This window comes from Falsiruegeria mediterranea M17, assembly GCF_900302455.1.
Lineage (GTDB): Bacteria > Pseudomonadota > Alphaproteobacteria > Rhodobacterales > Rhodobacteraceae > Falsiruegeria > Falsiruegeria mediterranea.
Genome location: NZ_ONZG01000007.1, coordinates 1 through 56,379, shown reverse-complemented (window position 1 = coordinate 56,379; position 56,379 = coordinate 1). Strand labels below are relative to the sequence as shown.

The window sequence follows — 56,379 nt, the reverse complement described above, 5'->3', positions numbered from 1 at the left end:
GGCCGACAGCGACACGCAACCCGGCGACAAGCCATCGGTTGGAGAGGCTACGGGTGGCTTGGATACGCCGCAAACTGCTGGCGAGACCGATGTCGCGGTGAACACCGACGACCCTGTGGCACCATCCTCCTCCACCACCGAATTGCCCGCGCCGGATGATCAGGCTCAGGCCCCGAGCGTTGTGGAACAACCCAGCCAGCCCACGGCCCCAAGTGTCGAGGACAGCACTACAGGGTTTGGAACCTCACAAACGGCCGAGGATACTGCTCCGGCCACACCAGCACCGGAACAGTCCGAGCCTGAAACGGCGACTGCTGCACCGGAAACGCAGGCCCCCACGACCGAAGACGCGCCAAACCCGGATACGCAAACAGCCGAACAGCCCGAGCCCGAGGCCCCGACGCCCGAGGCAGAGGCTGAGCCGCCGCAACAGGCCGAGGCCCCCAGCGAGGGTAGCTTGGCGGGAACCGCGCCAAGCCCCAACATCGGAACGCCTGTTGTGCCGCTGACCGAACGTGACAACGTCGCCACTGCCCAGGCCGATCCGGATGCGATCCCCCCGATCGAAGCTTACGCCGCCCCGTTCGAGAACACTGAAGACAAGCCGCTGATGGCGATTGTGCTGATTGATGACGCAGATTCACTGGGACTCGAGGCGCTGCAGGAATTTCCCTATCCGCTGTCCTTTGCCATCGACCCGTCCGGGCCGGGCGCGGCTGAGAAGATGAAAACCTATCGCGATGCCGGGTTCGAGGTGTTGGCCATGACCGACCTGCCGGCCGCCGCCACCGCACAGGACGCCGAGGTTTCGATGTCAGTCTGGCTCGAAACTTTGCCGGAAACCGTTGCCATCATCGAGGGCACCGGATCAGGCATTCAAGGCAACCGTGCGCTGTCGGATCAAGTCGCCGCCATCGCCGGAGGCACAGGCCGGGGTCTGGTAACGCAGGACAATGGCCTGAACACGGCGCAAAAACTGGCGGCTCGCGCTGGTGTGCCATCAGCTGTGGTATTCCGCGATTTTGATGGGGCGGGGCAGACGCCGACAGTGATGCGCCGGTTCCTGGATCAGGCGGCGTTTCGTGCGGGACAAGAAGGCGCCGTGATCATGCTGGGTCGCGTGCGTCCCGACACGATGTCCGCGCTGCTGCTTTGGGGTTTGCAAGACCGCGCCAGCCGCGTGGCCCTTGCGCCGATTTCGGCCGTTCTGACGTTGGATCAGGGGCAGTGAGTTCAACGCTCGACATTGGCGGGTCTGTCACTGAATTAGGCGGTGATGCATTGGATGTGTGGATTGGCTGGGGGCTGCAGCGCACGGCGGGTTAGGCACTTTGAAACACGTTGAAAGTGCTTCTCCTTGCCCCGGGGGGAATACAGTCCGAACACGGGCCAAATGCGCGCAGCACTTGTCTTTTCCTGCTTGTGCAGCCATATAGCACGTGCGACTGTTACCGCACCTCGACCAACTGTCTCCAGTTTCGGCTTCAGTCTCGATTGCTCTGACTGACGCCAAGGCCACCGCACCACGCAGGTGGCACTATTCAAAGGAGACCACGGAATGGCCAATGGCACCGTGAAATGGTTCAACACCACCAAAGGTTTCGGCTTTATTGCCCCAGAAGATGGCGGCAAGGATGTATTCGTACACATCTCGGCCGTCGAACGTGCAGGTCTGACCGGCCTGGCTGACGATCAAAAAGTGACGTTCGACATCGAAGACGGTCGTGACGGCCGCAGCAGCGCGACAAACATCGCACTTGCCTAAGTGAGAGATCATGGGACGGCCTTTGGGGCCGTTCCCACCTATGCACTCGAACACTGGCAGCGAAGGTTGTGTCAAATGATACAAAAGAAAGTCCCCTACCTTCCGGGCAAAAAGCTGTCCAAAGACGAGCAAACCGATCACGCGGCACGAGAGATCCTGCACGATGAAAAGGTGGCTCGCGAAGAAAAGACCAAACGGCTCAAGGCGGCACGCCTCAAACGAGAAGCGGACCAATAGGTCGGCCTTTTGATTGAAGCAAAACAACAGTCTTGGAGCCGGTCGAACAGCGGAAATGCAGATAAGTTTACCGCCAATTTACGACCGCCTCGTCCAATTCCCTTGGACCATCCGAAGAAAAAATGGCCCGCCTATTAAATGGCGGGCCATGAACCTTTTGGAGTTGGGTGTTTGAACCCTCCATCAAAACCGGTTCATCACCATCCGAATTACAACTGAATGCGGAAACGTGCGAAACCATCTGGCCCTTCACCTGCGGGCTCAATGATGACGCCTTTGACGTCGTCTGCGTATTCCGCCGCCTTGGGGCCAGTGTCGAACAGAACCGACGTATCGGCCAGCGGTGCAAACGACCAGTTGGCATCCGCCTTCGGGCTGATGGTGCCTTTCTCGACGATGTAACGCACAATGACGTCGCGGTTGGTGTCGGGGCCTTCAAAAATGATCGTATCGCCCAAAGCGCCCGGGAACTTGCCGCCGCCGCTGGCACGGTAATTGTTGGTCGCAATCACGAACTTTGCTGCCAGATCAAGGGGCTGTCCGTTGAACTGTAAGTTGACGATGCGGTTGGCATCGGGGTTGGCCATTTCACCTTTGGGGGTGAACATCGACGGTTGGCTCAGGTCGATTTCATAGGTCACCCCGTCGATCACGTCAAAGTTGTAGCTGGGGAATTTGGGGTTCAGCAGCACTTGATCTGCCTTGCCGGGCTCCACCTGGTTGAACATGCCTGCCGAGCGTTCCAACCAATCTTTGACCTGCTGCCCCGTCACCAGCACTGCGCGTGCCGTGTTGGGATAAAGGTAGAGGTCCGAGACGTTCTTGATCGCCACATCGCCCTTAGGCACGTCAGTGAAATACTCTGGCCCACCACGTCCACCAGCCTTGAAGGGCGCGGCGGCCGACAGGATTGGCAGGCCTTCGTATTCGGTGCCGTTGAGCATCTGTTCGATGTACCAAAGCTGTGCGATCGACACGATCTGCACCGACGGATCATCGGCCACCAGCGCAAAATAGGAATGCAGCGGCGCATCAGTCTTGCCGACAGCGCGGCGCACATAGGCCAGCGTGGCATCATGATCGGCCTGCACGGAATCCAGCACATCTTGCTGGCTGTCGACCAACGCGGTGATCGAGCGATCCTCGTTGCGTTTTGAAATTGGACGCGCCTCAGCCGAATGGCTCACGATCTTCCATTCGTTGCCCGAGCGTTCCAGCATCAAGTCGATCAGCCCCAGGTGCGAGCCCCAGAAGCCGCCCATGGCCGCCGGTTTGCCGTGGATGGTGCCTTTGACGGTATCAACAGCCGCCATGCCGTCATAGGCGGATGAGGGGAAGACGCGGTGATGGTGGCCGGTCAGAACCGCGTCGATCCCGTCGATGGCGGCCAGCGGCACACTGGCGTTCTCCATACCGTCGCTGTGATCAGCTTCGCCAATCCCGGAATGGCTGAGTGCGATGATCAGGTCGCAGCCCTGTTCATTCATCTCGGGCACAAAGGCCTGCGCAGTATCGACAATATCACGCGCCTGAACGTTCCCTTCCAGATGGCGGCGGTCCCAGTTCATGATCTGCGGCGGTACAAACCCAATAAGACCGATCTTGATCGGATGCGCAGTGCCGGCACCATCGGTCACCTCGCGGTCCAGGATCACATAAGGCTTGATCAGCGTCTTGTCCTTGGTCGCGTCGCTGCCCTGTTCCAGCGCGACATTTGCGCTGACAACCGGGAAATCTGCGCCCGCCAGTGATTTCATCAGGAAATCGAGGCCGTAGTTGAATTCGTGATTGCCTAGGGTCGAGGCGTCAAAGCCTACGGTGTTCATCGCGGTGATCACCGGGTGCATGTCACCTTCTTTCATCCCTCGCTCATAAGCAATGTAATCGCCCATCGGGTTGCCCTGCAGAAAGTCGCCATTGTCGATCAGAACCGAGTTCGTCGCCTCATCCCGGATCTCCTTGATGATCGACGCGGTGCGGGCCAATCCGACCGTGTCGCGCGGTTTGTCAGCGTAATAGTCATAGGGAAAGACATGCACATGCAGGTCGGTCGTCTCCATGATCCGCAGATGCGCCTGGTTCGAGGCAGCGCGGGCCGAGAAGGGGTGAAGGGCAATGAAGCCAGCAGTGGTGCCCAGGAATTGACGACGCGACAGCGTGAAACGTGACATGGCGAACCTCTTTCAGCGAATGGTCTTTTGAAACGAAAAACCCGACTCGGGATGAGCCGGGTGTCATGCTGAGAGTATAGCGATCTATTGTAACGGTTGTCCTGTGATTGGCGGATTCGCGCCAATAGAAGGGGGGAAATCCCGGGCGGGTCCGGCACTTTGCGGTAAATGGTGCATGTGAGAGCCCAACTTGCTCATTCGTCAATGCGCGGCGAATGTCGCCTTCGTCGAGGATAGCGTTTGTGATAGGAACTCATCAAGCGATGGGAGACCTTCAAAGCATGCTGCATCACCGGGAAATTGGAACCGGCACCCCCATTGTCCTGCTGCACGGGGTTACGGTTGATCATCGCCACATGATGGATGTCATGGAACCCTGCTTTCGCGGTGCCGGAGCATGGCGGCGCATTTATGTCGACATGCCTGGACATGGGCTCAGCCCGGCGCGCAATGACATCCAGTCGCAGGATGATCTGCTCAGCGCCATGCAAGAGTTCATTGAAGCAAAACTTCCGGCCGAGCGGTTCGCCGTCGCGGGCTTATCTCGTGGCAGCTATATTGCGCGCGGGCTTGTGCACACTATGCCGGAACGCATCTCTGGGGTCGCTCTAATCGTACCGGGAGGAAACCCGTCCTCTGATCCAAAAAGAATTCCCGATCCGCAAGTCATCGTTGAAGACAAAACCATTCAACCGGAATTATCCGAGGCGGAAATTTGGGCGCATGAGAACATGTCGGTGATCCAGCGATGGGATATCGTAGAGAAAAGGCGACAAATCATCGCTCCTGCCCGTGCCCTATTCGATGAGGACCAGGAAGCGCGTATCGTTAATGCGTTTGAGTTCAGTTTTGCGGCAGAGGAAGAGGCGACAACGGTCAATGTGCCAAGCTTGGTCGTTGTCGGCCGACAAGACAGCATCAGCGGCTATCTCGATGGCGTCGATATCATGCACCGATTTCCGCGGGCAACTTTTGCTGTCTTGGATTCTGCAGGCCATGCTTTAGCCTGGGAGAGACCCGAGGTGTTTCACGCGTTAGTTCGTGACTGGCTTGATCGTTTGTGACGCGAAAGCAGACTTCCGTATTGTGTCCGCTCGCTCCGCCAAGCCGACATCTGGTGCAGATAGCTCCCGAAGGTATCTTCGAAAGGTGTTTTTTACATGGCGGCGTGCCTGCAGTGCATTCGGTCCGACGCTCCATCACTTATCGCTAGGGGTTGGCGGGCAGGCTGCGCTCTTTTTTAGGTCCGTGACGGCGTTAGCGGTTCCCGTTTCCGGTAAACCGCGCCGCATCTGCGGCTGCGCGTCGGATGGCGTTGGATTTGTGGACCGTTTCCATGTACTCGGCCTCGGGGTCGCTGTCATAGACAACGCCGCCGCCCGCCTGGATGTAGAGCTTTTGGTCCTGCACCACTGCCGTGCGCAGGGCGATGCACATGTCCATGTCTCCACCGGCACTGAAATAACCCACGCCGCCGCCGTAGACGCCGCGCTTTTCCGGCTCCAGCTCGTCGATGATCTCCATCGCGCGGACCTTGGGCGCGCCAGAGACGGTGCCTGCGGGCATCCCGGCAAAAAAGGCATCAAGCGCGTCCTTGCCCTCGGCCAGTTCACCCACTACATTCGACACGATGTGCATCACGTGGCTGTAGCGTTCGATGATGAACTGCTCAGTCGGGCGCACGGTGCCGATCTTGGCGACCCGGCCGGTGTCGTTGCGGCCCAAATCGAGCAGCATCAGGTGTTCGGCCAGTTCTTTCTTGTCCGCGAGCAGATCTGCCTCTAACGCGCGATCTTCCTCTGGCGTCGCGCCACGCGGACGGGTGCCCGCGATCGGGCGGATCGTGACCTCGTCGCCAAAGACGCGGACCAGAATCTCGGGGCTGGCACCCACGACCTGAAAACCGCCGAAGTTGAAATAGAACATGAAGGGCGACGGGTTTGTCCGCCGCAGCGAGCGGTACAGCGCAAAGGGCGGCAGTGGAAATTCCTGCGTCCAGCGCTGCGCCGGGACCACCTGAAAGATGTCGCCCGCGCGGATGTAGTCCTTGGCCTTTTCGACCGCTTCCATATAGCCGGATTTGGTGAAGTTGCTGACCGGTTCGGCCACTTCGCGCGCATCACCCAGATCGCGGGTTTCGGCTGGCATGGCGCGTTCCAGATCGCGCACCGCATCCATCACGCGCTCAGCCGCCTGGGCATAAGCCGCCTTGGCCGACTGTCCGTCGCTGACCCAAGCGGGTGAAACAACGGTTACTTCACCCTTGACCCCGTCTAGGACCGCCACGACCGAAGGGCGCATCATCACCGCATCGGGCAGGCCAAGCGGGTCTGGGTTCACGTTCGGCAGATGTTCCACCAGCCGTACCATGTCATACCCCAGATAGCCGAACAGACCGGCAGCGGCCTGCGGCAGATCATCGGGCAGATCAATGCGGCTTTCGGCCAGCAGCGCCCGCAGGTTCGCCATCGGGTCGCCGTCTTGCGGCGAGAAATCATCCGCATCAAAGCGGGCCGAGCGATTGAGCGCCGATTGCTCCCCGTGACAGCGCCAGATCAGGTCTGGTTTCATCCCGATGATGGAGTAGCGCCCGCGCACTTCACCACCAGTCACCGATTCCAGCATGAAGGCGTCTTTTTGGGCGCCGGTCAGCTTGAGCATCAGGGACACCGGCGTGTCGAGGTCGGCGGCCAGTCGGGTATAGACGACCTGATTTTCCCCGGCCTCATAGGCGCGGGCAAAACTGTCATAATCGGGGGTCAGCGCCATGCTCTAGCTCTTATTGAAAGTTGGCCTGCACCGCATTCAGAGCGCGCTGATCCAGCGTAGGCTGGGCACGGGTCTGAGCGTCGCGGACGTAGACATCAAATAGGTTGCGGGACAGCGCCTGGTTCATCTGAGCGGCCACGGCCGCTTGGGTCTGCTGCAACTCGGCCGTCTCTTCGGGCGGCAGGATGTCATCCAGACGCACAACAAAGGCGCGACCTTGGCCCCCGATGACGCGCAGTTCACCGGGCTCCATCTCGAACACCTGGTTCATGAAGTCGACTGGAACGCCGTCCAGAAAGGCGGTGCGGGTCAGGCCGTTTTCAACCCTTGTGGGCAGTCCGGTCGCGGCAAAGTCGCCTTCAGTCACCAGCGTTGCCAGTACACTGTCGGCCTGAGATTGCAGCGCGGTATTTGTCTCGGCTGCGGTCCACGCTGCGGCCACACGCGCGCGGGCGCTGTCCAGCGGTTCGGGACGGGGCGGCAGAACCTCGTTCAGGCGCAGGGCAAAGATCGAGCCGTCCTCAAGAAACCCGATCTCGGGGAAATCGCCATCGCGCACGGCCTGAGCGGCTTCGCGGAAACCGGCATAGGCGGCCACGCCATCCGAGCTTTCACTGGTCCAGTCAATCTCACCCACGGTCATCTCGGTCTCGCCGGTCAGTTCCTCAAGCGTAGCGCCACCGGCCAACAGGTCATTGATGTCTTCGGCCTGTGCTTCGATCAGGCGGCGGGCGCGCTCGGCGGCCAGCTCATCGCGCAGTTCGGCCTCGACCTCTTCGAACGGGGTGATGCGCGCGGCCAGTGTGCCATTCACACGGTAAAGCGCGGGCCCAAGTGACGAGGGAAGGGGGCCGACGACTTCGCCAATTTCGGCGGCAAAGATCGCCTCGCCAGCTGCGCCCAATTCTTCGATGGCCATGTCGCCCAGGTCCACATCGGCCAGCGACAGTTCGCGATCCTCAACCAAACGCTCAAAGGTGGTGCCACCGACTTCAAGCTGTGCCTTGGCATCCAGGGCGGCGGCCTCGTCGGTAAACGCCAGTTGTTCGACCAGACGGCGTTCGGGCTGGTTGTATTGTGCTTCACGCTCTTCGAACAGGCGGCGGACGGATGCATCATCCAGTTCGACCTGATCAAGCAACATCTCGGGCGAGAGCAGGGCATAGGTCAGACGCTTGGTTTCGGGCAGAGTGAAGCGGTCGGTGTTCTCGTCATAATAGGTCTGCAACTGCGTGTCTGTCGGGGCCGGAACCGGGGTGGCCAGGGCATCGGCCGAAACGGTGGCCACGGTAAAGCTGCGGCGGGCATAGACATAGTCGATGATCAGATCGGTCATGGTGCTGGGCATTTCGACGCCTTCCATGATCGCGCCTTGCACCAGGGTGCGGGCGGATTCGCGGCGCAGATCTTCTTCGAAATCAGCCTCGCTCAGGCCTGCCTGTTCAAGCGCAAAGCGATACCCTTCGCGATCAAAGGTGCCGTCAACACCCTGAAATGCAGGCACTTCGAGGATTTCCTGCTGCAGGTTCGTGTCGCCAATCGACACGCCCAGTTCGGCCACTTCGTTGTCGAGCGACGCAAGGTTCACAAGGTTGGCAAGCGCAATCCGGTCGATGCCCAGTTCGCGCGCCTGCGCCATCGGCAGGGTTTGACCGGTTTGCGCCTCGACAGCGCGGATTTCGCGCTGCAGCTCGCGGGCATAATCATCGACGCTGACGGTTTGGGTGCCAACTGTGGCGACGGTGCGCACGGTGCCGGTCAGGTTGGTCGCGCCAAAACCCGCAAGACCCAGCATCAGCAGGCCCATCAGGATCCAGACAAAGGTTTTCGATAGACTTTTGACGCCTGCGGCCATGGTTTGCCCCCTGTTTCGGCTTTTTCCGCCGTGTTGATCGACGCCTTGTCTACGATGGCCCGTGCCGGTGGGCAAGGGCCGAACGGGTTCAGAGTGTCAGGCCGCCCAGGCGCTCGAAGAGTTGTCCAATCCCGTTGCGATCGAGATTGGCAAACGCCACCCGAACCTGACGTGTTCCGGCCGCGTCTCCGGCAGGCATGAACATGGTGCCGGGCAGCAGCAGAATGCCTGCTTCGGGCACCAGTTTGCGGGCCAATTCGTCTGATGGCAGATCAAAGGGATGTTCCAGATAGGCAAAATATGCGCCAAGACCCAAAAGCTTCCATCCCTTTGCCTCGAGCATGGGCATCCCGTCAGCAATGGCGGCGCGGCGGTCCAGGATCTCACGGCGTTCCCCCGCCAGCCACTCGCCCAAGTTTTCCATCCCCCACAGGGCGGCATGCTGGCCGATCTGGCCGGGGCAGATGGCGACGGTGTCCAGAAACTTTTCGATCTCGGACAGCAGTGCGGGGCTGGTCGCCAGCGCGCCGACCCGGTGGCCGGTCAGCCGGTAGGCCTTCGAAAACGAATAAAGATGGACCAGCGTGTCATCCCAACCGGGTTGGGAAAACAGCGGATGTGGCGCACCTTCGCGGCTGTCAAAGTCGCGGTAGGTCTCGTCCAACAGCAGGCGGATACCGTGCTTGCGGGCCAGGTCAAAGAAGGCTTTGACCAAGTCCGCGGGGTATTCAACACCACCAGGGTTGTTTGGTGTGACCAGCGAAATTGCTCGGGTTCGCGGGGTGATCAACGCCTCAGCTTTGACCGGGTCAGGCAACAAATCGGGGCCTGTGGTCAACGGCACGGCGGTCACACCCGCCATATCGAGCCACATTTTATGATTGAAATACCAGGGGGTTGGCAGGATAACCTCATCCCCTTCCGTGGTCAGGGCCGAGATGGTGCAGGCAAAGGCCTGATTGCACCCCGAAGTGATCGCGACCTGATTGGCGCGCACCGACGCGGCGTAATGATCAGAGATTTCGCGCGCCAGCCCCGTTCGCAGGTCATCGTTGCCCAACACAGGTCCGTAAAGATGTGCGCTGTCTTCGGTCAGGGCAAAGTCGGCCATCGCTTGCCGCAGGGGCTGTGGCGGCGGATCGACCGGGGCCGCCTGGCTGACGTTGATCAGCGGGTGGTCTGCCGGGAACGTGACACCTTCGAGCCACCGGCGCGCCTCCATCACCGGAGGGGCAAAGGTGGTGGCGGTACGGCTCTGGGTCATATTGGTGATCCTGTTGTCCAATTTCGCACCGCTAATACGGGAAACTGCAGCGCGCTTTGATTTATTCTTGGGTATGCGGCTTGGGTTCACCAAAGCGGCGGTTTGGATCAATCAGTGCCACGATAGGGTTCGACGTACTGCAGCGCCATGTCCCACGGGAAAAAGATCCAGGTGTCCTGGCTCACCTCGGTAATGAAGGTATCGACCATCGGGCGGCCTTTGGGTTTGGCATAGACCGTGGCGAAATGGGCCTTGGGAAACAGCTCGCGTACCAGTTCAAGGGTTTTGCCGCTGTCGACCAGATCGTCGATGATCAGAATACCCTCACCGTCACCCATCAGATCGGCGTCGGGAGATTTCAGCACCTCCGCCATGCCTTGATCCTGATGGTGATAGGATTTGACGCTGATGGTGTCGACAGTGCGGATATCCAGCTCGCGCGCGATGATCATGGCTGGGGCCAGACCGCCGCGTGTGATGGCAACAATCGCGCGCCAACCACCCTCGTCCGGGCCTTGACCGTCCAGGCGCCAGGCCAGGGCGCGGCTGTCGCGGTGGATTTGGTCCCAGCTGATGTGGAACCCTTTTTCGTGTGGCAGACGGTCGGTCATGGTTCTTGCTCCCCGCTGGATAGTGGCGTCAGGTGGCCGCAACCTTTGCTGCGAGCAGGGCCAGAAGCCCACCAAAGGTGCGATCGATCAGGTGTTTGAGGGTCATATAGAAGCGGCGCGTTTTCTCAAGGGCGAAAAGCCGGGCCACAAGTGCATTCCAGAGCGTTTCGCCCAGGAAAATGCAAAAGAGAAGGGCGGCAAGTGTCCAGGTGGGCGTTTCGGCTGGAACCATGCCGACAAAGACAGCACCGAAGAACACCGCCGGTTTTGGATTGGCAAACTGCGTCAGCACACCCAGCCGAAAGGCCGACCAGACCGAACGGGGCGTCGCTGTGGGATCAGGCTCGGCAATTGGTTCATCCGCATGACGCCACATCGAGATGGCCAGCCAGATCAGAAAGGCAGCCCCTCCGATCTTGAGGGCCGTCAGCAGCATTGGCGCGTATTCGAACAACAGAGACAGCCCAAAGAGCGCTGCAGCGGCCCAGGCCACGGCACCTACGCCAATGCCTGCGGCCAGGGCGAACCCTGTTCTGAACCCTTCGGCCAGACCGACGCGGGCAGCCATCAGGACGGCAGGGCCGGGGCTGACCGCCGCCAGCAAGCAAACGGCCCAAGTTGCCAGAAACGCAGCGAGAGTCATGTCGCGCTTACTTTGAGATGTCGGGGGCGTCGACCGCCTTCATGCCGACCACATGATACCCCGCATCGACGTGCAGATTTTCACCGGTGACACCGGCACTCAGATCCGACAGCAGGTAAAGCGCCGAATTGCCGACGTCATCGATGGTCACGTTGCGACGCAGGGGCGAGTTGTATTCGTTCCACTTCATGATATAGCGGAAATCGCCGATGCCGCTTGCGGCCAAGGTCTTGATCGGACCGGCGGAAATGGCGTTGACGCGGATGCCGTCCTTGCCCAGATCCTCGGCCAGGTACTTCACCGAAGCCTCCAGTGCCGCCTTGGCCACGCCCATGACGTTGTAATGCGGCATCACCTGTTCGGCGCCGTAATATGTCAGCGTCAGCATCGAGCCGCCCGCGTCCATCATCTTTTCGGCCCGTGCTGCAACGGCGGTGAAGGAATAGACCGAGATATCCATGGTGAGCTGGAAATTAGCCCGGCTGGTGTCGACATAGCGTCCGCGCAACTCGTTCTTGTCGGAAAAGCCGATAGCATGGACGATGAAATCCAGTTTGCCCCATTTTTCCTCAAGCGCGTTGAACAGGCCGTCAATCGAGGCCTCGTCGCCGACGTCACAGGGCAGAACGATCTCGCTGCCCAATTGAGCCGCCAATGGGTCGACACGTTTCTTGAGCGCGTCACCCTGGTATGAGAATGCCAGGTCTGCCCCCGCGTCGGCGAGCGCTTTTGCGATGCCCCACGCGATTGATTTGTCATTCGCCAGTCCCATGATGAGGCCGCGTTTTCCGGCCATCAGCTGATTTGACATGTTCGGTTCTCCGCCTAACGTCGCGTTGTGTGCCGTTTGGTTTAGGCGATTGATTTGTCAGCTTCAAGGGTGCGAGCAGGGCTTGCCGGGCGATAGGGTTAAGCCTAGTGTCATTCTTGGATGGACTATGGGGATGGAATGACTGATCGCGAAGGCATCTTTGCGGGTGATGACCCGTTTGTAATCGCACGCCGTTGGCTGTCTGAGGCTGAAGGCACGGAACCCAATGATCCCAATGCAATCGCGCTTGCCACCGTGGACGCCAACGGGCTGCCCAATGTGCGCATGGTGTTGCTCAAGGAAATTGAAGATGACGCTTTTGTGTTTTACACTAACTACGAAAGTGCAAAAGGCGTCGAGTTGGATGCCGCTGGCAAAGCGGGCTTTGTGATGCACTGGAAATCGCTCCGGCGCCAGGTTCGGGTGCGGGGCGAGATTACACGCGAAGATGGCCCGCAAGCGGATGCCTATTATGCGTCCCGCTCGCTGAAAAGCCGTTTGGGCGCTTGGGCGTCGCAGCAGTCACGACCGCTCAGCAGCCGGGCTTCGCTTGTGGCTGAAGTGGCCAAGGTGACTGCCAGACATGGGACCAATCCGTCGCGGCCGCCATTTTGGGGGGGATACCGCCTGAAGCCGAGCCACATTGAGCTCTGGGCCGACGGTGCGTTTAGACTACATGACAGGTTCGCCTGGACGAGGGAAAATTCGGGGGGAAGATGGTCAGTGCAGCGTCTAAATCCATGATGTTCACGTGTCGTGAAATGCAACATGTTGATATGAAACATGTTTTTTCGCTTGAATTCCGGATGCAAAATCCGGCACATCAAGGGCCTGAAATATTGTTAACTAACACTCCGCAATGGAAGAGCAGTGGCTGAAGATCTAAGCAGTATGTACCACGTGAATGGCCACGTGAAATGGTTCGACCCCGCAAAAGGGTACGGATTTGTCGTGTCAAACGATGGTGGCCCCGACATTCTGTTACATGTGAACGTGCTGCGAAATTTCGGGCAAAGCTCGGTCGCCGACGGTGCCCAGATCGAGATTGTGACCCACCGCACAGAACGTGGTGTCCAAGCCGTAGAGGTGATTTCGATTGCACCGCCCGAGCGTGGGGAAGCGGCCGTCCTTGCGGATTTTGCTGAACTCGACGCCGAGGCAATGGAAAGTGCCGAACTGGAGCCTGCGCGCGTAAAGTGGTTCGACAAGGGCAAGGGGTTCGGCTTTGCCAATGTCTTTGGCCGGTCCGAGGATGTGTTCCTTCATATCGAAGTATTGCGCCAATCCGGTTTGGCAGACTTGCAGCCGGGCGAAGCGTTGGCCATGCGTGTTATTGACGGCAAACGGGGCCGGATGGCCGCCGAAGTGCTGGCATGGGAAGCGGCAGTCACCCAAGACGAGGACTAAGTGTTGTTTTACCGAGTTATGGTGCTGGTGATGTTTCTGTTTGTCGGCGCCGTTTCTTCGGTGACAGCCGCCTGTCAGGCGAACGTCGTCACCCTCAAGAACGATCAAGCCGAAATCCGGTTCAACATCGAGCTTGCGCAGACACCGGAAGAGCGGTCGCGCGGGTTGATGTTCCGCGACCATCTGGCGTCGCGAGCTGGGATGCTCTTTGTTTTTGAGCAGCCGCAGCGCGTGGCTTTCTGGATGAAGAATACGCTGATTCCTCTCGACATGATCTTTGTCGACAAAACCGGCACCGTGACCAGGGTCCATCAGGGCGCGATTCCGGGGGATGAGACGCCTATTCCCGGCGGCGATCAGGTCTATTCCGTCTTGGAAATCAACGCCGGATTGGCCGCGCGCTACGGAATTTCCAACGGAACTGTTCTGCGTCACGAAGTTTTTTCAAATGGACCCGCTGCATGGCCTTGTTAGGGGTTTTCAAATCAGATCAACCCCGCTAGGAAGGCGCACGGTCCGGGGCGTGGCGCAGTCTGGTAGCGCACCTGTTTTGGGTACAGGGGGTCGTGAGTTCGAATCTCGCCGCCCCGACCACTTTTCTCACATACGCAAGTTCTGAGCTGCATCCCTCGTCTGAAACGACGGGGGTATCTGCAGTTTCCTTCATTAAAATGAATGTGTTGCCCTAAATTCGAACACTTGATCTGTGTCAATTCGCGTGGCCCGCATCTGTGCGTTTCTCAAGCAAACGAAACAGAACGATCTCTGTCAGGTCGAAATATCCTTGGAACGCATCGTAGGTTGGGCGCTCATCAGTTCGGTATCGTCGGTTGTCAAAAGCTTTGACATCTACCGGACTCGTTGTAACCTCGATCCATCATATTTGAAGAGGTTAAGGTGTTATGTCAGATACTCCGGACTTCCAAGATGATCCAGCGCGCTCGAACAAATCGGATGAGCGCACGGCGTTCCTGATACTTGCTGTTGTTCTTGCCCCCGCACTTGCCGTCGCCATCGTGGGCGGGTGGGGCTTTTTCGTTTGGATCCTGCAAATGTTTTATGGGCCGCCCACCGGCTAGAAAGAAGAAATGTCCATTCAGGCTCGTTCCCCCAGCTTTCGCAAGGCACTAACGGGTCGGTCGGCAGACTTTCGACCGCCATGGTCCAGCGAGACCTCGATCAAATCGGACTGCACCAGCTGCAGCCGCTGCATTGATGCCTGCCCCGAGGCGATCCTGAAGCCGGGGCCTGGCAACACGCCCGTGGTGGATTTCAACGTTGGGGCCTGCACCTTCTGCAGGGCTTGCGCGCAGGCCTGTCCCGAACCGGTTTTTTCCGACATATCCGATCCTCCATGGGCGTTGGTTGCGCAGATTTCGGACGGGTGCATGCTGTCGATGGGGATCGGTTGCCAGCTGTGCACCGACATTTGCGATCGATCGGCCTTGCGTCTGGACCTGCGGGTGCGGCCCGTGGGACGTATCGCAATCAACCAAGACGCTTGCACCGGCTGCGGTGCCTGCCTGCCGCTTTGCCCAACGGATGCCATCACACTTGGCGAACACATCGAGGAGGCCGGTCATGAAGGATGAGATCCATATCTCAAGCCTGTTGCTCCGGGCCGACCCGGCAAACCTGGATGCGGTTTGTGCTCGGGTTCTTACACATGACGGGGCCGAGGTCGCCATGACCGACGACACCGGCAAGATCATCGTCACGCTGGAGACGGACAGCGAAGCGGTGATCGTCGAACACATGAATTCACTGAGCCTGCTCGACGGCGTGGTCAGCGTGGCTCTGGTCTATCACCAAAAAGAACAAGGTCTTTAAATCGGGGAGATTGAAATGCCTAACTTGTCCAGACGCGATGTCATCAAAGCCCAGGCCGTGGCGGCCGCGGCTGCGGCGGCCGGGCTACCGATACCGGCAGCGGCGCAAAACCTTGTCACGGATGCACAGCTTACCGACCTGAAATGGTCCAAGGCACCTTGCAGATTCTGTGGTACGGGTTGCTCGATCATGGTCGCAACCAAAGCGGGCCGCGTGGTGGCCAGCCATGGTGACGCCAAGTCCGAGGTGAACCGGGGCCTCAACTGTGTCAAAGGCTACTTCCTGTCCAAGATCATGTACGGCTCGGACCGCTTGACACAGCCCTTGCTGCGCAAGAAAGACGGCGTCTTCCACAAGGATGGCGCGTTTGAACCGGTCAGCTGGGATGAGGCGTTCGACATTATGGCCGAGAAGTGGAAGGCCACTTTGAAAGAGAAGGGGCCCAAGGGCATCGGCATGTTCGGGTCGGGCCAGTGGACCGTGTGGGAAGGGTACGCCGCGTCCAAGCTGATGAAGGCCGGGTTCAGGTCGAACAACATCGACCCTAACGCGCGCCACTGCATGGCGAGCGCGGTTGTCGGCTTTATGCGGACCTTTGGCATTGATGAGCCGATGGGGTGTTACGATGATTTCGAGAACGCGGACGCCTTTGTGCTCTGGGGCTCGAACATGGCCGAGATGCACCCGATCTTGTGGACCCGCATCGCCGACCGCCGGTTTGGTCATCCGCATGTCCAGGTCGCGGTTCTGTCGACGTTCACGCACCGCAGCTTTGATCTGGCCGACATCCCCGCGATCTTTGAGCCGCAGACCGACCTGGCAATCCTCAACTACATCGCCAACTACATCATCGAAAACGACGCGGTGAACAAAGATTTTGTCGCCAAGCACGTGAACTTCAAAAAGGGCGCGCAAGACATCGGTTATGGCTTGCGCCCGGAAAATCCGCTGCAACAGGCCGCCGCCAACCCCGACAGCGGCAAGTCGGATCCGATCACGTTCGAAGAGTTCGCCGAGTTTGTGAAGCCCTATACGCTCGACAAGGCGCATGAGATGTCGGGCGTGTCCAAGGACGCACTGGAAAAGATCGCCAAGCTATATGCCGATCCGGACACCAAGGTCATGTCGCTGTGGACCATGGGCGTAAACCAGCACACGCGCGGGGTTTGGGTCAACAACATGATCTATAACCTGCACCTGCTGACGGGCAAGATCTCGACCCCCGGTAACTCGCCGTTCTCGCTGACGGGGCAGCCCTCGGCCTGTGGCACGGCGCGCGAGGTCGGAACCTTCTCGCACCGTCTGCCTGCCGATATGGTTGTGAACAACCCCGAGCACCGCAAGAAGGCGGAAAAGATCTGGAAGCTGCCCGAAGGTGGCGTGCCGGATTGGGTGGGCTCGCACGCCGTGAAACAGAACCGCGACCTGAAGGATGGCAACATCAACTGCTATTGGGTGCAGGTGAACAACAACATGCAGGCCGCACCCAACATGATGGAAGAGGGGCTGCCGGGTTATCGCAACCCCGACAACTTCATCGTGGTGTCTGACGCCTATCCAACCGTGACGGCCGAAGCCGCCGACCTGATCCTGCCCGCCGCCATGTGGGTTGAGAAAGAGGGCGCATACGGCAACGCCGAACGTCGGACGCAGTTCTGGCATCAGCTGGTCGATGCACCCGGCGAATCCAAATCGGACCTGTGGCAGCTGGTCGAGTTTTCGAAACGCTTCACCACGGATGAGGTTTGGCCTGCCGAGTTGCTGGATGCCAACCCAGACTACAAGGGCAAGACGCTTTACGAGGTGCTCTATGCCAACGGCAAAGTGGATTCCTATCCGCTGGATCAAACCTCGGACGACTATGCCAACCACGAGGCGCAGGACTTTGGGTTCTACATCCAGAAGGGCCTGTTCGAAGAGTATGCCGAGTTTGGACGCGGCAAGGCCCACGATCTGGCGCCCTTTGATACTTATCACGAAGTGCGCGGCCTGCGTTGGCCGGTCGTTGACGGGAAAGAAACCAAGTGGCGGTTCAAGGAGGGGTCCGATCCTTATGTCACCGCTGGCAGCGATTTTGAGTTCTATGGTCACAAGGACGGCAAGGCGATCATCTTTGCGCTGCCGTTCGAACCGGCCCCGGAACGGCCAGACGAAGAGTACCCGTTCTGGTTGGCCACAGGCCGGGTTCTTGAGCATTGGCATTCCGGTTCGATGACCCAACGGGTCCCCGAACTGCACAAGGCGATCCCGGATGCGCTGGTTTACATGCATCCCGATGATGCAGAGGCGATGGGGGTTAGACGGGGTTCGTCCGTCAAGGTGGAATCGCGGCGCGGTCATATCCTCAGCCGGGTTGAAACGCGCGGACGCAACAAGCCGCCAAAAGGTCTGATCTTTGTGCCTTGGTTTGATGCACGACAGTTGATCAACAAGGTCACGTTGGATGCCACCGATCCGCTGTCGAAACAGACCGACTTTAAAAAGTGTGCGGTCAAAGTCGTACCAGTGGGGGCCTGATCATGACACGCAACATATGGATTACCGCAGCAGTCATCAGTTTTGCCGGAGCCGCTTTTGCCCAAGAGCATGTGGCCACCCTGCGATCAGGCACGCCTTTGGCGGACAACGCTGAACCACCGGCGATTGCCAAGGTGGTGAATTCGGACCTGCGCCAGGTGCGCAACTACCCCGAGCAGCCGCCGCTGATCCCGCACAAGATCGACGGCTACCAGATCGACCTGAACGCCAACCAATGCATGCAATGCCACAGCCGCACCGCGGTCGAGGTGAGCCAGGCGCCGATGATCTCGATCACGCATTTCATGAGCCGAGACAATCAGTTCCTGGCCTCGGTGACACCACGTCGGTATTTCTGCAATCAATGCCACGTGGTTCAGGTCGAGGCGCGCGCGCTGGTGGAAAACGGCTTTGTCGACATCGACAGCGTGCTTGAATACGTCAAACAGAACCAGGGGAGCAGCGACTGATGTTGGGTTTCCTTCGCAAACTCTGGGGCACGATAAGACGCCCCAGCGTCCATTACAGCCTGGGCGGGCTGACGATGGGCGGCTTCCTTATGGGGATCATCTTTTGGGGCGGTTTCAACACTGCGCTCGAGCTGACCAATACCGAAACCTTCTGTACCGGCTGTCACGAGATGCGCGACAACGTTTTTGCCGAGCTGAAGACAACCATTCACTATTCCAACCGCTCGGGCGTGCGGGCCACGTGCCCTGATTGCCACGTTCCGCATGAATGGACGCCCAAGATCGCGCGCAAGATGCAAGCCAGCAAAGAGGTGTGGGGCAAGATTTTCGGCACCATCAACACGCGTGAAAAGTTTGTCGAGAAACGATTGGAACTGGCGCAACACGAATGGGCACGGCTCAAGGCCAACGACTCGCTGGAATGCCGTAACTGCCACTCGGCCGAGTCAATGGATATCACCCGGCAAAGCCCGCGCGCGGCGGATTTTCATGAGCGGCTTTTGTTCACTGGTGAAAAGACCTGCATCGATTGCCACAAGGGCATCGCGCACGAGTTGCCCAACATGAAAGAGGCGATGCTGGAGGGCAGCCTAGTGTTGTCCAGCGCGCAAGCTGCGGCCTCTGACGATCTGCACGACTATCTGAACCGGCACGCGCAACACTAAATCTGGTAGGTATCAACAGGGGCAGGGCCGAGGGATTGGCTCTGCCCTTGGTGTGTTTAAGGGCCACACTACGACATCTGGTGGCCGCCTGAAATTGGGGCAGAGGGCCATTTCTTCCCCCGATTCTGTGTCGGTTGGGTGGGAAATTTCGCGACTCGGCACCGCAGCTCGCATCTGATCTGATAATTTTGTCACAGGAAAATGCTCGCTCGATTTTCGTGCTGCATCGCAGAGATTTGCGTTAAGAATTGTTAATAAAATCTGGTAAGTGTGCCGTAAAAATCGAGAAATCCCAGTCTTGCTTGAGGCATCCCCGATGCTGCGCCTTGGGCATAACTTGTGGAGGAATCGGACCTGGCGATGACCGGCCCGAACCCGGGCGCGCGTCAATATAAATCTTTCCGAAACGTTGGTAAAAAGAGCGTTGACCTCCTAGGCCCCAATACGCCAGATTGTGGGGGCCGGACGCATTGCCACTAAATCTGGTAGGTATGACCAGAGGGGCAGCAGCGCGGCACGACAATGGGGTAACTCTCGGACAACGGGCGCGACAGCGCTGTTTTTTCACGCGGCTTCGGCTGCGGCGGGATGTTTTTTCCTTCTGTCATTGCCCTGGGACTGGTCCGGGGCGCGATCATGGGCTGATGGGGCCACACGTTGAAAGCTGGAATTTAGGGGCAGCGGGATGAAGATAGAACGGAAATTCACCAAGGCAGGACAGGATGCCTATGCAGAGCTGGATTTTGTGTCGGCCACGTCTGAGATTCGCAATCCCGACGGGACAATCGTATTCAAACTCGACGACATCGAAGTGCCCTCGAGCTGGAGCCAGGTCGCCAGCGACGTTATTGCCCAAAAGTATTTCCGCAAAGCAGGTGTGCCCTCGCGCTTGAAGAAGGTCCGGGAAAAGGATGTTCCCGAATTCCTGTGGCGCTCGGTGCCCGACGGGGACGTCGAGCTGGGTGGCGAAATCTCCTCAAAGCAGGTGTTCGACCGTCTTGCAGGTGCCTGGGCTTATTGGGGCTGGAAAGGCGGCTATTTCTCGACCGAGGATGACGCGCGCGCTTACTTTGACGAGATGCGCTATATGCTGGCCACGCAGCGCGCCGCGCCGAACTCGCCCCAGTGGTTCAACACCGGCCTGCATTGGGCCTATGGCATAGACGGCCCGGCACAGGGCCACCACTATGTCGACTATAAGACCGGCAAGCTGACCAAATCGAAATCGTCCTACGAGCATCCGCAGCCCCACGCGTGTTTCATTCAGGGCGTCGAAGATGATCTGGTCAACGAAGGCGGCATCATGGACCTGTGGGTGCGCGAGGCGCGCCTGTTCAAATATGGTTCGGGCACTGGCACCAACTTCAGCCACCTGCGCGGCGAGGGTGAGCCCCTGTCCGGTGGTGGCAAGTCGAGCGGCCTTATGGGCTTCCTGAAAATCGGTGACCGGGCAGCAGGCGCGATCAAATCCGGCGGCACCACCCGGCGTGCGGCCAAGATGGTCATCGTCGACGCTGATCACCCGGATATTGAGGATTTCATCAACTGGAAAGTCATCGAAGAGCAGAAGGTGGCGAGCATCGTTGCGGGCTCTAAGATGCACGAGGCCAAGCTCAACGGTATTTTCGAGGCGCTGCGCACCTGGGATGGCAAGGCCGAAGATGCATATGACCCGAACCACAACGACGCGCTGAAAAAGTCGATCCGCGAAGCCAAAAAAGTCGCGATCCCCGAGACTTATGTCAAACGCGTGCTGGATTACGCCAAGCAGGGCCACACCAGCATCGAATTCCCGACCTATGACACCGATTGGGACTCCGAGGCTTACAGCTCGGTTTCGGGCCAAAACTCGAACAACTCGATCCGTGTGACCAACGCTTTCCTCAAGGCGATCGAAAAGGACGCCGATTGGGAGCTGATCAACCGCACCGACGGCAAGGTCTCTCGCACCATCAAGGCGCGTGACCTCTGGGCGCAAGTGGGCCATGCGGCCTGGGCCTGTGCTGATCCGGGCATCCAGTACCACGACACCGTCAACGAATGGCATACCTGCCCCGAAGACGGTGAAATTCGCGGGTCAAACCCCTGTTCGGAATACATGTTCCTGGACGACACCGCTTGTAACCTGGCGTCGATGAACCTGCTGACCTTCCTTGAGGATGGCAAGTTCCAGGCCGATGATTACATGCACACCGCGCGTCTGTGGACCCTGACGCTGGAAATCAGCGTGACCATGGCGCAGTTCCCGTCCAAGGAAATCGCGCAGCTTTCCTATGACTTCCGCACCTTGGGTCTGGGCTATGCCAACATCGGCGGCTTGCTGATGAACATGGGCCACGGCTATGACAGCGACGAGGGCCGGGCGCTTTGCGGTGCTCTGACCGCGATCATGACCGGTGTGGCTTATGCAACCTCGGCCGAGATTGCAGGCGAGCTGGGTCCGTTTGCAGGCTACGAGCGCAACGCCAAGCACATGCTGCGCGTTATGCGCAACCACCGCAACGCAGCGCACGGTGCTGTGCATGGGTATGAGAAGCTCGCGGTGAAACCAGTGCCGCTGGATCATGCCAACTGCCCTGACGCGCGCCTGGTTGATCTGGCCATGTCCGCCTGGGACGAGGCATTGTCCTTGGGTGAAAAGAACGGCTATCGCAATGCGCAGGCCACTGTGATTGCGCCCACCGGCACCATTGGTCTGGTAATGGATTGCGACACCACCGGGATTGAGCCCGACTTTGCGCTGGTCAAGTTCAAGAAACTGGCCGGTGGCGGTTATTTCAAGATCATCAACCGCTCGGTTCCTGCTGCTTTGGAATTCCAAGGCTACAGCTCGGCCCAGATCGAAGAGATCGTATCTTACGCCGTGGGTCACGGTTCCATCGGCAACGCACCCGGGATCAACCACACCTCGCTGACGGGTCACGGGTTTGGCCCCAACGAGTTGCGCAAGGTTGACGAGGCGCTGGAAAGCGCATTCGACATCCGGTTTGTGTTCAACCAGTGGACCCTGGGCGAAGAGTTCTGCACCGGCGTTCTGGGCATCCCGGCTGACAAACTGAATGACCCGACGTTCGACCTGCTGCGTCACCTTGGCTTTACCAAGGCCGATATCGACGCAGCGAACGACCATGTTTGCGGGACCATGACCCTGGAAGGGGCGCCGCACCTTAAGGAAGAGCACTATCACATCTTTGATTGTGCAAACCCATGCGGCAAGAAAGGCAAGCGCTTCCTGTCGGTTGACAGCCACATCACCATGATGGCCGCGGCACAGTCGTTCATCTCGGGCGCGATTTCCAAAACAATCAACATGCCCAACGATGCGACCATCGAGGACTGTCAGAAGGCTTACGAACTCAGCTGGTCGCTGGGTGTCAAAGCCAACGCGCTCTATCGTGACGGCTCGAAGCTCAGCCAACCGTTGGCGGCTGCGTTGGTCGAAGACGACGATGAGGCGGCTGAGGTTCTGGAAAGCGGTTCGATCCAGGAAAAGGCCGCTGTGCTGGCCGAGAAAGTGATCGAAAAGGTTGTGGTGAAAGAGATCATCCGCAGCCACCGCGAGAAGCTGCCCCATCGCCGCAAGGGATACACCCAAAAGGCCGTCGTTGGCGGGCATAAGGTTTACCTGCGCACCGGCGAGTTCGAAGACGGCAAGTTGGGCGAGATTTTCATCGACATGCACAAAGAGGGTGCAGGTTTCCGCGCGATGATGAACAACTTTGCCATCGCCGTGTCGGTCGGTCTGCAATATGGCGTGCCGCTCGAGGAGTTCGTTGACGCTTTCACCTTCACCAAGTTCGAACCGGCGGGGATGGTGCAGGGCAACGACTCGATCAAGAACGCGACCTCGATCCTCGACTACATCTTCCGGGAACTGGCTGTCAGCTATCTGGACCGCACCGATCTGGCGCATGTGAAGCCCGAGGGCGCCACATTCGACGACATCGGTCGTGGCGAGGAAGAGGGCGTGTCGAACATCAACGAGATTAGCGAAACTGCGGCGTCCAAGTCATTGGAAGTGTTGAAACAAATCAGCTCGACGGGCTATCTGCGCAAGCGTCTGCCGCAGGATCTGGTGGTGCTGAATGGCGGCCAATCCGGCGCCACCGCACTGAACGGCGCCGCTGATCCGGTCAGCGCGCTGCAGACCATCGTGCCTGAAACCTCAACCGAAACCACTGCGGCCGTCGGCATGGACGCTCGCACCAAGGCCAAGATGCAAGGCTACGAGGGCGAGGCCTGCGGTGAATGCGGAAACTACACGCTGGTGCGCAACGGCACCTGCATGAAGTGCAACACTTGCGGGGCGACGAGCGGCTGCTCGTAAGTCCCCGGTAACAAAGATCGCGTCCCCTGGGGGATGCGTAGGGGCCACAAAAGGATCCACCCTCGGTGATCCTGGCCCCGACGAGACAGGGTGGGCGGAAGACCAGTCCTTCCCACTCTATCACGGGGCGGGTGCGCTCGCCCCAGACGCAGTCCAGGCCGCAGGCAAAAAAACACCGGGCGGTAAACTAGATGAGCTTGGATAGCGAAACTCAAAGGGGGCCGATGGCCCCCTTTTTTTGCGACTCAGATCAACCGGCCAAAAGGCGCCGACTTAGGACTGGGGCGCTTTTCGGCAAAGGGATGCTTGTTTCCGGATGTACGCTGCGGCGAGTTCCGCCGGTGGCGATGCGCGGGATTTTGCCCCGCCATTCCTTGCGCAGGCAAGCGGACAAAACCGGCGCGAGTTGGCTGAATTTTCGTCATGTTTCCTCCATGGGGTGACGGGATTGCCGGTTTCGCGGTTTCTGAGTGCGTCCAACCTTTGGACGATCAAAACCACAGGAGACCCTAATGAAACTGTTTAAAACTCTGCCGCTTGTCGCTGCTCTCTTTGCAACTCCGCTTTGGGCCGCGGGGCAAGTCGATGCCAACGCTGATGGCGTGCTTACATTGGAAGAGGTTCAGGCCGCTTTCCCGGAATTGGATGCCGACAGCTTTGTCGCCATGGATCAGAACGCCGATGGCGTGCTGGATGTTGATGAGGTGTCGGCCGCACAGACCGCAGGGTTGCTGCCCGATACCGACAGCTAATCGATCACCACGAGGGGGTCACGGGAGGGACGCGCAGGCGGTAGGGGCTGCTGCTTGCGCGTTCCCACTTCCTGAGTGGTGCCTGAGTGTTCCAAGACGGGACAGACCCGAGTTGCGGGGACCGCCCGTGCCCCGGTCCATCAACCACGCCGCCCACGATCAATGGATCGGAAAGAGGTTCAAAGCCCAGACTGATGGCGCCAGCTTTTTGGATGTGGGGGCTGGGGACGGCCCATGTAACCCCCGGTTTTCGCGAACAGATCGCGTGACTTTTGTTGGTGATGACGCCACTAAACCTTCGTCTGATTGCTGCAGCAGATGGTGGTCGCATAGCGCGCAACAGTTCGGAGTAACAATGTCTCGGCTGATATGTGATTGCCCGAAAGACATCCGAATGATGGTGTGGGGCGAGATTTTCCCGCCCCATTTCAAAGATTTACGCGGGCAAGTGAATGTTGAAGGCTCCACGAATTTTCTGATCGAGTTCCGCATCGAACCGGGCTGGTGATCGCTCTCCCAGGATCATCTCTTTCTTTTCGATCGCCTTTTGAATCAGGTCGGGTTTGCCCAATTCGGCCCATTCCTTGGGCGAAGTGCGATCACCCAAGGTGGGATAGACAAAGTCCTGCTGCATCCGGCTGAGTGTCGCATCAGTGCCCAGATAGTGGCCCGTACCGCCCAGGCAGACCTCAGCGATCTGATCCAGGGCCATGGTTTCATCCGTCACCTCGATCCCGCGTACACAGCGCAACGCTTGCCCCAGCAAGTCATCACTCAGGATCAGGCTTTCAAAGCAGAACCCCAGCAGCGAGGCGTGCATGCCGGCGGCCTCGTACACCATGTTCAGCCCCGACAGACCGGTCATAACGGCGGAACACATCTGTTCCCATCCGGCCTGCATGTCGGGCAGTTTGGAATCGGCGGCCCCGGCGGCGGCACCCCCCGGAAGGTCATAGAACCGGTGCATCTGAGCGCAGCCCGCGCTCAGCAGCGCTTGCTCGCCCGAGCCGACGGTCATCGCACCAGTGCGCAGGTCCAGACCGAAGGGCCAGGTGCCCATGATTGCGGGGTGCCCCGGTTTCACTGCGTTGACATAGACCAAACCGGCCAGACATTCAGCGGTGGCCTGCACAATGGCACCCGCCACTGTCGATGGCGCCGTAGCCCCGGCCATACCGGCGGAGAGCAGCAGCACGGGCATGCCGCCCTTGATGCATTCCTCCATCACTTCGCAGGATTCGGTGGCAAATTTCATCGGAGGGACAACGAAACAGTTCGAGTTCGACATGAACGGCTTTTCACGCCACTTGTCCTCGCCACCGGCGATCATGTGCAGCATTTCCAGCGCGGGCTTCACATAAGATGGCTCGGTGAACGATGTGCCGATGTGTTTGTAGGTGCCGGATGTGCAGGCGTAGATGGTGTTCAGGTCCATCTCGCGGTTGTCGGGGATGTCGCGGCAGACCATGGGGCGCTGGACAAAGTGAATGTTGTCGAGCTGCTGACATATCCGCGCCGCATCGTGAAGGTCCTGCACGGTTGAATCGCGATAATTGCGGCCATCCACATCCACCATCGAAACGGCGGCACCCGCTGTTCCGTAGTGGACCTTGGCCCCGGTCAGGTCCAGATCGGTTTTGCCATCGCGGCTGTAGAGCGTGACCTCGCGGTTTGCCTTGGCCAGCGTATCTTCGACCAATGCGCGCGGGAACCGGATGCGGCCATCGTCGCCCAGGGTACAGCCGGCACCCACCAGGTAATCAATGCCGCTTTGTGGCGCGTCGGCAAGGCCGATGGTTTCCAGCGCATCGAGCGCGGCGGAATGGATGCGTTCCATGTCCTGTTGGCTGAGCAAGTTCAGCGCGCGGCTTTCCATGCCGTGGCGCACCGGGCGCAGGTGATCGGGCAGGGCGGCTGCACGGGCAGCACGGCGCGCAGCGCGTCCGCCGCTGCGCGAGGTGGATCGGGATTGGTCGTTCATGTCGTTTGGTCCGATGTGAGTTGACTGGAAGTAGCTTCAGATCAACTTGAGGCAGGGCGCCCCCGGGCCGCGCGGCCACGATCCGCACCAATTGTGCGGCTCACCAAACAGATTTTACTCTGCTCTGCTTGCATGGCTCTCTCCCTCAACTGCGTCCGATTTTTTCAAGAGGTGCATGGCAGGTCTGTTCCATTTGCGACGCTGAAAGTGGTGATTTTGGGCAGGTTTTCGCCTGATGCGCGAAAACTTGCGGGACATGCGCGGGTCTCCGCGCGGTTTCCTGCAGGTGCCTTGAAGCGATCAGGGCAGGTGTCCATTTCACTGTCACACGGCGCGGGGATAGGTGCAAAGGTTTGCTGTTAAACGGTAATCTCTGCGCGGTGTGCAATGAAGATTGGAGTGCAACATGAAACTCTTGGTTCCCGCAGTAACCTCTATCGCGCTGCTTGGCGCACCTGCCGCGATGGCCGCAGATTGGACCGGCCCCTATGCCGGTTTCGGCATCGGACATGCCGATGTTGACGGCCCGGGCGCGGCCGATGGCAAAGAAACCACATTTGGCGGTCACATCGGCTATGACTATGATTTTGGCGATTTCGTCGTTGGTGGCGAGTTGGAGGTCAACCGTGTTGACCTAGCCTTGCCTGCAGGCGGTGGTACCATCGACAATGTGGCCAACCTCAAGCTGAAAGGCGGTTACGACTTCGGCCCCGCGCTTGGGTATGCTGTGGTCGGTGGGTCGCGGGCCTTTACCTCGCTCGGCAATGACACCGGTTTTGTCTACGGCCTGGGTGTTGCGTATCAGGTGAACGAGCAATTCACCGTCAGTGGTGAAGTTCTGCAGCACAAGTTCGACAATGTCGGAACCACGACGTCGGACTACGATTCGACATCCGTCAACCTGCGCGCTTCGTTCCGCTTCTAGGTTTTTCAGTGTAACGAGTGTCCGGCGCGGCGATGTCCACCGCGCCGGTTTTCAATTACTGAGCGGCCACGGCGTTGGCGCGCTCGGTCGCAAAGGTGCAGAGCGTTTGCAGCGCCTGGGCAAACTCGTCATCCGCGATCGTCATGGCCACCCGGATATGACCGGCGGCGGCCTGGCCAAAGCTTTCGCCCGGCATGACGGCGATATGATGCGTGTCCAGCAGGGCGTTGGCAAAGTCTTCGCCGCTCATTCCCGTCGCACGAACATCCAGCATCAGGTACATCGCCCCTTGGGCGGGCACCAGGCCAAGGGTGTTCTGCCCCGCTAGGATCTCTTTGGCCAGCTGTCTGCGACGACGGAAAGGGGCGGCGATTTCTTCTTCCAACTCGGCGCCTGCATTCAGCGCAAAATCGGCCGCATCCTGAACGAACCCGGGAACACCATAGGTCGTGTGGGTTGCCAGGTTGATCAGATGGTTGATCACCTCGGCCGGGCCCACGATCCAACCGCAGCGCGAGCCGGTCATGGCGTGGGATTTCGACATCGACCCCACCACCAGCGTCCGTTCGGCCATGCCGGGCAGGGCGCGGGGCGAAATGTGCTCGCCCTCCCACACTTGCGTGTCATAGACCTCGTCCGAGATCAGCCACAGATCGCGTTTTTTGCAAACCTCGGCGATGCCTTCGAGCGTTTCGCGGGAATAAACCACACCCGTGGGGTTGTTGGGCGAGTTGATCAGCAGTGACACGGCCCCCTCGGCGGCGGCGTCAATCTCGGCCGCGCGGGGTTGGAACGCATCTTCGGCATGGGTTTGCACAGCCTTGGCAACAGCCCCGACACCCCGGATCGTGCCGGGGTAGGTCGCGTAGTAAGGATCAAGATACAGCGCGGTATCGCCAGAATTGCAGGTCGCGGCATGGGCGGCAAACAGCGCTGCCTGACCACCGGGGGTGATCAGTACATTGTCGGCCGTTGTCGGCACGCCTGTCTGCTCTTGGATCCGTTTCGCCACGGTTTCGCGCAACGAGGCCACGCCCGGCACCATGGCATAGCCTGTATGCCCGCCGCGGGCCGAAGCATCCATCGCCGCCAGAATCGAGGCGTGCGTTCGAATGTCATGTTCCCCGATGGTCAATTCCGACACCGGAACGCCCTCGGCCTTCATCCGACGGGCGCGGTAAAAGACGTCCCAACCATCCGAACCGCCACCGGTCAGATGCGTGATACGACGCGACAACTGCATGTTAGCCTCCCTAAGCAGATCACCGGCGGAGAGGGACAGAGCCGCGCTGATTTGTCAATTCCGCTTCTGTTTGGGACATGCTCAATTTCCGAACCCATCGTGTGACCGTAAGGCACAGGGGTTTCCGTCCGGATCTGTGAATTCTGCGGTGGTGCCCCAGCTGTGTTGATGGATCATTGCTGTTATCCCTCGGGTTTTCAGTTCTTTCGCGGTTGCTGCAACATCCCGAACGTTAAAGCGGAGTTTCGTCGGATTCTGCGCAACCGTCTTTGGCTGGTCTGAACTTACGCCGCCCGTTTCGACCATCAGATAAGTGTCCCCCAGCTTGAATGTCGTGAGACGTTCGCCAGGCCGGTCGATGCGGTGCAACATCTCAAGACCCAGTAGATGGCCATAGAAGTCGACGCAGGCCTCGTAGTTTTGGGTAAAGAGGATCACGCCGGCAGTGGTGAAATTCATGTTAGCTCCTTGGTGATGGTTTTGGGCCGGGTGAAGGGAGCTTGCGGTCTCAAGTTGGGTTTAGGTCAATAGGGAAATGTCGGGGCGCAGGACATGCGTGGGCCTTCAGGATTCCGCGAGGAGTGTACGCGTGGTGTGACGCAGGTCATGCCCCTGGTTCGTCGTTCGTGAGCACCGAAAAAAGGGTCCCGTTTCAGGTCCTTGGATCGAGCGTCGCCTGCAGCTTTTTGGTCAGGCTGGACCGGACGATGTCATAGCTTGCCTCAAGCCTGTGCTGCATTTCGTCCGCGTCCGTGTCCCAAGGCAACCTGATCCAGCTGCGATGGAAATAGGGGGCTTTGATGCCGACGCCCGCCTCGATCAGCATTTGCGCTGTTTCTATGTCGGGTGTCTTGACCGATACCCCGTCGCCCATCGACCCCACGCAGGCAAACATCTTGCCGCCCACCTTCCACGCGTCATGGCCACCGCCCCAAGGGTCCGACAATTCGGCCCCGGGAAAGGTTTCGCAGATGGCATTGACGGTCTCTCGGCTCATGGGGGCAGTCTGACCCGGATAATCTCATCACTCAAGGCTTGGCGGATTGATCTGCCCGTGTTATGCGGGACCCATGAACCAGACCATTTGCATCATTATCTGCTGCATTCCCTGCTGACATCGTCGCGGGCTGGTTTCTTTCGTTTTCATTTACAAGACAACTTGCTAAGCCCGCGGCCAGAAGTGGCAAGTGGTGACCTGTGCCCGTTCTTGAGGACCAAAGACATGACAACGATCAAACTGCACAACACACGAACACGGACAAAGGAAGACTTTGTTCCGATCGATGAGAACAACGTGCGGATGTATGTCTGTGGACCCACCGTTTATGACCGGGCGCACTTGGGCAACGCGCGTCCCGTGGTGGTGTTCGACGTGCTCTATCGTCTGTTGCGCCATGTCTATGGGGTGGATCACGTCACATACGTGCGCAACTTCACGGACGTGGATGATAAGATCAACGCGCGCGCTGCGGAAAGTGGACGCCTGATCAGTGACATCACCGAAGAGACCATCGGCTGGTTCCTGGACGACATGGGCCAGCTAGGCGCGCTGGAGCCTGACGCCGCGCCGCGTGCGACGCAATACATCAACCAGATGATCGCCATGTGCGAGGTGCTGATCGAAAAGGGCCACGCTTATGCGGCCGAGGGGCATGTGCTCTTTGCCGTCGACAGCTGGAAAGAGGGTTATGGCAAGCTCTCGGGACGGTCGGTCGACGACATGATCGCGGGTGCGCGGGTCGAGGTTGCGCCGTACAAGAAGAACCCGATGGATTTTGTGATGTGGAAACCCTCGTCGGATGACCTGCCTGGGTGGGAGTCGCCTTGGGGCCGGGGGCGCCCGGGCTGGCACATCGAATGCTCGGCCATGGCCAAAGAACTGCTGGGTGTGAGTTTCGATATCCACGGCGGTGGCAACGACCTGATGTTCCCGCACCACGAGAATGAGATCGCGCAAAGCTGCTGCGCCAACCCTGAAGGCGATTTCGCCCGATACTGGCTGCACAACGAGATGTTGCAGGTCGAGGGCAAGAAGATGTCCAAATCCTTGGGCAACTTCTTCACCGTCCGCGATCTGTTGGATCAGGGCGTGCCGGGCGAGGTGGTGCGGTTCGTGTTTTTGTCGACGCATTATCGCAAGCCCATGGATTGGACCGAAAAGAAAGCCAAAGAGGCCGAGGGCGTGCTGCGCAAGTGGCGGGCGCTGACCGCGGGCATCGAGCCCGCGTCCACCGCTGCTGCCGCGGTCTTGGAAGCACTGTCGGAAGATCTGAACACCGCTGGTGCGATGGCAGAGCTGCACAAGCTAGCTGCTGCTGGTGACGCGTCGGCGCTTTTGGCGTCGGCGCAAATGATGGGGTTGCTGACCGATGAGTTGGGCGCTTGGGCGGAAGCCGACGATGTGGATCTGTCGGCCTTTGTCGATCAACTGGCTTCGGCGCGTGAAACTGCGATGGAAACCAAGGATTTCAGCGAAGTGGATCGGTTGAAATCAGCCTTCATCGCGGCCGGATTGGAAGTCCGTATGAGCAAGGCTGGGGTCGAGTTGGTGCCAACCGCCGGTTTTGACGCGGCCAGATTGCCAAGAGCCTGAACTAGAACGCGCCCGAAGTGGTTCGGGCGCTTCGCACCCACCCGCGGTCGGGCGCTGCCCGAGCTAGCCAGAGAGCCAGAAGCCAGAGAGCAAGAATATGACCAAGGAACGCCTCTACCTCTATGACACCACCTTGCGCGACGGGCAGCAGACCCAGGGCGTGCAGTTCTCGACCGCCGAGAAGGTGCAGATTACTCAGGCGCTCGATTCCCTTGGCATCGATTACATCGAAGGCGGTTGGCCCGGGGCGAACCCCACCGACAGCGCCTTTTTCACCGAGGCGCCTAAGACCCGCGCACAGCTCACCGCCTTTGGCATGACCAAACGCTCGGGCCGGTCGGCGGCCAACGATGATGTGTTGGCGGCGGTGCTGAATGCGGGCACCGGGGCGGTCTGTCTGGTCGGCAAGGCGCATGACTATCACGTGACGGAGGCGCTTGGTATTCCGCTGGAGGAAAACACCGAAAACGTCGCCGCCTCGATGGCACATATCGTGGCGCAGGGGCGCGAGGCGCTTTATGACGCCGAGCATTTCTTTGACGGTTACAAGGACAACCCCGCCTATGCGATCTCGGTCTGCAAGGCAGCGCTGGACGCAGGCGCGCGCTGGATCGTTCTGTGTGACACCAACGGTGGCGCATTGCCCGCCGAAGTGGGCCGGATCGTGTCCGAGGTGATCGCAGCGGGTATCCCTGGTGACCGGATGGGCATTCACACCCACAACGACACCGAACAGGCGGTGGCCTGTTCGCTGGCCGCTGTTGACGCAGGCGCGCGGCAGATCCAGGGCACGCTCAATGGATTGGGTGAGCGTTGCGGCAACGCCAACCTGACCGCGTTGATTCCGACGCTGCTGCTGAAAGAACCCTATGCCAGCCGCTTTGAAACCGGGGTGAGCCGTGAGGGGCTGGCCGATCTGACCCGGATCAGCCGGATGCTGGATGACATCCTCAACCGCGTGCCGTCGAAACAGGCGGCCTACGTGGGCGCCTCGGCCTTTGCGCATAAGGCGGGGCTGCACGCGAGCGCGATCCTGAAGGATCCCTCGACCTATGAGCATGTTGACCCCAGCGTGGTTGGCAATACGCGCATCATCCCGATGTCGAACCAGGCGGGGCAGTCGAACCTGCGCAAGCGTCTGTCCGATGCGGGCATGAGTGTGGAAAAGGGCGATCCGGCGTTGGGCCGCATTCTGGAACGGATCAAGGCGCGCGAGGGCGAGGGCTATTCCTATGACACCGCGCAGGCGAGTTTTGAGCTGCTGGCGCGCGAGGAACTGGGACAGTTGCCACAGTTCTTTGAGGTCAAGCGCTACAAGGTCACGGTCGAGCGGCGCAAGAACAAGTACAACAAGATGGTGAGCCTGTCGGAGGCGGTTGTCGTAGTAAAGGTCGACGGCGAGAAGAAGCTTTCGGTCAGCGAAAGCATGGATGATACCGGCAGCGACCGGGGCCCGGTGAACGCGCTGGCCAAGGCGTTGGCCAAGGATCTGGGGCAATATTCCGCGATCTTGAGCGACATGAAGTTGGTCGACTTCAAGGTGCGGATCACCCAAGGCGGGACCGAGGCGGTGACCCGGGTCATCATCGACAGCGAAGACGGGCAGGGGCGGCATTGGTCGACCGTGGGCGTCAGCGCGAACATCGTGGATGCCTCCTTCGAGGCGTTGTTGGACGCGATCCAGTGGAAGCTTATCCGTGACTGCGCAGGGGCGAAGTAACAGGCGGATGCAGTTTGACGCGGATCTCACAGCCTGCGCAGCCCTGGTCGAAAAAGCCGACCCGGACCGGTTTCGCGCGGCGATGGCTGCACCCGTTGAGGCGCGGGCCGTGCTGTTCCCGCTCTATGCCCTGAATGTTGAAGTCTCCCGCGCGCCTTGGGTCACGCAAGAACCGATGATTGCCGAGATGCGACTGCAATGGTGGCGCGATGCCTTTCAGGAAATCGCCGATGGAGGCCCCGTACGGCGGCACGAAGTGGTGACGCCATTGGCCGGTGTCCTGTCTCCGCATCTGGCGGCAAGTCTAGATGAATATGTCGCTGTAAGACGCTGGGATATCTACAAAGACCCGTTCGAAGATCAGGAGCATTTTGACCGCTACATCACCTGCAGTTCGGGCCATTTGATGGTGGCCGCCGCACAGGTGCTTGGTCCGGCCGAACAAGAGGTCGTGCAGGATTTCGCATTTGCTGCGGGCATTGCTGGGTGGCTGCGGGCCATACCCGAGCTTGAAGCGCGCGGCCGGATACCGCTGCTTGATGGCACGCCGGATGGTGTACAGGCCTTGGCGCAACAGGCCTTGGCGCGCTTGCACCGCGCTCGCCGCAACCGGTCGGCTGTGTCCAGCCCGGCGCGTGCCGCTCTCTTGGCCGGATGGCAAACCGAGCGGGTGTTAAACCGGATCGTGGCCGCCCCGCAACGGGTTGCGGCAGGCGATATGGTCTTTGATGACGTCCGCGGCCGCCTTCGGCTGGCTTGGGTTGCGCTAAGCGGTCAGTGGTAGGCTCGTCTGTCGCGTTGGGGCTTGTTCATGCACGTTGAATATGGATGTATTTGCTTTGAAGCGATGCGGTAGAGCGTAATGAGGGTCAGGTGACAGATTTCAAGACGCGAGAACGCGCGTGGATTGCGCTCAACCGGGTGCGGACCCGTATCTACCGCAATGCAGAACGGGCCTTGGTTGCCGCAGGGCTACCCAAGCTCAATTGGTATGACGTTCTGTGGGAGCTGGAGCAATATCCGGACGGGCTGCGACCGGTTCGATTGCAAGACTTGCTTCTGTTTGATCAATCCAGTTTCTCGCGCCAGGTCATGCGCATGGCAGAAGAGGGGCTGTTGACCCGCGAACCGGCAGCAGATGACAAGCGGGGCAAGGTGCTGCGGATCACGGATAAAGGGCGCGATATACGCGCCCGGATGTGGGTCATCTACCGCTCGCACATTGATACAGGCATGCAATCGGCGATTGAGGCTGGAAGTCTCGAAGATGTCGGGGTTGTGTCTCGTCAGCGCTGACGCAGACGGGCAGTCCGATACATCTCATCCGGTTCCGTATTTCGGTACCGCGCCTCGCCATAGGCGAGGCGCGCGGCCCAACCGAGCCCGATGTATCATTGTGGCCCGTCAGGGCATGCAGCGAGGGCGGGAGCGCTCCGAGAACTGGGTTCAGGCCTCTTTCGGGCGCAGAACCAGCCAGATCAGCGCGCCACCGGCCAAAACCAGGAAAGGACCCATCGCCAGGTTTACGGCCGTCCACCCTTCGATTGGCGATCCACCCGAACAGTTCATCAATCCGCCCGAGGCCAGCGAGGCGACGGTCACACCGCCAAAGACCAAGAGGTCGTTGAGCCCCTGCATCCGCCCGCGTTCATGCGGTTCATGCGCACCGGCCAGCATGGTGGTGGCGCCGATGAAGCCAAAGTTCCAGCCAAGCCCCAGCAGGATCAGAGCAATGAAGAAGTTGCCGATGTCCACGCCTTGCAGCGCCACAGCGCCCGCACCGGCCAGGATGACCAATCCGGTGGCCACGATCTTTTCCACCCCAAAGCGCGCGATCAGGTGACCGGTGAAAAAGCTGGGGGCAAACATCGCCAGAACGTGGCTGGTCACCACGTCCGCCGCGTCGCCTTCGGTATAACCGCAACCCACAACCGCCAGCGGGGTTGAGGTCATGACCAGGTTCATCAGAGCATAAGATACCATGGCACAGATCACAGCCACGGCGATGCGTGGCGTTGTGATCAACTCCCACCGGGTGCGGCCCTTGGGGGCGTCTGCGGCGGGGGCTTCGGGTTTCGGGATGTCGATGAAGAAAAACAGCAGCGAGCCAATCACGTTGATCGCGATCACCGCCAGGTAAGTCCCCATGAAGGGCACCACAAAGGCCTGGCTGGTGGCCTTGACCAACTGAGGGCCAATGACGGCGGAAATCAGCCCGCCTGCCATGACATAAGAAATCGCCTTGGGTCGGAATGCCTCGGATGCGGTGTCGGCGGCGGCAAAGCGGTAAAACCCTTGCGCGCTCATGTAGATGCCGGTCAGGAAACTGCCGAGCAGGAAGATCGGGAACGACCCCAGATAAAGGCCATAGGCGCCGATCAGACCGCCTGCAGCGCCCCCGGCGCTGCCAATAAGAAAGCCCGCGCGACGACCCCATTTCTGCATGATTGCCGAAATCGGTGTCGCGGTCAGCATCGACCCCAGAACGATCAGCGAGATTGGCAAGGTGGCGAGGCAGACGTTTGTGGCCAGCGACTGACCTGCCAGACCGCCGATGGTGAAAATCATCGGCATCTGAGCGCCCAGCAGAGCCTGGGCAGCCACAAGAACGGCAACATTGCGCTTGGCGCGGCTGTCATCTGCAGGAGATGGAAGGGGGGCAGCGGTCATGGTCATGACGCATGCGTATCCTTGAAATTGTTCGCGCACAAGCGGGTTGAAACGAGATGTGATGCAGGTAGGGTGCAGGGCGAGAATACAGGGGCGCGCATGACCGACATCGGACGCATCATTGAGACACCAGAGTGCGTCATAGAGGGCGCGGATTGGCTGCGCGGGGCTTGCCCACGCATGGCCTATGCAATGGATCAGACGGGGCCGTTACCCTTACGTCGCAGGCCGGACGGGTTCGAGCAGCTGCTTAGTGCCATCGTTAGCCAACAAGTCAGCGTTGCATCGGCCAATGCCATCTGGAAGCGCATGAAAGACGCGCGCCTCACCGGACCGCGCAAGATCATGTGGGCGACGGATGATGATTTGCGCGCCGCTGGCCTCAGTCGCCAGAAGATGCGCTATGCCCGCGCTCTGGCCGATGCGCGTATTGATTTCAAGGCCTTGCGAGACGCTTCTGATGCAGAAGTCATTTCTGTCCTGACCGAGGTTTCAGGCATCGGTGTCTGGACGGCCGAGATCTATGCGATGTTCTCGCTGGGGCGGGCAGACGTCTTTGCCCATGGTGATCTGGCCCTGCAAGAGGCCGCGCGCATCCTATATGACCTGCCAAAACGACCGACGGAAAAGGAAATGCGCGAGATTGCAAACGCGTGGTCGCCCTGGCGTTCGGTTGCGGCGCGGGTGTTGTGGGCCTATTACCGCGTTGCCAAAGACAGGGAAGGTATCAGATGACCAGAGTTTTGAATGCGCTCCGCAAGGAGCCGGTTTCGGGCAGCACACGCTCGGTTGTGGTGTTCGTGCACGGCTACGGGGCCAATGGTGCCGACCTGTTGGGGCTGGCCGATCCTCTGGCCGAGCATCTGCCTGACACGCTGTTTGTATCCCCTGATGCGCCCGAGCAAATTCCGGGCATGCCAAATGGGTTTCAGTGGTTCCCGATACCGTGGATCGACGGCTCGTCCGAAGAAGAGGCGATGCGCGGCATGGCGGCGGCGGTTGATGATTTCAATGCTTTTCTCGATGCGCTGATGGTGGACGAGGATGTTCTACCCGAGCAGGTTGTTCTGTTTGGCTTCAGCCAGGGCACGATGATGAGCCTGCACGTGGCGCCGCGTCGAGAAGATCCGGTGGCGGGCATCGTCGCCTTCTCGGGCCGGTTGCTGAGCCCTGAGACGCTGGAGGATGAGGTGGTCAGCCGGATGCCGGTCCTGCTTGTGCATGGGGATGCCGACGACGTTGTGCCGCCCCAATCGCTGCCGCAGGCGGCAGAGGCGCTGCAGGCAGCGGAATTCAAAGAGGTTTACGCCCACATCATGAAGGGCACTGGCCACGGTATTGCCCCCGATGGATTGAGTGTTGCGCTGGCCTTCATGCGCGACAAGCTGAGCCTCTGACCATGGTGTCAACCGTTCGCCCGATGATGCCCGAGGATGTGGCCGCAAGCTGCCGAATTCTGAACGACATCATTGAGGCGGGCGGGACCACCGCGCATGAGATCCCGTTCTCTGAGGCACTGTTTCGCGAGAGCTTTCTGACCGGGGTGGACCTGGTGTGTTGCCATGTGGCGTTTGATGCGGGCCGAGAGATTGCCGGGTTTCAGTGGCTGGGCATTTCCCAGGATCTGCCCCCGGACTGCGCTGACATCGCAACCTTTGCCCGACAGGACAGGGCCATTAGGGGTGTTGGGCGAGCCTTGTTTGCCGAGACGGCGCAGGTGGCGCTCAACTTGGGGTTTGCCGAGATCAACGCCACGATCCGCGCCGACAATGTTCCAGGGCTGGCCTATTATGCCAAGATGGGATTTCAGCATCATTCCGTGTCCCACAGCCGCCCATTGAAGGACGGGACTCCCGTTGATCGAATTTCGAAGCGTTTTATTCTGAACCGCCAGTAGGGGGCTATGCAGCGCTCGTAGCGCTCCCGCCCTCGCGTCATGCCCTTGCGGGCCCTTGCTCAGTTGGGCCGGGCGCCGGGCTGCGCCCGGCGCGGCACTGCAGAACGTAGGCGAGACGTGGGGGTCAGCGACGACGGGGCGTGTTGCGACGGTCCTTGCCGCTTGGGCGCGAGGGGGTGTCGATCACGGGGACCTGGAGTTCGTCCCAGGCACCGCTGCTCAAACCGTCCAAGGTCCAGGCCCCGATCCCATAGCGGATCAGCCTTAGCGTCGGGTGTCCGACGGCTGCGGTCATGCGCCGGACTTGCCGATTGCGGCCTTCGCGGATCGTCAGTTCGATCCAGGTATCGGGGATGGATTTGCGTGCCCGGATCGGTGGTGTTCGAGCCCACAACTCTGGCGGTTCAGCCATCACCCGCGCCTTGGCCGGACGGGTCAGACCATCCTTGAGCTTGACACCCTCGCGCAGGGCCTTGAGTGCGTCACGGTCTGGGCTACCTTCGACTTGAACCCAGTAGGTTTTGGGCATCTTGTGCTTGGGGTCGGAGATCTGCGCCTGCAACTTGCCGTTGTCGGTCAACAGCATCAGCCCCTCGCTGTCGCGGTCCAAACGCCCGGCAGGGTAAACGCGAGGTACGTCGACGAAATCCGACAGGGTCGCCCGGGGGCTGTCGGCATTGTCCCGATCGGTGAACTGGGGCAGCACGTCAAAGGGTTTGTTGAAGCGGATCAGGCGGGTCATGGGGCCTTGCATACCGCGCGGATGGTGGGCTGTGCAAGCTGTGGATAAATGTCATATGCCCGTCACGGAATCACAGTAACCATCCGCGATATATTGTGGAAATTCGGGGCTTGTCAGAGCTTTGCCACGATATATAGTTATGAGCAAGCTGGGGCGGGGATCCCCGCCTTGGTGCCGCGAAAACGGGCAGTGCAAGGCGAGGAGAGAGTCTTTGATGGACGGTGACTTCAGGACAGAATTTGTACGCGAACCGGGCGCGTTGAAACAGCATCCGGCGTTGGTTCTGAACGCGGACTACCGGCCCTTGTCCTATTATCCGCTCTCGCTGTGGCCCTGGCAGGATGCGATCAAGGCGGCCTGGCTGGATCGGGTCGATATCGTGGCCGAATATGATGAGGTTGTGCGAAGTCCGTCGACCGAAATCAGGATACCCTCGGTTGTTGTACTGAAAGACTATGTCAAACCCAGAAAGCGCGTGGCCTTCACGCGCTTTAATTTGTTTCTGAGGGATGAATTCAGCTGCCAATACTGTGGCGCGCGCGGGGATCTGACGTTCGATCACGTGGTGCCGCGGGCATCGGGCGGTGTGACCAGCTGGGAAAACGTGGTTGCGGCCTGCAGCCCGTGCAATTTGCGCAAAGGGTCCAAGTCGCTGCGTCGTGCGGGCATGTCTCTGCGCAAGCCACCGCGTCAGCCCCAAGCCGAGGAACTGCGCAACGTGGGCCGTAAGTTCCCACCCAACCATCTGCACGACAGTTGGATGGATTTCCTGTATTGGGACACGGAGCTGGATGCCTGAGCAGGGCTAGGGGGCGCTGCCCCCGCCACCGTAGTTTCACCAAGAAGAACTTGGTGATGCCTCAGTTTGGCGCGGCGCGTTGAAGCATGCCAAACAGATCACGCGGATCGTCCGGATCGGCCAACAAATCAAGCGCATGGTACAGACCGGTTTGTTCCAGTTGGTCGCGGACGTAGCGCAGGGCGCTGAAATCCTCGATCGCGAAACCCACGCTGTCGAAGAGGGTGATCTGACGGTCGGATGTGCGGCCCTGGTGCTGGCCGGTGACGACCTGCCAGAATTCGATCACGGGGTGATCGTCGTCCAATTGTTGAATCTCGCCCTCGATCCGCGTCTGAGGCGGGTATTCGACGAAAATGTCCGAGCGTTGCAGGATACCTGCGGCCAGTTCTGTCTTGCCCGGGCAATCGCCGCCAATGGCGTTGATGTGCACACCACTGCCGACCATGTTGTCGCTGAGGATCGTGGCATATTGCTTGTCGGCGGTGCAGGTTGTCAGGATCTGAGCGCTCTGAATGGCCTCTTCGGGGGAGGTGCAAGAAACCACCTCGATCCCATGCGCGGCCAGATTGGCGGCGCATTTGCGGGTTGCAGCTGGGTCGACGTCGTAAAGGCGGACGGATTTCAGACCACAGATGGCTTTCATCGCCAACGTCTGAAATTCGGATTGCGCGCCGTTGCCGATCATCGCCATTGTGTCCGACCCTTTGGGCGCCAGATGCTTGGCCACCATGGCCGAGGTCGCCGCCGTGCGCAGCGCCGTCAGCATGGTCATTTCGCTCAAGAGCACCGGATAACCTGTTGCAACGTCAGCCAAAAGTCCAAAGGCGGTGACCGTCTGCAAGCCTTCCTTGGTGTTCTTGGGGTGACCGTTGACGTATTTGAACCCATAGACCTCACCGTCCGAGGTTGGCATCAACTCGATCACGCCTTCGGTCGAATGGCTGGCAACGCGGGGGGTCTTGTCGAACAGTTCCCAGCGATGAAAGTCGGCCTCGATATAGTCGGCGATGCCACGCAGCATCGGCTCCAGTCCGATCTGGTGGATCAGTTGCATCATGTGGTCGACCGAGACGAAGGGCACCAGGGCTTTCTCAGAGGGGGTCATGCGGCGTTCCTTTCGGGGCGGCGGGTCAGGTGGATGCCAGCGATCATGCAACGGACCGAGCCGCCGGCGCTCTCGAGTGTTGGGATGGACAGGGGCACAGGCGTTGCCGAGCGTTCGATGACGTCGATCTGCTCGGGGCGCAGCGCATCCAGCGCGCGTGACGACAGCGCCAGAATGCGGCTGTTCCCGGTCAGTTCGATGGCGTTGCCTGCAAAGTTTTCGATCTGCCAAGGCGTCAGGGCAATAACCTCGCGTCCGGTTTCCGCCAACCGATCGACAACGGTCTGTCTGCGGTCCGCGTCTGGGATCAGATCAAGGCCGACCAGGGCAAATTCAGTGCCGATGCCCATCAGAACGTTGGTGTGATAGACCGCCCGCCCAGTGGCATCCAGCGCGTCGAATGCGATGGGTTCATAGTTGAAATGGGTACAGAACCGCTCCAGCACCACCGGGTCGGCGCGGTTGGACTTGGCGACAAAGGCGATACGGCCGCTGTGGTCCAGCACCATGGCGCCGGTCCCCTCAAGCGCCAGGCCATCGTGTTCCAACCCGCTGTAATCGATCACGTCCGAAACGCGAAAATCGCGCTTCAGCATGTCGATCACATCCGAACGCCGCTCGCGTTGGCGGTTTTTGGCAAACATGGGATAGAGCGCCACATGGCCACCCGCATGGGTGGAGAACCAGTTGTTCGGGAACACGCTGTCGGGCGTGTGTCGGGTTCCGAAATCTTCGAACACGTTCACGTCGACGCCGTGGCTGCGCAGGGTGCTTACGGCGGTGTCAAACTCGTCGCGCGCCTTTTGTGAGACATCCTTGGGTGTTGCGGTCTGAAACGCGTTGTCCCCTTGGGATTCCGGGTTCGAACAGAACGCATGAGGCCGGATCATGACGACCGATTGGGGGGCTTGCAGCAGGTTCATAGAAAGCTCCGGGTGGGGCGGTCAAAGACCCGACGTCCCAGCGAAGACGCAGCCAGATCGACCATGACTTGCGCGGTGCGGCCGCGCTCGTCCAGGAATGGGTTCAATTCAACCAGATCCAGAGAGGTCATCAGCCCGCTGTCACAAATCATCTCCATCGCCAGGTGCCCCTCGCGGATGGTCGCGCCGCCCGGAACCGTGGTGCCAACGGCAGGCGCGATCGAGGGGTCCAGGAAATCCACGTCCAGCGAGACATGCAGAAGGCCATTGTGTTCGGCCACGGTTTCCAAAAAGGCCGCGAGGGGCTTGGCAATGCCGCTTTCGTCGATCTCGCGCATGTCGTGGAACCGGATCTGACTGTTCTGCAACGCGTCGCGTTCAGCGTTGTCGACCGAGCGCAAGCCGATGATGCAGATGTTTTCCTGTGGCACCGGATTGGTGACCACCGGGAAGCCGGCGAAACCGCCTCGACCGGTCACATACCCCAGGGGTGTTCCATGCAGATTGCCTGAGCCTGAGGTTTCCGGGGTGTGAAAGTCGCTGTGCGCGTCCAGCCAGAGCACGAACAGGGGGCGCTCTTCTTTGGCCGCGTGATTGGCTACACCTGCGACACTGCCCAGGGCGAGCGCGTGATCGCCGCCCAGAAAGATGGGCAGGCCGCGCGGCATGGTTTCTTCGGCGGTGCGGATCAGGCGATGCGTCCAGCCGACGGTCTTGCTGGGCTGGTGCAGATGGGAGTCACCCGGTTCTGTCGGATGGGACGCAGGCGTCAGATTGCCCAGATCCTCGACCGTGTGACCCAGATCGGTCAGCGCCTCGGCCAGGCCAGCAGTGCGATAGGCATCAGGGCCCATCAGGCACCCCGCACGACGCTTGCCGCTGTCGACCGGTGCCCCGATCAGAATGCAGTGTTTGGCGTTCATGAGAAACCTCGAAAATCAGTGTTTCTTCCAATTTCTGATCGAAATGGGTTGAAATACAGAGGTAAATTTGATCAAAGTGACGTCAATATGGTCGAAATGGAGTTCCTAAATGGACAAAACGGATGAGCGGTTGGTTGCGGCCCTGCGTCATGATGCGCGGGCCTCTTTGTCGGATTTGGCGCTGCAGCTCAACCTGTCCCGTACAACCGTCCGGGCGCGCATCGAACGGCTGATTCAGCGTGGCGATGTGTTGGGGTTCACCGTGGTCCTGAAAGAGGATGTGCTGCGCGACCCGGTGCGCGGCCTGATGATGATCGGGATCGAGGGGCGCGGAACCAACCGGATCACCCGCGCGCTTCAGGGATTGAAAGAGGTGCGGGCGGTTCATTCGACCAATGGTCGCTGGGACCTGATCGTGGAACTGGGCACCGAAACGCTGGAAGAGCTGGATCAGGCGCTGGCCAAGATTCGCATGTTCGAAGGCGTGCAGACCAGCGAAACCAATCTGCTGCTGTCGACCAAGAAATCGACTTAGCGCGACGCGCGCGCCGCCGCGAACCAGATCGCCGCCAGACCCAGCGAGATCAGCGCGTTCCAGCTGGCCATGGACAGGGTGAACAGCTCCCACGGAACCTCGTCACAGCGGGTGAGGGGGGCGGTCATGATCTGTTCCATCAACTGTTCGGGGGTCAGCCCGCCGATGGGACCAGATGTGCAGGTTGACGGACCTTCCCACCAGCCGCGCTCGACGCCGGTGTGATAGAACCCAATGCCCGAGGTCGCAAGCGCAGCAAGTCCACCGAGCAAAGGCAACCACCGGCCCGGCGTGAATATGGCCAGAATGCCGATCACAAACGCGGCGGCGTGCGGGTAGCGCTGCCAGTAGCACATTTTGCAGGGCGCCATCTCACCGATGTATTGGAACCCCCAGGCGCCAAGCAGCATGGCGGCCGACCCGGCGGCGGCGGTCAGGATCAGGTTTGTGCGTGTGCTCATAGGAATTTTACCACGGCAAAGCCTCCGATCAGGAGGACGATGAAAAGGGTGAACATCAGCCCCAACCGCTTTTCGATGAATTCGCGGATCGGGGCGCCAAAGGCCCACAAAAGGCCCGCGACAAGAAAGAACCGCAGCGCGCGCGCCAGGATCGAGGTGGCAATGAAAGTGCCAATCGGCATGCCGGTCCAGCCCGACATGATGGTGATGACCTTGTAAGGAAACGGAGTGACACCTGCCGTCAGAACAGCCCAGAACCCGAAATCGTTGAACTTGGTGTTGAAAGCTTCCATTGCTTCGGCCTTGCCCATGGCGGCCAGGATGGGCTGCCCAATACTCTCATAAAACAACGCACCGATGGCATAGCCCAGCATACCCCCCAGAACCGAAGCCACCAGGGCCACGGTCGCGATCAGAAACGCCCGATTGGGACGGGCCAGAATCATCGGGATCATCAGCACATCGGGCGGGATCGGAAAAAACGAGCTTTCGATAAAGGCCACACCGGCCAGCACCCACAGGGCCTGCGGATGTTCCGCCAGAGCAATCGTCTTGTCGTACAGGCGTTGCAGCATGATGGTCGTCAACTCTTGCTCTGTGTCCGAGTGTTGGGAGAACATGATCGCACTGCGGGGTCAAGCGGTAGCGATTGGAACTTCTTGGCGGTTTGCAGCTTTTTGCCTCTGGACCTTCCCGAACAACACGGCTAATTCAATGCGAAGTGGCCCAAGTGGCGGAATGGTAGACGCAGGGGATTCAAAATCCCCCGCCTTCACGGGCGTGAGAGTTCGAGTCTCTCCTTGGGCACCACTATCTTTTCAATAGGTTATCCGGTTCTTAACGACCCGATTTTATGTTGTGATAAACCGTTGTGATGTCGTTGTGATGCAAGAGTGGCTTGCCACGTAAAACTGCCGATGCTGCTCAGCAGTTCCCTACATGCCTAGAAGCGGCAAAGGCCCTATTCCTTTCAGCGGGTCCATGCCGAAAATGTTGAAACGCCGACCCACAAGATCCAAGCAAACAGATCCTGTGCTGCGGACTGCCTCCAGTCTTTGATTTCTCTCAACCAGCGTCGGCTAGCCGTAATCCACGGTAGCTCAAGCAAGATCCGCTTCAAATAGAGTTGCAAGCCGACCGATGCCCAACGTCAGCCAACTCAGCGCTATCGGTCAATCCAAGAGCAGCCCGTTTTCTTCCCCATGCGCCATGTATCTTCCCCTACCTTTTGTTGTCTGGCGCGACCTCGGTACTGGTCGTTCCCGCCACAACGTGACTGGTTTTCTCGGCTGGCGAAGTGGCGTCGCGTTTTGCGAATCTGATGCTCACGAACACCGTGAAGCCAGCCATCATGAGGAACAGCGCCCAGTGCAACGCAGAATCCTCGAAGACCACTGAAACAAGGCTGGCAACTAACGGGCCTGCAATACCTCCGGCAGTCGTGACAAAAAGCATCGTCACTGAGGCTGCAGCGACATAGACGGGGGGCGTTCGGTCCATCGCGTGTGCGACGAGAAGCGAATACATTGTCAGCAAGGCTGCACCCAGGATCACCATGAGGCCGAGGAATACCGAATGCCAGATTGTTCCGAAAATCGCGTGATAAGCCGACCCGTCACCGCTGCCAACTATCGAGAAATATAAAAGCAGGGCTGAGGCGATCACTCCGTTGATCAGAATGATGACCCGCCGGTCGTGGCGGTCGGATGCCCACCCGAGAGGGTACATGAAGAGAATCCGTCCGAGATACAGTGCTCCAATCAGGAGAGCGATTTCCTTGGTGCTGATCCCGAAAGTGGCGGCTCTGTAGGGTGTAACGTTGAGCAATGTCGTTGCGACCATTCCGACCGTGAAGGCTCCGACCCAAGCAGTGGGCGAGTCCTTGAACAACCCCCGGATCCGCACGTTGGCGCTGGACTGGACGGTAGGAGGGTCAGATCGCGCGGCGGTCAGCACGACAATTGCAACGCAATAGAGCAGCGAAACCACGATGAAGGCTTCGTTCAAGTCTGCGGGCAAAACTTGGATCATAAGTTGGCTGCCGACGGACATCACGCCGAGCACGGTCGCATAAACCGCCAGAAGCCGCCCGCGACTGGCCTTCTCGGCAGAGACGCTGATCCACGCGTCGCCCAGAGCGAACAATCCGGCCGTAGCAACACCGGTCGCGAACCTGACGAACAGCAGAACCGGAACGGGCTCGCTGAGCGCGAAGATCAGGGTCGAGCCGATGCAGATGGCCGCGCCTGCGGCGAAGGAGCGGATGTGGCCGACCTTGGTTATCCACCCCGCGATGTAAAAACACCCAATAAGGAACCCGAGCGAATAAGCTGCCGGAGCGAGTGCTGCAACTTCCTGTGACGCGCCGGTTTCGGCGAAGTATAGCGCCACCAGAGTTCCCGACGCGGCGGTCACAAGCTGCACCGATGCCATCGCCAGAAAGAGCGATCGCAGCGTCAGCAATCTCGCGGAAAACTCATTCATCAACGACGTTCATCCCAAACGTTGGGCAGTGGGTTTCTGGCACGATTACGGTGCATTTTGAGCCTACCAGTTGAATGCCTATTGCGGAACTCGGCAACTGAAGCTCATCGGGTCGTTCGGGGCACCGCTGCCATTGTAGGTCACGACACCGGGGTGCGCGCAGATGATCCGTCCGCCTTGTCCGGTGGGAGGGCGACCCGGCGCAGGCGAGGCGTAAGGCGCGTCAAGCTGGTCGGGTGCCACGCCCGTGTCCAGCCAGTCTTCCAGCGCAGCAATATAGTCGGTGCCGTCCGGACCTGGACCGCCACGACAATGAGTGACGCCGGGACGGACAAACAACCGCACGTCATCAAGGGCGGTCGGGTCGAATTCCAGCACGCTCTCGTAGTAGGCGATTGTGCCGTAGGCTGTGAGCGAACCGTCCATCCAGCCGTTGTCGATGATGAGTTTGCCGCCGTTGGCCCGGAATTCAGAAAGGTCGGGATTGTCCGCGTCGATTGTCGGACTGAGGCGTGCCGCGTGGTGCGCGAATTCCGAGAAATCGTAACCTTCGTAGGTCCAGTCCGGGTTGCCGTAGAAGAAATATTTCATCAACTCCGTCGCAAATCCCCAACGCGCGTTCGGGATCTTTGGGCTTTCAAACGCACTCTCCTCCGAACCCGGATGGAAATCGATGTCGGCGCCATCCACGTAGCCTCCGGTGATCCATGTCGCCCAGCCAAGCGGATTGCCCGGCAATTCCGCTCCCATTGGCGTCCCGGGCCAGAAGGAGCCGCCGAATTCCGCGTCGCCGTATATGGCTTTGGCTGCTGCTACCTGTTCCAGGCTGAGGCATTGGTTGGTTTGACCTTCGCCGCAGGTCAGTGTCGAGACATCGAAGTCACACTGTCTTGGATCATTCAGAATCCCGTCTTCAAGCCCGTCCAGTGCATCACAATGATCCATGATCGCACCCCCAAGGACAACAAGGGCATCGGCATCTATCACTGGCGTCGTGATCTGGTTCGGATCGGGGTACATTATCTGGGCGTCGTGGGTCCATCGGCCAGCCATTTCCTTCGTCCAGGAATAGGCTGGGGCCCCAGCGTAAATGCCGTCGAACACATCAGGTGACCGCTGTGCTGCCATCAATGCCTGTCCGCCGCCACGAGAGCACCCAAAGAAGAGGTCGCGCTGGCTTTCGGACCCGTAATATTCTGAAATCAACGCCTTAGCTGTTACTGCCGTTCGGTGCACAGCTTGGAACCCGAACGACACCTGCCGTTCGAGATTGTTGAGCGCCCAGACAGCGCTCACGTTGCTTCCTTTGTGCCCTGTATCGGTCGAAACAGTCGCCCATCCGTTTTCGACAACCCCCCAGTATCCCTCGGCAGCGTTGTCAAAGTTTCCCGCAAAACCTCCGCTGCCGCCCATTATGAACTTTCCGTTCCAGTCATCTGGCAGAAGCAGCTCGAACTCTGTTTCAGTACCGATGACCCCAACGACCCGGCAGTGTGGCTTCGGCGTTTCTTCAAGGGCGACGACCATAAGAGCAACGTTAGGCATGGGTGAAAAACTGGCGCTCTCGCACTGGTTCGCCATCGAGGTCGACGGTATTGCGATTGCCAAAGACATAACTAACAAAGAAAGGGCGGTTTCTTTTCTCGTCATAGGCTGCTCCAGAATGGCTCGAAGCTGACTAAAACACTGGAAAGCCAAAATGAGAAGGCTAACCTTCCCAGATCAGATACCTGACGTCTGCTTCACCACCTAAAGAAGCATTCGCGAGGGCCGATCTCAATCGGCAGCTAAGGGCTCGGAACAGAGCTTAGCTTCGCCAAGGTCGAAGGTCCGCTTAGGGCCGTTTGCGTGGTGCGCCTGGTTGCAGTCGCAGCAACTTTGCAAAGGACACTATCTGCGCAAGGCAGATATTGGCTTTGTAACCACTGCTTCTTCGAGGTGCGTTATTCCCTGAGATTTGCTACAGATTCCTTCTTTCAAGGTGGTTTTTTTCTCCAATTCGACAGCTGTGAAAAAGAAGGTTCCCCACGCGGTTTGCAGTGAGGGTGCTCGATTTTTGAGATACACGCCATCATTGAACGACGCGTAGGTCAGAGCTCGTGTAGGGAAGGTGGGGTTAGCCTTCCCGACCGGCTCTGCAAACGAGAAGACCAACAACAACCGAAACAGAAACCCCCAAAGCAAAAATCAGGCCCAAACTGATCGGGGCGCGAATTACCCCAGTGCAGCAGATCCCGGAAAGGACCCAAAGGGGTAAGTTGCGGACCAGCATGGTTAAGTTGGGCGCACTCCATTCGGCCAATTTGCCTTCTCCAGAAGCATGTTGGCTTGTTCCCGACATCTCGGCATGCGGACGCCGTTTTTTTGTTAGCTAGTAGGCTCAGCTAGTTGTCATCTGGAAATTAATTGATTTTTTGAAATAGGTTTGGCGCTTGCCAATTAGTTTTCCTCTTCCTCGTCCAACGAATGGCTGAGACTTGAGGTTTAATTGCAGTTTTGAACTATTTTAAGTGCCAGCTTTCTCGTAACTCAAGAAGATCAAAGTGCGATTTTCCGAGCCTTTGTCTTTTCTTGTCACTCGATAGGTTCCAAGGTCTGTCAGCAACTTCCGTTGTTGATAGCTGTCTGGATGATTCACCCCTTTTTGCCCGAGAAAGGCTTCACCGTGTCGGCAGTTTGTTACCTCAAACCAAGCTCGTTCAAAAAACTCGTCCGCTTCTACACTTCTGAACTGATATTCCCAAAAGCACGATACTCCGACCGAGCTTTGAAGACCTGTGTATCGTTCACAATGCGACCCAGTCGGAGCTCGATCTGAAACTAAGTAGCGTTCAACCTCTTGGACACGGCTGCAATCCGCAGCAATTACTTCTTGAGAGTAGGTCGCAAGAACGCTCGAAAGCAGAGTCAAAAGCAGCAATTTCAGTCGTATTTTTGGCATGTAGAAAACGCCCCATGCGGAAGCCGATTGCGGCTTTTATTCCGCTGCGTTTGGAACGTTTGCGTCAGGATATTTTCCCTTTACGCGCTCCTTCGTGGGATCAAAGTGCGGGAATGCCACAATCTTGGCCTTCAGTCGTTTTTGCTGGCCGTCCAACTGTCCAATCTCGATGTCCGTGCCAACAACAGCATGGGTGGTTGCAACCCGCCCCAAAGCAATGACTTTGCCCAGTATGGGAGATTTCATTGCACTGGTGATTTCTCCAACTTGTGCCTTGCCAATACGAACGCAATCCCCTGCAGAAGGGATTGTTCCTCCTTGGATCTCAAACCCGACAAGCTTGCGGTGAGGGTGGGCCTTGCGCTCTTCGATTGCGGTTCGCCCGGTAAAGTCGTCCGTCTTTGACTTCAGCGGCACGGTAAAGCCGATACCGGCCTCATAGGGGTCGGTCTGATCGTCAAATTCGGAGCCAGCAAAGATCAATCCCCCCTCGATCCGCAGCATGTCCAAGGCTGCCAGGCCAAGCGGCGTGATTCCATAGTCTTGGCCGACTTCCCAAACACGATCAAAGATTTCGACGGCGTCCTTCGGATGACAGAATATTTCGTATCCCAGTTCACCTGAGTATCCGGTGCGCGAGATAACGACGGACGTGCCCGCCACATCCCCGACACGCGCAATGGTCAGTCGGAACCAGGGCAATTCGTCGATGGTCGGCTGCTGCGGAGGGGTCCAGAAGATTTTGGACAGGATTTCGCGGCTGAACCGTCCCTGAACCGCGATGTTGTGCAGCTGATCGGTCGAATTGCGCACCCAAGCATTCAGATTGCGTCTTTGCGCCTGTTCCTGCAGCCACAACCCGCTGGTGTCGTTGCCGCCAATCCAACGGAAATTCGTCTCGCCCAAGCGATAGACTGTGCCGTCGTCAATCATTCCGCCGTGCTCGTAACACATGGCGGTATAGACGACCTGACCCACACTCAGCTTTTTCATGTTACGAGTGACACAAAGCTGTATCAGCTCTTCGGCGTCCGGCCCCACGACCTCATACTTGCGCAGCGGGCTCAGATCCATCACGGCGACCTTGTCCCGGCAGGCCCAGTACTCGGCAATCGCACCGTGGTTGGTCATCGTGTTGGGCAGCCAATAGCCGTTGTATTCGATGAAATCCCGGGTGTGACGTGCAAAGCAGTCGTGAAATGCTGTTTTCTTGGTTTCTTCCACATCCGCCTCCGCAGATTTTCTATAGCCGTAGGATCGTTTGAAATCCTCGGTCGCTTTGTAGGTGCGCACCTGAATGTCGGTCGGGTTCCAGCCGTTGGCCGGGTCAATGTCACAGGGGCATCCGGTGCTGACGCAGACCAGATCGGTCAACGCGCGCAACAAGACAAAATCGCCCGGCCGCGACCACGGATCGTCCATGCCGATGGCATTGGTGTCGTCCAGCATCGTGTTGAAAAAGAAGTTGATCGCCTGCCAGCCACCACGCGGGTTGATACCGTACTGATCCAGATCCTTGTTGATATTGTCCGAGCAGTTCACATGACCTGGATATCCAAGATCCTCGTAGTACCGTGCGGTACAGGCCAATCCAAAGGTGTCATGGCGTCCGCAGGTGTCCTGAATGATCTCAACCAGTGGTTCCTGATCAACCGACCAGTATTTCGAGAATATTCCAGGCTGCGGATAAAGGTTGCCCATCAGGCTGCGGGTGGTTGTCGGATCGATCTCGCGTTCGATCCCCTTGTCCAAGGCGCGACGGCTGAAAGCCTGAAAGTCTGAACTTTCGCGTCCCTTGACGTCCACGATCTGAATGAATTCTCCGGCCTTCACTTCGTAGGAGCGGGCATTCCCAGGTTGGACATTGATGTCCTTTAGGGGGTCGGCAAGCGGATCCGGAGGGCCGACATTAGGCTTTTCCAGACCCGGTGCGAAACGTTGTATGTATAGAATTATGTCGGTCGGCGGGTTGTTGTTTTCCGGGCGCATCGCTTCACCTGGTGCAGCGACAAGAAGAAGGCCGTCGCTTTCAGCAACAAAGCTGACCATATCGCCGGGGCGCGATCCATCTGTGAAAGCACGGATCGCGTCGCCCTGACCGATATCGAATCCGGAAACCTCCAGTGCGCGCAGAACCTTTTTACCGGACGGTGACCCGTTCGCCAACGTGGCAATCAGCCCATCGGGGCGCCCATGTCCCTGCGCACCCAACATGGCCGCATCGGAACTGCGGTCGGGGGCAAAAAACACCATCTCGGCCGGCTGCATGCCATCCCGATCCAGCAGCGAGATTGTATCGCCCTTGGAAATGGGAACCGCGCGCGACCCTGCTCCGGGCACAGGGTGGCGCTCTGTCCCGTGGGGCAGGATTGGCAGACCCGGGGCCAGAACGCCGCTGCGCTCAAACGGAACCTCGAAAACCGGTTTCACAGTCATAGTTCACTCTCGTCGATGGCTTTGGTTGCACCGTGGTGGGTGACCACCAAAAGACAGCCCGTTTTGGTACGGGAGAAATGGCTGGATCCGGCAGCTAGGCTGACGAAGTCACCGCTGCGATAACTGAACCCGTCATGATCAGTCAGATCCTCTTCGAGGACAAAGAATTCTTCAGTTCCGGTATGGGTATGCGGGTTGGATCTAGTTCCCGGTGCCATTTTCATCAGATAGCTGCCCCGCCCAGTGGTCTTGTCAAAGCTGATGTTTTTCCACCAGACTTGCGCGTCTGACAGACCATCCATCTCAGTCCGGATAAAGCCAGGGTCGTCAAATCGGGCAACAGTGCGTGCGGCGTCGAGCTGACCCATATCAATCAAGCCCCAGACGTTTTTTGCGCTGCTCGGCCCAACTGCTGATCGCCATGTCAAAGGTCAACGCCATCAGCGAGACGTTGAGGCCAAGGACAAAGTTCTTACCAAGTTCGGTGCCCGCAAGCGTGCGCTGCAATTCCTGCCCTAGGTCCTGGGTACCGATAAAGGCAGCGATGATGACCATGAAGAAAGCGAACATGATGGCCTGGTTGAATCCAACTGCCATTGTCGGCAGGGCTAGCGGGAACTGCACCGAAAAGAGCTTTTGTCGGCGGGTTGAGCCGGACATGTCGGCAGCTTCGGTCATCTCGGGTGGAACGCTGCTCAGGCCGATGATCGTGTAGCGGATCAGCGGGACGGCGGCGAAGATCAGGATCGAGAAAACAACCGCCACATCGTTGACCCCAAACAGCATGATTGCGGGGATCAGGTAGATGAAGCTGGGAAAGGTCTGGGCTGTGTCGCAGGCCAACAGAATATTCTTGGACCAGCGCGAGGACCGGGCGGCGACGACACCGAGCGGAATGCCAATCATCGTGGCCAGTGCCACAGCGGAGATCACCGTATACAGCGTGATCACCGAGCGGTCCCACCAGCCAGAAAAGGCAACGATGGTGAAAAAGATCGCAGCATAGATACCGGGTTTGCGACCGCCGACCCAATAGGCAAAGGCAACGACCATCAGGATGAACGCAGGCGTTGGAATTGCCAGCAGCGTGTTGCGGAACGGGATCAGAACCTTGACGTTCAGGAACCAGCGCAACCATTCAGTTGTGCCTTTGATGGCGTCGATGGCTAGGACCGACTTGATCGCGACATCGATTTCCTTGCCCTGGCTAAGGTGCTGTTTTCGTCCAACCTCGGCCAAGATCGGGAAGATCTGCGCGATCAGGATAAAGCCAACAAACAAGCCCAACCCGATCAATGAGATCTGATGGCGCTTCCACCACGGCGTGCCCCGTTCAAAATGCACGGGCTGTTTGACAACCCAAGCCTTGGACATCCGGTCCAGCGTCACGGCCAGCAAAACAATCGTGACGCCAATTTCGAACGACCGGCCCAGTTTAAAGCTGCCCATCATGGCAAGCAGTTTGGCCCCAAGACCGGGCATCCCGATAAAGGCGGTCAGAACAACCATGGCCAGACACAGCATGATCACCTGATTGACCCCAACCAGAATTTCGGTGCGTGCGGCCGGCACATAGACATGGCGCAACATCTGCCAGCGGGTACAGCCTGACATCTGTCCGGCCTCGACGACCTCGGGGCTGACTTTTTTCAGACCCAGGGTGGTCATAAGGATCATCGGCGGGATCGCAAAGGTGATGGTTGCGACGGCCCCGGCCGTCGGCCCGACCTTGAAAAAGATCACGGCCGGCAAAAGGTAGGTGAAGAAGGGCAGGGTTTGCAGCACCGACAGGATGGGCTTCAGCATCCGCTCAAACCCGCGATGCTTCCAGGCGGCGATGCCAAGAACCAAACCCAGCAAAAAGGCCAACGGTGCGGCAACCACGATGACGGACATTGTCTGCATTGCGATTTTCCACTGACCGATTGCGGCTGTCCAGATGAAGGTACCCGCGCCCAATGCGGCCAGCCTCCACCCTCCGACGGCGTAGCCAACAACCCCGGCAACGGCAGCAATGGCCGACCATGGGATCGGGCCCAAATGCGGCCAGCGGCGCTTGCCTTCGAGAAGGTTGGCCGATGTATCCAAAAGAAACTCCAACGGGCCTTCGGCGATGAAACGGGTGACATGGATCAGGCCCAGGTCATTTTGGATAAAGCTAAAGACAGCATCCAGAACTTGCGCCGTTGGCGGGATCATCGTTTCGGGAATGCGGTTCAACCAATCCGGCAATATGCCCACAGCCTTGGCCAGGATCAGAGCAAAGGCTGTAACAAGCAGAACGGTCAAAATCCTGCCTCGGCTCCAGGTCTTGGATGAGGTGTCCGGAATGTCGGTGGACAGGGTCGCCATCAGTCGGCCCCGAGCAGAATGTTCAACGCAGCCTCGCGTTCCAGAACACCCGTTACGACGCCCTGATCGTTTGCGACGGGCAGAAGAATGCGATTGTCGTTGACCAGCACCCGCGCCAATTCATGAATCGTGGCGCCGCCATCAATCGGGGCCCCTTCCAGCGCATGACCATTGACCGGCTTTGCAAGACCCTTGGCGTGCACAACGCGGGCCTTGTCGACTTCTTCTGTAAACTTGGCCACATATTCGGTGGCCGGGTTCATCACGATCTTGTCGGGCGTGTCACATTGTTCGACCGCGCCATTGCGCATGATCGCAATGCGATCCGCCAGGCGCAGAGCCTCGTCAAAGTCGTGGGTAATGAAGACGATGGTTTTGCCCAGCATCTCTTGCAGGCGCAGGAATTCGTCCTGCATCTCGCGCCGAATAAGCGGATCCAGCGCCGAGAACGGCTCGTCCAGAAACCAGATGTCGGGTTCGATCGCAAGGGACCGAGCAATGCCGACACGCTGCTGCTGACCACCGCTCAATTCACGTGGAAAATACTCTTCGCGGCCTTCCAGACCGACGAGTTTTATCACCTCCAGCGCACGTTCGCGCCGGTCGTGGCGATCTTGGCCGCGCATTTCCAGCGGAAAGGCCACATTGTCCAGCACGGTGCGATGCGGCAGTAGCCCAAAGGACTGAAACACCATCCCCATCTTGTTGCGGCGCAGTTCGATCAGCTCGCGTTCGTTCAGGCCCATAATGTCCTGACCATCGACTTTGATCGTGCCGCCTGTGATGTCGTGCAGGCGTGAAAAACACCGCACCAGAGTGGACTTGCCAGATCCGGACAACCCCATAATAACCAGCATCTCGCCACGGGCGACCTCGATCGAGACGTCCGCGACCCCGGCAATGTATCCGTCCGCCCGAATGTCGTCGAAACTGCGCCCGGCAGGCATGGATTTCAGATAGCTTTCTGGCGAAGCACCGAACAACTTCCAAACGTTTTGGGCCGAGATGACTGGCGGAGTGGCTGACATCAGTATCTTTCTTTCCAGTTGAGCACGGCCTTGCATCCCAGGGATGAACAAGGCCGCACCAGTTTCATTGTTTAACGCAAGCTTATCAGCTGCAGGCGCTCATCCATGGCTCGACGACGCTACGGTTGTTGTCCAGCCACTCGGCTGCCGCATCTTCCGGCTCCAGCTCGTCGGTGTCGACCAGCTTGGCCATTTCGGCGATCTGCGGGTTGGTGAAAGAGATATTGGTCAGGGTGCAGTATGCCGCTGGCCACTTGTCTTTCATACCGTCCCACGCCGCCTTTTTCAGATAGCCCTTGGCCGGGTTTCCACAATCATACAACGCATCCTTGTTCGGGCCTTTGGCAGGATCCTTGTCACAGCCATCTTCCCACACCGGGAATTCAACAAATTCACCGGGCCAGACCGCTTCGGCAAAGTTCGGTGTCCAGTTGAAGACCAGAACCGGCTTCTTGTCAGCCTCGGCAGCGCCGATTTCAGCCCACAGAGCCGCGGCCGAACCCGCGTTGATCACGGTAAAGTTCAGATCCAGCGCTTCGGCGCGTTCTTTACCGTGCTTGAGCCAGTCAACCGGACCATCCAGATACCGGCCCTTGTCGCCCGTCTCGGGGGTGGCAAAAAGATGAGCACAATCGTTCAGGGCTTTCCAATCTGGCAGACCGGGGCAGGATTCCTTGGTCCACATCGGGTACCACCAGTCCTCACGGGTTACTGCGTCATGGTCACCCGCGTCATGCAGACCACCCTTTTCCAGTGCCGCACGGTAGGAGGCGCCAAACGCACCTTCCCAGACTTCCATCTCTAGCGCCACGTCGCCCAACCGAACCGATTCATAAACGGCTTGGCTGTCGGTGGTGACATATTCGACATTGTTACCCATCTCTTCAAAGATCAGGCCAACAACGTTCGACATGACGATCTGGCTGGACCAGTTGTGAATTGGGATGACGATAGGATCGCTGCTGTCTTCGGCAATCGCCCCAGATCCCGCTACTGCTGCCATGGTTGCAGCAGAAAGTAGGTTTTTCAGTTTCATGGTTTCTCCCTGAGTGGCGTACACTTTTGATCATAGAACTCTTCCGGTCCTCAATTCCGGCATATTGCCCAGAATCACTGAATATGCAGAACAGAGATTTTGGGGGCTTTGCCTAAAATTTCTTGAGGCAAATGCATTTTTTCGTTATCTTTACAGGGCGTTGCCTGATTGGATGTCGATTGGCTCGGGCAATTGTTTTTGATGGCAAACTCAACAAGCTCAGGAAATCGCTCCTAAATGCCTAGGAAAGCCCCTGTTACAGGAAAAATTCTTCCGCCTCTCGACTATCTAGTGGCCTTCGAAGCAGCGGCCAAGGCGCAGAGTTTCGCTCAGGCGAGCAAGGTGCTTAACATTTCGGAAACGGCAATTAGCCGCAAAGTTCGCCTGCTAGAGCAGCACTACGATGTCCCTCTGTTTGTAAGAGGCCACAGGTCAGTGTCTCTGACTCAACAGGGGGCTATCCTGTTGGCTACCGTGGAACGGTCTTTGGATCTTATGCGGGAGGTCAGTCGCGATATGTTGGCCAAGCATCAGGCCAATACCGTGTCCATCTCAGCGACGAATTCGGTTGCTTCGCTTTGGTTGATGCCACAGCTTCGTAAGTTCAACAAATCAAACGGGCGCATTCGGATCTCATTGGTTTCGTCAGATAGCGATGCGGAGTGTTTGTCAGAAGCCATGGATTTAACGATCTTGCGCGGAGAGGGCGATTGGCCCGGCTACGAGGCGCGCCTTCTCTTTGGTGAAACCGTTTTCCCCGTATGCAGCCCAGAGTATTTGAAGAACAACCCGGATGCGTCAAACCTCGAAAATTTGCCGAAGTTGGATCTGATCGAAGTCACAAGTAGCCATGCGGAATGGATGACTTGGAGGACGTGGCTTGACGGAAATGGTGTTACCACTGCAGTGACGGAGCGGGCTGTCGCGTTCAATACGTATCCTCTGTCGGTGCAAGCCGCTGTTGACGGGTTGGGGATTGCGTTGGGCTGGGCTCATCTTGTTGATCCACTGCTGGAGAGTGGCGCTTTGGTTCGTCCCATTCCTGATGCTTCTGTAAGGACGCAGTCTGGCTACTATCTTCTTCAAACCCCGTCCCATAAGACGTTCCCAGAACGCCGCATCGTTGAAGACTGGCTTTTGGGATTAAGCGCAGGGCGAAAACGCTATGCGAGAATCTGAACCCTAAACTGAAGCTTTGGGCCTTATAGTTTCAGTTCGCGGTTTCCCTTGATTAGGTGAGAATCCATGGTTGACCCATGGGAATATTTATTTACCCTTGAGAAAGTTTTTGATTCTGCTCTTGATTGCTTGTGCCGTTGAGTGCGGAGAATCTTGATCTTTTTCAGGGAACCCGAAAGCCAATGAGCTACAAATCCGACATTGAAATCGCCCGTGAGGCGAACAAGAAACCCATTCAGGAGATTGGTGCCAAGATCGGCATTTCCTCGGATGATCTGCTGCCCTACGGCCACGACAAGGCCAAGGTGA

53 protein-coding genes, 2 tRNA genes and 1 pseudogene (1 of these 56 only partly in view) are annotated in these 56,379 nt (G+C 58.8%); 31 read left to right on the top strand and 25 right to left on the bottom strand.

Annotated elements, in window-relative coordinates:
- The 3 genes from TRM7615_RS14290 to TRM7615_RS25570 all read left to right on the top strand — a co-directional run.
- A protein-coding gene (locus TRM7615_RS14290) for a divergent polysaccharide deacetylase family protein (RefSeq protein ID WP_108788698.1) crosses the window boundary here: on the top strand, nt 1-1,231 show its 3' portion. 251 nt of this gene lie to the left of the window's left edge; only the last 1,231 of its 1,482 coding nucleotides appear in the window; its start codon lies beyond the left edge, outside the window; the stop codon is at nt 1,229-1,231.
- Nucleotides 1,232-1,558: 327 nt separating this feature from the next.
- Entirely contained in the window at nt 1,559-1,765 is a 207-nt protein-coding gene (locus TRM7615_RS14285; protein ID WP_108788696.1) for a cold-shock protein, read from the top strand.
- Nucleotides 1,766-1,840: 75 nt separating this feature from the next.
- Nucleotides 1,841-2,002, top strand: a complete 162-nt coding sequence (locus TRM7615_RS25570; protein ID WP_165821441.1) for a hypothetical protein — start codon at nt 1,841-1,843, stop codon at nt 2,000-2,002.
- Between the two features lie 209 nt (nt 2,003-2,211).
- Here the strand turns inward: TRM7615_RS25570 and TRM7615_RS14280 are convergent, their stop codons facing one another.
- Nucleotides 2,212-4,173 (bottom strand): bifunctional 2',3'-cyclic-nucleotide 2'-phosphodiesterase/3'-nucleotidase, encoded by a 1,962-nt coding sequence (locus TRM7615_RS14280; RefSeq protein ID WP_108788694.1) that lies wholly within the window; start codon nt 4,171-4,173, stop codon nt 2,212-2,214.
- Nucleotides 4,174-4,454: 281 nt separating this feature from the next.
- Here TRM7615_RS14280 and TRM7615_RS14275 point away from each other — a divergent pair, with 281 nt between their 5' ends.
- Nucleotides 4,455-5,237 (top strand): alpha/beta fold hydrolase, encoded by a 783-nt coding sequence (locus tag TRM7615_RS14275; protein ID WP_165821440.1) that lies wholly within the window; start codon nt 4,455-4,457, stop codon nt 5,235-5,237.
- A gap of 193 nt (nt 5,238-5,430) precedes the next feature.
- On the opposite strand, the gene trpE is transcribed toward TRM7615_RS14275, so the two are convergent.
- The 6 genes from trpE to fabI all read right to left on the bottom strand — a co-directional run bounded on the left by trpE (nt 5,431) and on the right by fabI (nt 12,126).
- The gene (gene trpE / locus TRM7615_RS14270) at nt 5,431-6,942 is read right to left on the bottom strand and encodes an anthranilate synthase component I (RefSeq protein WP_108788690.1); all 1,512 of its coding nucleotides are present in this window, start codon (nt 6,940-6,942) and stop codon (nt 5,431-5,433) included.
- A 10-nt stretch (nt 6,943-6,952) separates the two neighbouring features.
- The gene (locus TRM7615_RS14265; RefSeq protein ID WP_108788688.1) at nt 6,953-8,797 is read right to left on the bottom strand and encodes a peptidyl-prolyl cis-trans isomerase; all 1,845 of its coding nucleotides are present in this window, start codon (nt 8,795-8,797) and stop codon (nt 6,953-6,955) included.
- Between the two features lie 88 nt (nt 8,798-8,885).
- A complete protein-coding gene (locus tag TRM7615_RS14260) occupies nt 8,886-10,061 on the bottom strand; it encodes an aminotransferase (RefSeq protein ID WP_108788686.1) in 1,176 nt (391 codons plus the stop codon).
- A 107-nt stretch (nt 10,062-10,168) separates the two neighbouring features.
- Entirely contained in the window at nt 10,169-10,672 is a 504-nt protein-coding gene (gene gpt / locus TRM7615_RS14255; protein ID WP_108788684.1) for a xanthine phosphoribosyltransferase, read from the bottom strand.
- A 28-nt stretch (nt 10,673-10,700) separates the two neighbouring features.
- The gene (locus tag TRM7615_RS14250; RefSeq protein ID WP_108788682.1) at nt 10,701-11,315 is read right to left on the bottom strand and encodes a LysE family translocator; all 615 of its coding nucleotides are present in this window, start codon (nt 11,313-11,315) and stop codon (nt 10,701-10,703) included.
- A gap of 7 nt (nt 11,316-11,322) precedes the next feature.
- Nucleotides 11,323-12,126, bottom strand: coding sequence for an enoyl-ACP reductase FabI (gene fabI / locus TRM7615_RS14245; RefSeq protein ID WP_108788680.1), 804 nt, complete (start codon nt 12,124-12,126; stop codon nt 11,323-11,325).
- A 138-nt stretch (nt 12,127-12,264) separates the two neighbouring features.
- On the opposite strand from fabI, the gene pdxH reads away from it, so the two are divergent.
- The 13 genes and pseudogenes from pdxH to TRM7615_RS14185 all read left to right on the top strand — a co-directional run bounded on the left by pdxH (nt 12,265) and on the right by TRM7615_RS14185 (nt 24,094).
- Nucleotides 12,265-12,870 (top strand): pyridoxamine 5'-phosphate oxidase, encoded by a 606-nt coding sequence (gene pdxH, locus TRM7615_RS14240; RefSeq protein ID WP_108789088.1) that lies wholly within the window; start codon nt 12,265-12,267, stop codon nt 12,868-12,870.
- Nucleotides 12,871-12,996: 126 nt separating this feature from the next.
- Nucleotides 12,997-13,533 carry a cold-shock protein gene (locus TRM7615_RS14235; protein WP_108788678.1) on the top strand — a complete coding sequence of 179 codons (537 nt, stop codon included), beginning with the start codon at nt 12,997-12,999 and terminating at the stop codon, nt 13,531-13,533.
- A 30-nt stretch (nt 13,534-13,563) separates the two neighbouring features.
- Nucleotides 13,564-14,007: a DUF192 domain-containing protein gene (locus TRM7615_RS14230; protein WP_235824108.1), complete on the top strand. Its 444-nt coding sequence runs from the start codon at nt 13,564-13,566 to the stop codon at nt 14,005-14,007.
- A gap of 43 nt (nt 14,008-14,050) precedes the next feature.
- A tRNA-Pro gene (locus tag TRM7615_RS14225) sits at nt 14,051-14,127 on the top strand.
- Between the two features lie 308 nt (nt 14,128-14,435).
- The gene (locus TRM7615_RS14220; RefSeq protein ID WP_108788674.1) at nt 14,436-14,612 is read left to right on the top strand and encodes a periplasmic nitrate reductase, NapE protein; all 177 of its coding nucleotides are present in this window, start codon (nt 14,436-14,438) and stop codon (nt 14,610-14,612) included.
- 9 nt (nt 14,613-14,621) lie between these two features.
- Nucleotides 14,622-14,798 (top strand): annotated as a pseudogene (locus TRM7615_RS26250) (4Fe-4S binding protein); the annotation flags it as partial.
- A 123-nt stretch (nt 14,799-14,921) separates the two neighbouring features.
- Complete coding sequence (locus TRM7615_RS26245; protein ID WP_370739824.1) at nt 14,922-15,125, top strand: 4Fe-4S dicluster domain-containing protein; 204 nt, start codon at nt 14,922-14,924, stop codon at nt 15,123-15,125.
- Entirely contained in the window at nt 15,115-15,363 is a 249-nt protein-coding gene (locus TRM7615_RS14210) for a chaperone NapD (protein ID WP_108788670.1), read from the top strand. The genes TRM7615_RS26245 and TRM7615_RS14210 overlap by 11 nt, the downstream gene beginning before the upstream one ends.
- A gap of 15 nt (nt 15,364-15,378) precedes the next feature.
- Complete coding sequence (napA, locus tag TRM7615_RS14205; protein ID WP_108788669.1) at nt 15,379-17,880, top strand: periplasmic nitrate reductase subunit alpha; 2,502 nt, start codon at nt 15,379-15,381, stop codon at nt 17,878-17,880.
- Between the two features lie 2 nt (nt 17,881-17,882).
- Nucleotides 17,883-18,350, top strand: coding sequence for a nitrate reductase cytochrome c-type subunit (locus TRM7615_RS14200; RefSeq protein WP_108788667.1), 468 nt, complete (start codon nt 17,883-17,885; stop codon nt 18,348-18,350).
- A complete protein-coding gene (locus TRM7615_RS14195) occupies nt 18,350-19,015 on the top strand; it encodes a NapC/NirT family cytochrome c (protein ID WP_108788665.1) in 666 nt (221 codons plus the stop codon). The genes TRM7615_RS14200 and TRM7615_RS14195 overlap by 1 nt, the downstream gene beginning before the upstream one ends.
- A 685-nt stretch (nt 19,016-19,700) precedes the next feature.
- The gene (locus TRM7615_RS14190; protein WP_108788663.1) at nt 19,701-23,342 is read left to right on the top strand and encodes a vitamin B12-dependent ribonucleotide reductase; all 3,642 of its coding nucleotides are present in this window, start codon (nt 19,701-19,703) and stop codon (nt 23,340-23,342) included.
- Between the two features lie 512 nt (nt 23,343-23,854).
- A complete protein-coding gene (locus TRM7615_RS14185) occupies nt 23,855-24,094 on the top strand; it encodes an EF-hand domain-containing protein (protein WP_108788661.1) in 240 nt (79 codons plus the stop codon).
- Between the two features lie 436 nt (nt 24,095-24,530).
- On the opposite strand, the gene TRM7615_RS14180 is transcribed toward TRM7615_RS14185, so the two are convergent.
- A complete protein-coding gene (locus TRM7615_RS14180) occupies nt 24,531-26,075 on the bottom strand; it encodes a trimethylamine methyltransferase family protein (protein ID WP_108788659.1) in 1,545 nt (514 codons plus the stop codon).
- Nucleotides 26,076-26,481: 406 nt separating this feature from the next.
- Between TRM7615_RS14180 and TRM7615_RS14175 the strand changes: the two genes are divergently transcribed.
- Nucleotides 26,482-27,000 (top strand): porin family protein, encoded by a 519-nt coding sequence (locus TRM7615_RS14175; RefSeq protein ID WP_108788657.1) that lies wholly within the window; start codon nt 26,482-26,484, stop codon nt 26,998-27,000.
- 55 nt (nt 27,001-27,055) lie between these two features.
- Here the strand turns inward: TRM7615_RS14175 and TRM7615_RS14170 are convergent, their stop codons facing one another.
- The 3 genes from TRM7615_RS14170 to TRM7615_RS14160 all read right to left on the bottom strand — a co-directional run bounded on the left by TRM7615_RS14170 (nt 27,056) and on the right by TRM7615_RS14160 (nt 29,240).
- Nucleotides 27,056-28,243 (bottom strand): pyridoxal phosphate-dependent aminotransferase, encoded by a 1,188-nt coding sequence (locus TRM7615_RS14170; protein WP_108788655.1) that lies wholly within the window; start codon nt 28,241-28,243, stop codon nt 27,056-27,058.
- Nucleotides 28,244-28,324: 81 nt separating this feature from the next.
- Nucleotides 28,325-28,702, bottom strand: a complete 378-nt coding sequence (locus TRM7615_RS14165) for a VOC family protein (protein WP_108788653.1) — start codon at nt 28,700-28,702, stop codon at nt 28,325-28,327.
- A gap of 193 nt (nt 28,703-28,895) precedes the next feature.
- Nucleotides 28,896-29,240 carry an MmcQ/YjbR family DNA-binding protein gene (locus TRM7615_RS14160; RefSeq protein ID WP_108788651.1) on the bottom strand — a complete coding sequence of 115 codons (345 nt, stop codon included), beginning with the start codon at nt 29,238-29,240 and terminating at the stop codon, nt 28,896-28,898.
- A 225-nt stretch (nt 29,241-29,465) separates the two neighbouring features.
- Here TRM7615_RS14160 and cysS point away from each other — a divergent pair, with 225 nt between their 5' ends.
- The 4 genes from cysS to TRM7615_RS14140 all read left to right on the top strand — a co-directional run bounded on the left by cysS (nt 29,466) and on the right by TRM7615_RS14140 (nt 33,852).
- Nucleotides 29,466-30,836, top strand: a complete 1,371-nt coding sequence (gene cysS, locus TRM7615_RS14155; RefSeq protein WP_181893163.1) for a cysteine--tRNA ligase — start codon at nt 29,466-29,468, stop codon at nt 30,834-30,836.
- A 97-nt stretch (nt 30,837-30,933) separates the two neighbouring features.
- A complete protein-coding gene (gene cimA / locus TRM7615_RS14150; RefSeq protein ID WP_108788649.1) occupies nt 30,934-32,556 on the top strand; it encodes a citramalate synthase in 1,623 nt (540 codons plus the stop codon).
- 7 nt (nt 32,557-32,563) lie between these two features.
- Nucleotides 32,564-33,340, top strand: a complete 777-nt coding sequence (locus tag TRM7615_RS14145; protein ID WP_108788647.1) for a squalene/phytoene synthase family protein — start codon at nt 32,564-32,566, stop codon at nt 33,338-33,340.
- 89 nt (nt 33,341-33,429) lie between these two features.
- Nucleotides 33,430-33,852, top strand: a complete 423-nt coding sequence (locus tag TRM7615_RS14140; protein WP_108788645.1) for a MarR family winged helix-turn-helix transcriptional regulator — start codon at nt 33,430-33,432, stop codon at nt 33,850-33,852.
- Nucleotides 33,853-34,002: 150 nt separating this feature from the next.
- On the opposite strand, the gene TRM7615_RS14135 is transcribed toward TRM7615_RS14140, so the two are convergent.
- Nucleotides 34,003-35,232, bottom strand: a complete 1,230-nt coding sequence (locus TRM7615_RS14135; RefSeq protein ID WP_108788643.1) for an MFS transporter — start codon at nt 35,230-35,232, stop codon at nt 34,003-34,005.
- A gap of 93 nt (nt 35,233-35,325) precedes the next feature.
- On the opposite strand from TRM7615_RS14135, the gene TRM7615_RS14130 reads away from it, so the two are divergent.
- Genes TRM7615_RS14130 through TRM7615_RS14120 form a run of 3 tightly spaced genes read left to right on the top strand, consistent with a single transcriptional unit; the run spans nt 35,326 to nt 37,123 of the window.
- Nucleotides 35,326-35,961: a DNA-3-methyladenine glycosylase family protein gene (locus TRM7615_RS14130; RefSeq protein ID WP_108788641.1), complete on the top strand. Its 636-nt coding sequence runs from the start codon at nt 35,326-35,328 to the stop codon at nt 35,959-35,961.
- Nucleotides 35,958-36,623, top strand: coding sequence for an alpha/beta hydrolase (locus TRM7615_RS14125; RefSeq protein WP_108788638.1), 666 nt, complete (start codon nt 35,958-35,960; stop codon nt 36,621-36,623). Before TRM7615_RS14130 ends, TRM7615_RS14125 begins: the two co-directional genes overlap by 4 nt.
- Before the next feature lie 2 nt (nt 36,624-36,625).
- Nucleotides 36,626-37,123 (top strand): GNAT family N-acetyltransferase, encoded by a 498-nt coding sequence (locus TRM7615_RS14120; protein WP_108788636.1) that lies wholly within the window; start codon nt 36,626-36,628, stop codon nt 37,121-37,123.
- Nucleotides 37,124-37,247: 124 nt separating this feature from the next.
- Here the strand turns inward: TRM7615_RS14120 and TRM7615_RS14115 are convergent, their stop codons facing one another.
- Nucleotides 37,248-37,865: a pseudouridine synthase gene (locus TRM7615_RS14115; protein WP_108788634.1), complete on the bottom strand. Its 618-nt coding sequence runs from the start codon at nt 37,863-37,865 to the stop codon at nt 37,248-37,250.
- A 214-nt stretch (nt 37,866-38,079) separates the two neighbouring features.
- Here TRM7615_RS14115 and TRM7615_RS14110 point away from each other — a divergent pair, with 214 nt between their 5' ends.
- The gene (locus tag TRM7615_RS14110) at nt 38,080-38,664 is read left to right on the top strand and encodes an HNH endonuclease (RefSeq protein WP_108788632.1); all 585 of its coding nucleotides are present in this window, start codon (nt 38,080-38,082) and stop codon (nt 38,662-38,664) included.
- Between the two features lie 61 nt (nt 38,665-38,725).
- Here TRM7615_RS14110 and ocd read toward each other — a convergent pair whose 3' ends face one another.
- From ocd to rocF, 3 genes are read right to left on the bottom strand one after another with little or no spacing between them, the layout of a single operon-like run.
- Nucleotides 38,726-39,772, bottom strand: coding sequence for an ornithine cyclodeaminase (gene ocd, locus TRM7615_RS14105; RefSeq protein ID WP_108788630.1), 1,047 nt, complete (start codon nt 39,770-39,772; stop codon nt 38,726-38,728).
- Nucleotides 39,769-40,695, bottom strand: coding sequence for a citrulline utilization hydrolase CtlX (ctlX, locus tag TRM7615_RS14100; RefSeq protein WP_108788628.1), 927 nt, complete (start codon nt 40,693-40,695; stop codon nt 39,769-39,771). Before ctlX ends, ocd begins: the two co-directional genes overlap by 4 nt.
- The gene (gene rocF, locus TRM7615_RS14095; RefSeq protein ID WP_108788626.1) at nt 40,692-41,618 is read right to left on the bottom strand and encodes an arginase; all 927 of its coding nucleotides are present in this window, start codon (nt 41,616-41,618) and stop codon (nt 40,692-40,694) included. The genes ctlX and rocF overlap by 4 nt, the downstream gene beginning before the upstream one ends.
- A gap of 109 nt (nt 41,619-41,727) precedes the next feature.
- Between rocF and TRM7615_RS14090 the strand changes: the two genes are divergently transcribed.
- Nucleotides 41,728-42,153: an Lrp/AsnC family transcriptional regulator gene (locus TRM7615_RS14090; protein WP_108788624.1), complete on the top strand. Its 426-nt coding sequence runs from the start codon at nt 41,728-41,730 to the stop codon at nt 42,151-42,153.
- On the opposite strand, the gene TRM7615_RS14085 is transcribed toward TRM7615_RS14090, so the two are convergent.
- The gene (locus TRM7615_RS14085; protein ID WP_108788622.1) at nt 42,150-42,614 is read right to left on the bottom strand and encodes a disulfide bond formation protein B; all 465 of its coding nucleotides are present in this window, start codon (nt 42,612-42,614) and stop codon (nt 42,150-42,152) included. The genes TRM7615_RS14090 and TRM7615_RS14085 overlap by 4 nt on opposite strands.
- Nucleotides 42,611-43,189: a YqaA family protein gene (locus TRM7615_RS14080; RefSeq protein ID WP_108789084.1), complete on the bottom strand. Its 579-nt coding sequence runs from the start codon at nt 43,187-43,189 to the stop codon at nt 42,611-42,613. The genes TRM7615_RS14085 and TRM7615_RS14080 overlap by 4 nt, the downstream gene beginning before the upstream one ends.
- Before the next feature lie 149 nt (nt 43,190-43,338).
- Here TRM7615_RS14080 and TRM7615_RS14075 point away from each other — a divergent pair.
- Nucleotides 43,339-43,424, top strand: a tRNA-Leu gene (locus tag TRM7615_RS14075).
- Between the two features lie 411 nt (nt 43,425-43,835).
- Here TRM7615_RS14075 and TRM7615_RS14070 read toward each other — a convergent pair.
- Entirely contained in the window at nt 43,836-45,098 is a 1,263-nt protein-coding gene (locus TRM7615_RS14070) for an MFS transporter (protein WP_108788620.1), read from the bottom strand.
- 78 nt (nt 45,099-45,176) lie between these two features.
- Nucleotides 45,177-46,643, bottom strand: coding sequence for a tannase/feruloyl esterase family alpha/beta hydrolase (locus TRM7615_RS14065; protein WP_165821439.1), 1,467 nt, complete (start codon nt 46,641-46,643; stop codon nt 45,177-45,179).
- On the opposite strand from TRM7615_RS14065, the gene TRM7615_RS26120 reads away from it, so the two are divergent.
- Nucleotides 46,642-46,776 carry a hypothetical protein gene (locus tag TRM7615_RS26120; RefSeq protein ID WP_268877556.1) on the top strand — a complete coding sequence of 45 codons (135 nt, stop codon included), beginning with the start codon at nt 46,642-46,644 and terminating at the stop codon, nt 46,774-46,776. The two genes, TRM7615_RS14065 and TRM7615_RS26120, sit on opposite strands and share 2 nt — an antisense overlap.
- 1,299 nt (nt 46,777-48,075) lie before the next feature.
- On the opposite strand, the gene TRM7615_RS14060 is transcribed toward TRM7615_RS26120, so the two are convergent.
- From TRM7615_RS14060 to TRM7615_RS14040, 5 genes are all read right to left on the bottom strand, one after another.
- Nucleotides 48,076-50,475: a trimethylamine N-oxide demethylase gene (locus TRM7615_RS14060; RefSeq protein ID WP_108788616.1), complete on the bottom strand. Its 2,400-nt coding sequence runs from the start codon at nt 50,473-50,475 to the stop codon at nt 48,076-48,078.
- Complete coding sequence (locus TRM7615_RS14055; RefSeq protein ID WP_108788614.1) at nt 50,472-50,843, bottom strand: cupin domain-containing protein; 372 nt, start codon at nt 50,841-50,843, stop codon at nt 50,472-50,474. The genes TRM7615_RS14060 and TRM7615_RS14055 overlap by 4 nt, the downstream gene beginning before the upstream one ends.
- 1 nt (nt 50,844) lies before the next feature.
- Nucleotides 50,845-52,827, bottom strand: coding sequence for an ABC transporter permease (locus tag TRM7615_RS14050; RefSeq protein ID WP_108788612.1), 1,983 nt, complete (start codon nt 52,825-52,827; stop codon nt 50,845-50,847).
- On the bottom strand, nt 52,827-53,855 hold the full coding sequence (locus TRM7615_RS14045) for a quaternary amine ABC transporter ATP-binding protein (RefSeq protein WP_108789082.1): 1,029 nt from the start codon (nt 53,853-53,855) through the stop codon (nt 52,827-52,829). The genes TRM7615_RS14050 and TRM7615_RS14045 overlap by 1 nt, the downstream gene beginning before the upstream one ends.
- 85 nt (nt 53,856-53,940) lie before the next feature.
- On the bottom strand, nt 53,941-54,891 hold the full coding sequence (locus tag TRM7615_RS14040) for an ABC transporter substrate-binding protein (RefSeq protein WP_108788610.1): 951 nt from the start codon (nt 54,889-54,891) through the stop codon (nt 53,941-53,943).
- 237 nt (nt 54,892-55,128) lie between these two features.
- On the opposite strand from TRM7615_RS14040, the gene TRM7615_RS14035 reads away from it, so the two are divergent.
- Together TRM7615_RS14035 and TRM7615_RS14030 are read left to right on the top strand one after the other, a co-directional pair.
- Nucleotides 55,129-56,070 (top strand): LysR substrate-binding domain-containing protein, encoded by a 942-nt coding sequence (locus TRM7615_RS14035; protein WP_108788608.1) that lies wholly within the window; start codon nt 55,129-55,131, stop codon nt 56,068-56,070.
- Between the two features lie 182 nt (nt 56,071-56,252).
- The coding region (locus tag TRM7615_RS14030) for a formate--tetrahydrofolate ligase (protein ID WP_125133658.1) at nt 56,253-56,379 on the top strand (127 nt) is incomplete at its 3' end.

Bases quoted from the DNA above. Each gene is read 5' to 3' on its own strand.
- TRM7615_RS25570 (WP_165821441.1), top strand. From the start codon at position 1,841: ATGATACAAAAGAAAGTCCCCTACCTTCCGGGCAAAAAGCTGTCCAAA.
- trpE (WP_108788690.1), bottom strand. From the start codon at position 6,942: ATGGCGCTGACCCCCGATTATGACAGTTTTGCCCGCGCCTATGAGGCC.
- TRM7615_RS14220 (WP_108788674.1), top strand. From the start codon at position 14,436: ATGTCAGATACTCCGGACTTCCAAGATGATCCAGCGCGCTCGAACAAA.
- TRM7615_RS14175 (WP_108788657.1), top strand. From the start codon at position 26,482: ATGAAACTCTTGGTTCCCGCAGTAACCTCTATCGCGCTGCTTGGCGCA.
- TRM7615_RS14180 (WP_108788659.1), bottom strand. From the start codon at position 26,075: ATGAACGACCAATCCCGATCCACCTCGCGCAGCGGCGGACGCGCTGCG.
- rocF (WP_108788626.1), bottom strand. From the start codon at position 41,618: ATGAACGCCAAACACTGCATTCTGATCGGGGCACCGGTCGACAGCGGC.
- pdxH (WP_108789088.1), top strand. From the start codon at position 12,265: ATGACTGATCGCGAAGGCATCTTTGCGGGTGATGACCCGTTTGTAATC.
- TRM7615_RS14160 (WP_108788651.1), bottom strand. From the start codon at position 29,240: ATGAGCCGAGAGACCGTCAATGCCATCTGCGAAACCTTTCCCGGGGCC.
- fabI (WP_108788680.1), bottom strand. From the start codon at position 12,126: ATGTCAAATCAGCTGATGGCCGGAAAACGCGGCCTCATCATGGGACTG.
- TRM7615_RS14185 (WP_108788661.1), top strand. From the start codon at position 23,855: ATGAAACTGTTTAAAACTCTGCCGCTTGTCGCTGCTCTCTTTGCAACT.
- TRM7615_RS14070 (WP_108788620.1), bottom strand. From the start codon at position 45,098: ATGAATGAGTTTTCCGCGAGATTGCTGACGCTGCGATCGCTCTTTCTG.
- TRM7615_RS14165 (WP_108788653.1), bottom strand. From the start codon at position 28,702: ATGAATTTCACCACTGCCGGCGTGATCCTCTTTACCCAAAACTACGAG.
- cysS (WP_181893163.1), top strand. From the start codon at position 29,466: ATGACAACGATCAAACTGCACAACACACGAACACGGACAAAGGAAGAC.
- TRM7615_RS14085 (WP_108788622.1), bottom strand. From the start codon at position 42,614: ATGAGCACACGCACAAACCTGATCCTGACCGCCGCCGCCGGGTCGGCC.
- TRM7615_RS14250 (WP_108788682.1), bottom strand. From the start codon at position 11,315: ATGACTCTCGCTGCGTTTCTGGCAACTTGGGCCGTTTGCTTGCTGGCG.
- TRM7615_RS14130 (WP_108788641.1), top strand. From the start codon at position 35,326: ATGACCGACATCGGACGCATCATTGAGACACCAGAGTGCGTCATAGAG.
- TRM7615_RS14190 (WP_108788663.1), top strand. From the start codon at position 19,701: ATGAAGATAGAACGGAAATTCACCAAGGCAGGACAGGATGCCTATGCA.
- TRM7615_RS14275 (WP_165821440.1), top strand. From the start codon at position 4,455: ATGCTGCATCACCGGGAAATTGGAACCGGCACCCCCATTGTCCTGCTG.
- TRM7615_RS14210 (WP_108788670.1), top strand. From the start codon at position 15,115: ATGAAGGATGAGATCCATATCTCAAGCCTGTTGCTCCGGGCCGACCCG.
- TRM7615_RS14285 (WP_108788696.1), top strand. From the start codon at position 1,559: ATGGCCAATGGCACCGTGAAATGGTTCAACACCACCAAAGGTTTCGGC.
- ctlX (WP_108788628.1), bottom strand. From the start codon at position 40,695: ATGAACCTGCTGCAAGCCCCCCAATCGGTCGTCATGATCCGGCCTCAT.
- TRM7615_RS14055 (WP_108788614.1), bottom strand. From the start codon at position 50,843: ATGGGTCAGCTCGACGCCGCACGCACTGTTGCCCGATTTGACGACCCT.
- TRM7615_RS14115 (WP_108788634.1), bottom strand. From the start codon at position 37,865: ATGACCCGCCTGATCCGCTTCAACAAACCCTTTGACGTGCTGCCCCAG.
- gpt (WP_108788684.1), bottom strand. From the start codon at position 10,672: ATGACCGACCGTCTGCCACACGAAAAAGGGTTCCACATCAGCTGGGAC.
- TRM7615_RS14120 (WP_108788636.1), top strand. From the start codon at position 36,626: ATGGTGTCAACCGTTCGCCCGATGATGCCCGAGGATGTGGCCGCAAGC.
- TRM7615_RS14195 (WP_108788665.1), top strand. From the start codon at position 18,350: ATGTTGGGTTTCCTTCGCAAACTCTGGGGCACGATAAGACGCCCCAGC.
- TRM7615_RS14145 (WP_108788647.1), top strand. From the start codon at position 32,564: ATGCAGTTTGACGCGGATCTCACAGCCTGCGCAGCCCTGGTCGAAAAA.
- TRM7615_RS26120 (WP_268877556.1), top strand. From the start codon at position 46,642: ATGGGTGAAAAACTGGCGCTCTCGCACTGGTTCGCCATCGAGGTCGAC.
- TRM7615_RS14065 (WP_165821439.1), bottom strand. From the start codon at position 46,643: ATGCCTAACGTTGCTCTTATGGTCGTCGCCCTTGAAGAAACGCCGAAG.
- TRM7615_RS14125 (WP_108788638.1), top strand. From the start codon at position 35,958: ATGACCAGAGTTTTGAATGCGCTCCGCAAGGAGCCGGTTTCGGGCAGC.
- TRM7615_RS14080 (WP_108789084.1), bottom strand. From the start codon at position 43,189: ATGCTGCAACGCCTGTACGACAAGACGATTGCTCTGGCGGAACATCCG.
- TRM7615_RS14060 (WP_108788616.1), bottom strand. From the start codon at position 50,475: ATGACTGTGAAACCGGTTTTCGAGGTTCCGTTTGAGCGCAGCGGCGTT.
- TRM7615_RS14260 (WP_108788686.1), bottom strand. From the start codon at position 10,061: ATGACCCAGAGCCGTACCGCCACCACCTTTGCCCCTCCGGTGATGGAG.
- TRM7615_RS14050 (WP_108788612.1), bottom strand. From the start codon at position 52,827: ATGGCGACCCTGTCCACCGACATTCCGGACACCTCATCCAAGACCTGG.
- cimA (WP_108788649.1), top strand. From the start codon at position 30,934: ATGACCAAGGAACGCCTCTACCTCTATGACACCACCTTGCGCGACGGG.
- TRM7615_RS14110 (WP_108788632.1), top strand. From the start codon at position 38,080: ATGGACGGTGACTTCAGGACAGAATTTGTACGCGAACCGGGCGCGTTG.
- TRM7615_RS14170 (WP_108788655.1), bottom strand. From the start codon at position 28,243: ATGCAGTTGTCGCGTCGTATCACGCATCTGACCGGTGGCGGTTCGGAT.
- TRM7615_RS14265 (WP_108788688.1), bottom strand. From the start codon at position 8,797: ATGGCCGCAGGCGTCAAAAGTCTATCGAAAACCTTTGTCTGGATCCTG.
- TRM7615_RS14090 (WP_108788624.1), top strand. From the start codon at position 41,728: ATGGACAAAACGGATGAGCGGTTGGTTGCGGCCCTGCGTCATGATGCG.
- TRM7615_RS14200 (WP_108788667.1), top strand. From the start codon at position 17,883: ATGACACGCAACATATGGATTACCGCAGCAGTCATCAGTTTTGCCGGA.
- TRM7615_RS14135 (WP_108788643.1), bottom strand. From the start codon at position 35,232: ATGACCATGACCGCTGCCCCCCTTCCATCTCCTGCAGATGACAGCCGC.
- TRM7615_RS14280 (WP_108788694.1), bottom strand. From the start codon at position 4,173: ATGTCACGTTTCACGCTGTCGCGTCGTCAATTCCTGGGCACCACTGCT.
- TRM7615_RS14035 (WP_108788608.1), top strand. From the start codon at position 55,129: ATGCCTAGGAAAGCCCCTGTTACAGGAAAAATTCTTCCGCCTCTCGAC.
- TRM7615_RS14040 (WP_108788610.1), bottom strand. From the start codon at position 54,891: ATGAAACTGAAAAACCTACTTTCTGCTGCAACCATGGCAGCAGTAGCG.
- TRM7615_RS26245 (WP_370739824.1), top strand. From the start codon at position 14,922: ATGCTGTCGATGGGGATCGGTTGCCAGCTGTGCACCGACATTTGCGAT.
- napA (WP_108788669.1), top strand. From the start codon at position 15,379: ATGCCTAACTTGTCCAGACGCGATGTCATCAAAGCCCAGGCCGTGGCG.
- TRM7615_RS14045 (WP_108789082.1), bottom strand. From the start codon at position 53,855: ATGTCAGCCACTCCGCCAGTCATCTCGGCCCAAAACGTTTGGAAGTTG.
- ocd (WP_108788630.1), bottom strand. From the start codon at position 39,772: ATGACCCCCTCTGAGAAAGCCCTGGTGCCCTTCGTCTCGGTCGACCAC.
- TRM7615_RS14230 (WP_235824108.1), top strand. From the start codon at position 13,564: ATGTTTCTGTTTGTCGGCGCCGTTTCTTCGGTGACAGCCGCCTGTCAG.